Genomic DNA, 57,671 nt, shown 5'->3' with positions numbered 1-57,671 from the left:
CTACCACTACTATGTGCTGTATCCTTTGGTTTTACAGTACTTGCTATGTTTGGTATCAGAAGAAAAGATAATGTTAAATACTTCGGTCTTGGTGAAGAATCTGTAGAAAAACAATCATTTAAGGAATACTTCTCAGTACTTAAAGGCAACAAACCACTAGCAGTCCTTGCCTTCTGTGGGGCCATGATCAAATTTGCAGCAACAATGGTAGGAGATCAAAACTTCCTAGCAATATTCTTCGGTATCCTACTAGGCAACTACATGCTAGCAGGTGATGTATCAGCTTGGATAGTAGTGCCACAACTACTTTTCGTATTTGCCCTAACAAGACTAGCTCAAAAGAAGGATCTCAAAACTTCATACAGAGCAGCAGTATCAATCGCAACAATCGGTCTTGCAGCAGTACTTGTTTTACTATTCATAACACCAGATACAACAGTCCTATCAAGCCTAAAAGGCATGTCTCTAATCTTCATCGGCCTTTGGATGATAGCAACAATAGCCCTAAAATATCCAACATCAATAGTTCTAACCATGTCAGCAGACATCACAGACTATGTAACAGCTAAGACAGGTAAATTTGCCCCAGGTCTAATAGGAACAATCTTCTCCCTAACAGACTCAATAGCCTCATCCCTAGCTCCAGTAGTAATAGGCTGGGTAGTAGCAGGCATAGGCTACACAGACGGCTATCCACAACCAGGAGATGCCCTAACACCAGCAATCTACAAGGGCGGCCTAATAATCATGGGCATAATACTTGCAACACTTATCCTAACCATGGTTGCAATCAAATTCTATCCACTAGATAGAAAAGAAATGGAACTTATCGCTGAAGATATAGCCGTAAGAAAAGAAGTCAAAAAAGAAGGCCTAACAGAACAAGAACGTAACCAAATAAAAATCGAAGTAGAAGAAGGCGGAGTAAAAACCGAATTCAAAGAAGACGATTTAATAAAATAAGCATTTTAAAAGGAAAGTCATGTGGCTTTCCTTTTTCAGTATCTATTTATTCAAAAGTTCATTTTCAATATAATAAGCAATACCATCTTCGTCATTAGATTTGGTAATATAATCAGCAATCTCTTTAACAACATCAGGAGCATTTCCCATCACAACACCCACACCAGCTGCCTTAAGCATGGCAAGGTCATTTCTCTCATCTCCAATAGCAATAGTATCCTTAATATCTATTCCTAGATACTTAGCCATCTCTATCAAAGATTTACCCTTATCAATCCCCTTTGGCATAACCTCATAGAAAAATGTTGTAGACTTAGAAGTTGAAAACTTTCCTTCAAATCTCTCATCAAAAAGCTTAATCTTATCATCGATAAGGCTAGGATCAATTGAAAATAAAATCTTGTTTGGACTAAAATCAATATTATAAGATAAGTCCTCCACCACCTTATAAGTATTGTGATCAGCATGGGCTATATCTGCTATAGCATAAGTATCTTCTGAATTTGTCACAATACAAGTATCAGTATAAAGAAGATAAGTCATAGAATTTTCTTCAGCAAAAGCTAAAATCTCCTTAGCAGTATCTAAGTCTATTGAATGGTCAATCAATACTTCCTTAGTCTCATAGTCTATAACCTTAGCCCCATTAAAGGTACAAATTAAACCATTGTGCTTATCAAAATTAAGCATATCTGCATACATAGCTACTCCAATAGGGTCTCTACCAGAGGCTATAACAAGAGTATGGCCAGCATCCTGTGCCTTCTCCAAAACCTCTCTAGTCCTGTCTGTAATCTTATTATCCGAATTTAGTAATGTCCCATCAACATCAAGTGCAATTAATTTTCTCATAAGTCCTCCTAAATATATTATAGTATAATATAAGATAAATTCGAAACAAGAAATTTCCACATCTATGGGGAAAATGTTTGAGTGGAGGTTTGTAAAGCCTTTCCATATAATATAAGTACAAGGTGGTTATATGATTGAGACAAGATTAAAACAAATATTTGACTACCTAACTCTAGACTATGATTTTCACACGTCTAAAGAGATAGGAGAAGTAATGGAATTATCTTCTAAGACAATAAGAAAGGAGATAAACCAGCTTAACTCTGCAATTAAAGACAAGGGGGCGATAATAGAATCTAAACCAGGAAAAGGTTATATATTCAAGATAGTAGATAAGGATAAATTTAAGAATTTTTTAAAAAGTGATTGGTATAAATACGCATATTACCAACAAGAAAGCGGAGAAAAAGACATCAGGTATGAGAACATCCTAAAAATGCTCCTATTCTCCAACTCTTATATCAAGCAATTTGAACTAGCAGAAATTTTTCACATAAGCGAATCACAAATAAACAAAGACCTCCCCTATGTCAAAGAAATACTAGCAACTTACGACTTAAACTTAATTTCAAAACCTTACTATGGCATGAAAATAGAGGGAAGCGAAAAAAACATTAGACTAGCAATAAAAAACGAAATAGGAGAAGATCCAAGTTTATTTGATGATGATGAAAATAAGGAACTCTTCAACAAAATCCAGGCAATAATAGATAATATAGATTTTGGCGAAGACTACTATATGCCTTATGTAAACTTCAAAAACCTAGTAATCCACATCTATATATCAATCCTAAGGATAAGACAAAAAAAATTCATATCCCTACCAAAAGATATAGAAAGCAAAGTCACATCCTATGAAGAATTTAATTTAGCAAACAAGATTGTCAATAAGCTAAAAGATGAGCTAAATATAGACATACCTAAGCAAGAACTAGTCTATATCACCATGCATCTAATAGCAAAAAACACAATCAGAGACCAAGAGAAAATATCTACAGAAATCCTAGAATTATCTCAACAAATAATCGATGAAATCTACAGGGTATCAAGGTATGACTTTAGAGCAAATATAGACTTCTATTTCTCCCTAGCCATCCACTTAGGACCTTTGATAAATAGGATAAAATATGGTTTTGATATGAAAAATCCAATCCTAGAAGATATCAAAGATAACAAAGTCCCATATTTGATGGCAACAATAGCAGCAAATACCATCAACGAAAAATATAAAACTAAACTATCAGAAGATGAAATTGGCTATCTAGCCCTTCATATAATGGCAGCCATAAACAACAATAACTTAAATAAGAAAAAAATATTAATAGTATGTGGCTCAGGCAATTCATCAGCCCAAATAATGAAGGCCCAGCTAAATAGACAATTTAAAAACAATATAGAAGAAATTGTAATAACAGACCTTAGAAATCTAAAAAATATAGATCCAAGCAATTATGATTTAGTGATTTCTTCAGTCGAATTAGACCAATGCTGCGATATACCCGTAGTATATGTAGATATAATATTTTCTAAAATAGACCTAGAAAATATTAAAATAGCCTTCGATGATACAAGGCTTGCAAAAATATACGACATCTTCGCAAATTCAGTATTTGTAAAAGCTAATAAATTCAAAAATAAACTTGAAGTCCTAAGCTTTATCGCAGAAACAATCGAAGAAAAATCAGGAGTAGACAAAGAAATAGCTCTAAGCCAGCTAAAAGAAAGAGAAGGACTAGGTCAAACAAGCTTTGATAATATAGCAATCCCCCACATCCTAGATCAGGTAGAGGGTGATTCCTACTCCATAATAATAATCTTAGATAAGCCGATAAAATGGAATAAAGAAGAAGTCGACTTGGTATACTCTCTAGTAATAGGTGAAAACCTAGGAGATATGGGCCTATATTACGAAAAACTAGGGGATTTCTTATCAAATCAAAAACTAATAAAAATGGCAATGAATTCTAAAAATCAAATGGAATTTATGAATATATTCATCAAAGGAGGTAATGATGGAAACTAGCGAAAAAGTTTACGAACTAGCATTCAACATCATAGTTCATGCAGGAGAAAGCAGAAGCTTATCATCAGAAGCCATGGATGCAGCTGAAAACTATGATTTTCAAAAGGCAGAAGAGCTTCTACAAAAGGCAAACGAAGAATTTCTAAAATGCCACGAAGTTCAAACAGACATGCTAACAAGAGAAGCAAACGGCGAGGAAAATGAGATAAACGTAATTTTAATCCACTCCCAAGACCATTTAACCATGGCAACAATGGCCATGGACAATGCTAGAAGATGGATCAAAATAAACAAAAAATTACAAAAATCGGAGGAAAAGAAATGAAAAAAGTAATGTTGATTTGTAACGCAGGAATGAGTTCATCAGTAATGGCAAAGAAAACCACAAAATATTTACAAGAAAAAGGCGAAGATATTCAAATGGACGCTACCACCATTGCTTCTGCTGATAAGGTTTTCGCATCTGATGAATACGACTTAGTTTTAGTAAGCCCACAAGTAAGAATGAAATTTGACGAATTCAGTAAAAAAGCAGAAAAAAACAATAAAAAAATAGCTCAAGTAACATTTAACGCCTATGCGCCAATCCCTTCTGGTATTGAAGCTATGGCAAATATTGTCTTAGAAAACATCTAATGGCAAAAATTAGTAAGGATGTCGAGAAAAGTCTTAAGATACAGAGATATACACTTCTTAGATATCTTAATGCTATATTATTTTTTATATATTTGCATTGGCTAATTGGCTTGGTAGTATCTAGTAAATTTATTGGTGCCATTATTCCTTTTATCTTAATAATACTGATCCTTGTAACAGTAAAAAATCAATTCGCATCTTTTACTGATAAGGAAGTAAACATAAAGATATCAAAGGATATATATATTATTAATCTTGTAGGGCTAATAATAGTTTCCTTCGTAAGTATTTATAATTATAAAATATTCTTCCCCTATTTAGGAGGGAAGCTATATGTTTATATAATACTTGCGATAATAATTATAGTTTCAATCATATTGTATATTAGATCTAATAAAATTTACAAAAATGAAGACAAGGTTTATGAAAAATATATAAAAATTTTAAATTCAGATGATTCAAAAGTAAAGCAAATAAGTAAAATTAGAAAGTAAAGGAATTTATGTTTAATTTTTTAGAAAAATATTTAATGGGTCCTTTAACCAAGCTTTCACAGTATAAGCTTGTTAGGGCAATCCAATCTGCAGGTATGGCCTCCATATCATTCATTACAATTGGTTCATTGTTTTTAGTATTAAATGTACTTCCATTAGTAATGCCAGGACTAGCTGGATTTTACGCAAATACATTTGATAAAATAACACCTCTATACATGTTAGCTAACGTTGCAACTATGGGAATTATAGCTCTATACTTCCTAGTAGTAATTGGTTTTGAGTATACAAGATTTATAGCTGAAGACGAAAACATAGATTTAAGTCCAGTTACAGGAATGCTCCTATCAGTATTTGGTTTCTTTATGTTAGTACCTCAATTAGTAAAAGGTCCTGAAGGAATCACAAAAGTTACTGATGCAGAAGCAGGAATTATCAATGGTTGGGCTATAGGAGATGCTCCAGCAAGATTCGGAGCTACAGGTATATTTACAGCTATCTTAGTTTGTTTTGTAACTATAAATATCTACAAATTCTTTATCAAGAGAGACATAAGAATTAGAATGCCAGACTCAGTTCCAGAAGGTGTAGCTAACTCATTTTCTGCTTTGATTCCAGTTGTAGTAATATCAGTATTATTCATTGCTATCAACGGCATTTTATTAGCATTTAACACAGACGTTTTCAGTCTAGTAGCAATACCATTTGGATTTGTTGCTAACATGACAGGCTCTTGGATAGGTATGATCATAATCTTATTCTTCATCCAAGCTCTATGGCTAGTAGGTATTCACGGCGCAACAATTATCGGTTCAATATTAACACCAATTTATCTTTACAACATGCAACTTAACGGATCAGGTTCACACATTCCTCTAGCAGGAGAATTTATGAACGCCTTTGTATACAACGGTGGTTCAGGTGCTACACTTGGTCTAGTAATATTAATGGCATTTACAGCAAAATCTCAACAACTAAAAATGCTTGGTAAAGCAGCCTTAGTTCCTGGTATATTCCAAATTAACGAACCAATTATATTTGGTCTACCAATGGTTTATAACCCTAACTTTGCTGTTCCTTTCATCCTATCACCAATGGTTTCTGGTACAATAGCATATTTCGCTATAAAAACAGGCTTAGTAATGCCAGTAATTGCACAACAACCTTGGCCAACACCTATAGGAATCAATGGTTTCATAGCTACAGGTGGTGACTGGAAAGCAATTATTCTTTCAGTAGTTTGTGCTATAGTAAACGCATTAATCTATTATCCATTCTTTAAAAAACGTGATAACGAACTTTATAGAGAAGAAGCAGAATCAGAACAATAAATAAAGCAAAAGGAGAAATAATGACTTTTAGAAAAGACTTCCTCTGGGGCGGCGCTACAGCCGCCAACCAGTGCGAAGGCGCTTATAATCTTGATGGAAGAGGACTTGCAAACGTAGATCTCTGCCCTGTCGGTAAAGATAGAGAGGCTGTTATCACAGGCAAAATGAAAATGCTAGACTTCGATGATGACCACTTCTACCCTGCCAAGAACTCAATTGATATGTATCATAGATACAAAGAAGATATAGCTCTATTTGCAGAAATGGGCTTTAAGGTTTATAGATTTTCTATAGCTTGGACTAGGATTTTCCCTCTAGGTGATGAGGAAACACCAAATGAAGAAGGCTTAAAATTCTACGAAAACCTTATAGATGAATGTCTAAAATATGGTATCGAACCATTAATAACCCTAGTTCATTTTGACTTCCCTATGCATCTTGCAAATGAATATGGCGGATGGAGAAATAGAAAAACTATAGAATTCTACGCTAAGTTTGTAAGAACAATCATGGAAAGATTCAAAGGTAAGGTTAGATACTACCTAAACTTCAACGAAATGAACGTACTAATGGCAGCACCATTTATGGGCGCAGGACTCTACTTTGAAGAAGGTGAAAATCCAAGAGAAGCTCAATATCTAGCAGCTCACCATGAATTAGTCGCATCAGCAAGAGCTAAGCAAATCGCTAAAGAAGTTGATCCAAACATCATGATAGGCTGCATGCTTGCTGCAGGTAAATATTATCCAGCAACTTGTAAACCAGAAGATATTCTAGCTGCCCAGGAAGAAGATAGAAACAACTACTTCTTTGTAGACGTTCAATCAAGAGGTTACTATCCATCATACATGGTCAAAAAACTTGAAAGAGAAGGCATAATGCCAGAAGTAACTGAAGAAGACAAAAAACTCCTTCGTGAAAACACTATTGACTTCATTTCTTTTTCATACTATACAACAAGAACAATTAGTGCAGATAAAAATACAGAACTTGAAGAAGCAAATCTAATAGCAACAGTAGATAATCCTTACCTAGGCAAAACCGACTGGGGCTGGCAAATAGATCCACTAGGCTTTAGAACTACAATTAATGACATCTATGATAGATACCAAAAACCACTTTTCGTAGTGGAAAATGGTCTAGGCGCCTATGATAAGCCTGATGAAAATGGCTATGTAGAAGATGATTATAGAATAAATTATCTAAGAGATCACATCAAGGCAATGAGAGATGCAGTAGAGCTTGATGGTGCTGATATCCTAGGTTATACAACCTGGGGACCAATTGATTTAGTTTCAGCAGGTACTGGTGAAATGACCAAAAGATACGGCTTTATCTATGTAGACCGTGATGATTATGGAAATGGAACACTTAAGAGAAGCAAGAAAAAATCATTTGACTGGTACAAAAAAGTAATCGCTTCTAATGGCGAGGACTTAGACTGATTCGATTTTAAGGAGTTTTGATGAAACATAGTTTAGGAATATCTGTTTATCCTGATATCAGCCCTATAGAAGATATTAAAAAATATATTGAATTAGCATCTAAGTATGGTTTTAAAAAAATCTTCTCTTCAATGTTTTCTGTTAAAGGGAGCAAAGAGGAAGTTTTAAACTACTTTAAAGACCTAATTGAATTTGCACATCAGCATGATATGATAGTTGACCTTGATGTTAATCCTGATTTATTTGAAAGACTTGATGCTAGTATAGAAGATTTATCTGTTTTTTCTAGTATCGATATTGATATACTCAGGATGGACGCAAACTTTGGGGGCGAAAAAGATTACAAGTTAGTAAATAACAAATATGGTATCGATATAGAATTTAACTCCAATATAAGTGTTGTAGAAGGTTTATCTAAAGCTGGTGCAGATCCTGAAAAAATATTAGTTTGCTACAATTTTTATCCTCAGAGATACACCGCATTTTCTTGGGATATTTTCAGAGAAATGAGCCAAAAAATGCGTAGTTATGGCGATATAAATATAGGAGCTTTTGTAAGTTCAAATAATAATCCTACTCATGGAGTTTGGGACTCTAAAGACGGACTCCCAACTGTAGAGAGGCTAAGATATTTACCAATTGACCTACAGGCAAGAATACTTCTTGGAACAGGTCTAATAAATGACATAATAATTGGAAATGCCTATGCTAGCGAAGAAGAGCTAAAAAGTTTAGCCGAAGTTTACAAAAATCATTCATTTGATACTAATAATAAGGATTTAGTAAGAGCAATCGAAAGTGGAGCATTTAAGGTAAATGAATCTGAAGTTGTTCAGATGAAGCTAAATCTAGATGATAATATAACAGAAGAAGAAAAGAAAATCATTTATAATTTTGAGCCTCATATTTCATTTGAAAGAAATAACGAGTTCATCTGGAGATCTAGAATGTCTAGATTAAATGGAAAGGCTGTTATCAATCCAAGGACTTGCGATAAAGAATACTTTGATAGAGGGGATGTTTTAATAGTTAATGATAATTACAGACACTACTCAGGAGAAGTTGAGATAGCACTTGGAAAAGTGGAAAATGATGGACAAAGAAACCTAATTGGACATTTAAAAGAAGATGAGTTGATGCTTATTGACTTAATCGATGTCGGAGTATTAGTTAAGTTCATAAATTAATAATTAAAAATAGCTGTTGCAAATGGATAAACATTCCTATTATATAAGGATTACTATTCATATACTGCAACAGCATTTTTAAAAAGTGATTTAAAAAGGAGAATTACATGCAAAGAAAGTTGAAAATCACAACCATAGGTGGAGGTAGTTCTTATACCCCAGAATTAATCGAAGGTTTTATAAAAAGATATGACAGCCTACCAATTAATGAAATGTGGCTAGTTGATGTTGAAGAAGGAAGGGAAAAGCTTGAAATCGTAGCATCTCTTGCCCAAAGAATGTGGGATGCATCAGGCCATAAGGTTAAAGTCCATGCGACCCTTGATAGGAAAGAAGCTTTAAAAGGCGCTGATTTTGTTACAACCCAATTTAGGGTTGGTCAGCTAGAAGCAAGGATGAAAGATGAAAGAATACCTGCATATTACGGATTCTTAGGTCAAGAAACAAACGGAGCTGGAGGAATATTTAAAGCTTTAAGAACAGTTCCAGTTATACTAGATATAGTAGAAGATATGAAAAAATATTGCCCAGACGCCTATCTAATAAACTTCACAAATCCTTCTGGCATGATTACAGAAGCCATTATTAGGTATGGAAAATGGGATAAAACAATCGGTTTGTGTAATGTTCCAATCGTAGCCATTAAGGAAGAGCCTGCCCTAATTGGAAAAAAAGAAGACGAGCTCATCTATAGATTTGCAGGTCTTAATCACTTCCACTGGCACAAGGTCTATGACCTAGAAGGCAAGGATAGGACCCTAGAGATTGCTAGGAAGCTTATGGATAGCAAAAAAGGCCTACCAAAAAATATTTTTGATATACCTTTTTTCATGGAACAATTAGAGGATATGGATATGATTCCTTGTGGCTATCACAGATACTACTATAGGGAAGAAGAAATGCTCAACCACGCCCTTGAAGAATATAAAACCATAGGAACAAGAGCTGAGCAAGTAAAAGAAATTGAAGATCAGCTTTTCGAACTTTACAAAAACCCAGACCTAGATAAGAAGCCTGAACTTCTAAGCGAACGAGGCGGAGCATATTATTCTGATGCGGCTTGTGAAATCATAAATTCAATTTACAACAACAAAAACACCCAAATGGTAGTATCTACCAAAAATAACGGAGCTATCAAGTACCTACCAGATGATTGTGTAGTAGAAGTAACTTCATTAATAGGAGCTAAAGGAGCGACCCCTCTTGCTTTTGCGGATTTCTCTCCGGCTGAAATTGGAATCTTGCAGCTGATGAAAAACATGGAGCTAACAGTACTAGAGGCAGCAGTAACAGGATCTTATGGAAAACTTCTACAAGCCTTTATCATAAATCCACTCATCAAATCAGGAGAGACTTCAAAAACCATGCTTGATGAAATGCTAGTGGCTAACAAAAAACACCTAGCAAACTTCAAGGAAACTATCGAAAAGCTAGAGGCTTCTGGTGTAGAAATAAAGGATGAAAAAATCAGAAAAATTTGTGAAAACAAGTAAATTATTTGACTGAAGTAAGTCTTAAACATTTTTTTGCTAATAGATAATGTTTTTTAATATAAAGATATAAATACAGTAAATTTAAACCATAATTCCCCGAAAACATTTGCAAAAACAAAAAGTCTATGCTATAATGTATGTATCATATCTAAGGATAGTAATTCAAATGCGAAGCTAAACCTGTATGTGTACTTAGGGATAAGTATGCGTGCAGGTTTTTTGTTATAAGGAGGATGAGTGTTTGTTAATAAGGTCATAAATAATAATGTAGTTAGCATTATTGAAAACAATATTGAAAAAATTGTTATGGGAAGGGGGCTAGGCTTTAAAAAGAAGACTGGCGATCAGATTGACGGATCCAAAATTGAAAAGGTTTTTGTAATCCATGATGATTCTATGGCTCATAAATTTATGGAACTTGTCGAAGATATACCCCTAGACCACATGCTTGCTGCCGATAAAATTATTTCTTATGCTAAGGAGAACCTTGGCAAAAAACTTAGTGACTTATTATATATAAGCCTTACAGACCATATTTATGCTGCTATCCAAAGATCTAAGGAAGGGATTTTTGTTAAAAATGCCTTGTTATGGGATATAAAACGCTTTTATCCTGATGAGTTTAGGATAGGAATCTATGGGCTTGACTATATTAATAGCAAGTTTAATACCAAACTCCCAGAAGATGAGGCAGGTTTTATCGCCCTTCACATAGTTAATGCTGAGGAGGAAGGAGGTAGTTTTCAAGAACTTATAGAAATTTCTACCCTTATGCGAGAGATAGAAAATATTGTCAAATATGAGTTTAACATGGAATTTGATGAAGATAGCGTGTATTATTTCAGATTCTTAACTCATTTGAAATTTTTTGCAAAAAGAGTCATAGAAAAGAAGACCTATGATGATAATATCGAAGAGGACTTATTTGACCTTATAAGAAATAAGTACAGGAATTCTTACAAGTGTGTTAATAAGATTAAGGATTTTTTGCTTAAGTCCTACGATTATTATCTATCAGATGAAGAGAAGATGTATCTAACCATACACATCGAGCGAGTAATTTATAAAAATTAGTATTTACGGATGGTTACATTAGGTTGGCCAAACCTCAATTTTAAGGAGGAATTATGGGTAAATATAAAGATTTAGCGACTGAAATAGTCAAAAATGTTGGCGGTAAGGAAAATATAAATAGCCTTACCCACTGTATAACAAGATTAAGATTTAGACTTAAAGATGAGTCTAAAGCTAATGATGAAGCGATTAAAAATATGGATGGTGTTGTAACCCTTATGAAAAGCGGTGGCCAATACCAGGTTGTAATAGGAAACCATGTACCTAGAGTTTATGAAGATGTAGTTGAAGTAGCTGGTCTTAGTGATGATAATACTAACCAAGAAGATGAAAAACAAGGACTGTTTAATAAATTTATTGCCTTGATGAGTGATGTATTTCAACCAATACTCGGCGCCTTATCTGCATCAGGTATTATCAAGGGTTTAGTGGCTCTTTTAGGATTTATTGTAGTAGGATTTAAGGGCTCAGGCAACCATCTAATACTAAATGCTATAGGTGATGGACTATTTAATTTTCTACCTTTTATGATTGCTTATTCAGCAAGTAGAAAATTCAAACTAAATCCTGTGACTGGACTTGCTATGGCTGGTATTTTGTTATATCCTGCAATCCAAAAATCAGCACTTGAAGCAAACGGTGTTATAGGTAGCATACCTTATGTTGGAGATTACTATAGTCATTTTTTAGGAATGCCTTTTGTAGCAAATAACTATGCAGGCTCTGTAATTCCAATTTTAACTATAATCGCTTTTGGATCAGTAATAGAAAGAAAGGCCAAAGATTTAGTTCCTGATGTATTACAAGGATTTTTTGTACCTTTCTTTACCCTTATCATCACTATGCCAATAGCTTTATTAATTATTGGACCAGTTATATCAACTCTTACAAATTTACTAATGGAGTTCTTTAAATCAATTATAGGGATATCTCCTGTATTATTCGGTTTAATAATTGGATTTGTATGGCAAATACTTGTAATATTTGGTTTACATTGGTCTATAATACCACTTGGCATAATTGCAATCCAAGCTAATGGCATGGATAGAATAATGGTTGGTCAATTTGGTGCTTCTTTCGCACAAACAGCCGTAGTATTTGCTATGTATTTAAAAATGAAAGATAAGAAGAAAAAATCATTAGCTCTTCCAGCAATTATATCAGGAATATTCGGTGTTACAGAACCAGCTATATACGGTTTCTCTCTACCTGCAAAAAAGCCATTTATCTTTTCATGTATAGGTGGTGGAATATCAGGAGCTATCTTTATGCTTATGGGTGGTACAAGATACAATCAAGGAGGATTGGGAATATTTGGAATAATGAATTATGTTAATCCAGAAAATGGATCTTTCATTCCTGTTTTGTTAGATATAGTTATTGCGGCAGCAATAGGTTTTATTTTAACAATGTTTTTTTGGAAACCTGAGGAAGAAATAGAAGAAAGCGTAAATAAAGAAAATAACAATTCTCTGGTTGGCACAAACGAAAGAATCTTTGCTCCAATGACTGGCGAGGTCCTTAAATTATCAGAGATAAATGATCAAGCTTTTTCATCAGAAGCACTTGGTAAAGGACTAGCAATCAATCCGACAGATGGAAAAGTCTACTCACCAGTTGATGGTACAATAACCATGTTATTTAGAACTAACCATGCAGTAGGTATTACATCTAACAAGGGGGTAGAAATCCTAATTCATATAGGAATGGATACTGTAGAAATGGATGGAAACGGCTTTTTATCCCATGTAAAACAAGGAGATAAGATTAAGGCAGGAGATCTTCTTATAGAAGTAGACCTAGAAAAGGTAAAGAAATCTGGTTATGAAACAATAACTCCTATTTTAGTAACAAACTACGATGATTTATTAGATTTAGTAGGGACAGATCAAAAAGAAATAAAAGCAAAAGAAGATTTGCTAACAGCATTGTTTTAGGGGGAGCATATAAATGAGTTTTAGAAAAGATTTTCTTTGGGGCGGCGCAACAGCCGCCAACCAATGTGAAGGAGGCTACAATGAAGGTGGAAGAGGTATATCCAATAAGGATCTTATGCCTATTGGACCAGATAGAAATCCAATAGCTACAGGAGAGAAAAAATCTTTAGATTTTGAAAAAGATTTGTATTATCCTTCTCTTTACGGTATTGATATGTATCACAGATATAAAGAAGATATAGCTCTATTTGCAGAGATGGGTTTTAAAGTTTATAGATTTTCTATATCATGGACCAGGATTTTCCCAAACGGAGACGAAGACGCTCCAAATGAAGAAGGTCTAAAATTCTATGATAATCTTATTGACGAACTTCTTAAGTATGATATTCAACCTCTTGTCACTATATCTCACTTTGACTGCCCTATACATTTAAGCAAAAAATATGGTTCGTGGAAAAACAAAAAAATGATTGATTTTTTCTCTAAACTTGCAAGAGTTTTATTTGAAAGATATAAAGGAAAAGTTAAATATTGGCTAACTTTTAATGAAATCAACATGATACTTCATAGACCTTTTAATGCAGCGGGTATATTCTTTGAAGAAAATGATAATAGAGATCAAATAAAATATCAAGCTGCTCATAATGAGTTAGTAGCAAGTGCGCTAGTTACTAAAATTGCTCACGAGGTAGATCCAGCAAATAAAATTGGCTGCATGCTCCTAGGTGGCTCAACTTATCCTTACACTTGCAATCCGGAGGATGTATTTGAAGCATATTTAGATGATAGAAAGAATTATTTCTTTACAGATATCCATGTAAGAGGTGAATATCCTGCTTACGCTCTAAAAGAAATAGAAAGACTTGGAATAGAAATAGAAAAAACAGATGAGGAAATGAAATTACTAAAAGATCACACCATAGATTTCGTTTCATTTTCTTACTACTCAACAAGAGTCACATCAACAGATCCTGAAGTTTTAAAGAATAAAACGAGCGATAATGCAATTTTCTCAATTAAAAATCCTTATCTAAAATCAAGTGAATGGGGCTGGCAAGTAGACCCATTAGGTCTAAGGTATACCTTAAACCAAATCTATGACAGGTATCAGAAACCAATGTTTATAGTAGAAAATGGTTATGGAGCAATTGATAAACCAGATGAAGACGGCTATGTAGAAGATGATTATAGAATAGACTATCTAAGAAGTCATATAAAAGAAATGAGAGATGCAGTTACTCTAGATGGTGTAGACCTAATAGGTTACACAACCTGGGGCCCAATCGATTTAGTTTCAGCTGGTACTGGTGAAATGAGCAAAAGATACGGTTTTATCTACGTAGACCGCGATGATTATGGCAATGGTAGCCTAAAAAGATCTAAGAAAAAATCATTTGATTGGTACAAAAAAGTAATCGCTTCTAATGGAGAAGATTTAGATTAAATTAAATGGGAGTAAATAATGGAATCTTTAGACTTTAATAATTTTGATATTAAGGCGGTTAATACAGATGTATCAATAGTAAAAATTGATAATGAAGAGGTTATTAGAGTAGTTAAAAATAAAAAAATAAATAAATTCGATGAAAATACAATAGCTAAAATTACAAATATAGAAATGGAAAATGGTGAGATTAGGCTTAAGATGATGTCAAGACTACTAGAAGATGCACCTGATTTCGCAAGAGGTTTTATAGGAATAGCTTTTAGAGTGAATGAACAAAACTCAAAATTTGAATCATTTTATCTAAGACCTACTAACGGAAGACATCCTGATAAGGTTAGAAGATCGCATGGTTGTCAATATTTTTCATACCCTGGTTACACATTTGAATATTTTAGAGAGTTTAATATTCCAAATACAGAGGCCGAAGTTAATATAGGGCTCAATGAATGGATAGATTTAAAAGCAGTTATAGATGGTGAGAGAGCTTCATTTTATGTAAATGATTTTTCAAATCCCATTTTAGAAATAAATGATTTAATTCACGGTAGCAAATCCGTAGGAAGCTTAGGTTTATTTGTAGATACCGGTACAGAAGGATTTTTTAAGGATATCGAAATAAAAAAATATAATTAAAAAACAATTCTTAATAAACGAAGATTTAGATTAAGCAAATACCTCCACTGATTACCGGTGGAGGTTTTAATCATTCTTTAAAAATGTAAAATAATAGTAAGATTAAAGGAAGGAATATTTTTACATGACTAAAGACCTCTATCCAAACCACTCCTTAGAAGAAATCATAAATGACATGGATACAAATGACAGAAAGCGACTTGCTAAGCAAGATTATCCCACAGATGGGGTGATTGTTGAAGCTGACCTTGCATATATTGATGATGGTGATGATTTTCATCTCTTTGATATTTACTATAACGAAGAAAATATGGGGAAAATCCTGCCTACCATAATAAATATCCACGGCGGTGGCCTTGTTTATGGGAGAAAAGAGCTTGATAAAAATATGAATATAGATTTTGCTAGGGCTGGTTTTAATGTAGCAGGCCTTAATTATAGGTTACTTCCTCAAGTAAGTCTTAAAGAGCAAATCTCTGATATTATAAGTGGCATTTCTTTTATTTATAATAATCATGAGAAATTTGACCTAAATATGAATAAACTTTTTATAAGTGCTGATTCAGCAGGGGCCTATTTGGCCATGGCTGCCTTTGCAATCATAAATAGTGGCGAACTTCAAGATTTATTTGGGATTTTCTCCCAAACGATTGAAATTGATGGCATGGTCTTTATCTCCCCTATGACTAGGCTTGCAGATGATGGATCATTTTCAAGTATTAATGAATTTGTTATAGGCGGCTTAGAGCATAATGATCTAAAAACTTATGCTAAAAACATGATTAATATTTTTGATAAGGTAAATCCTTGCCCGATTTTTATACAAACTAGCAAGGAAGATTTTATCAGAGACCACTCTTATGACCTTAGGGACTATCTTGACGAACGAAGCGGATTTTATGAATTTGCTGACTTTGGAAAAGGAATAGACCAAGCTCTCGGCCACGTCTTTCCCGTTTGCTATCCAAAATGGCCAGAGTCTATTATAGCAATTGGCCAGATGATTTTATTTTTGAAAAATTTATAGGAGGAATTATGAGAAAATTATATATAGTTAGACACGGACAAACGCTTTTTAACCTCAAGGGTATGACCCAAGGCTGGTGCGATTCTCCACTCACAGACCTTGGCATCCGCCAGGCCCAGAAGGTTGGGGAATATTTTAAAGAAAATAACATAAAATTTGATGAGGCATACTCATCTACCCAGGAGCGAGCTTGCGATACACTTGAGCTTATAACAGACATCCCTTACAAAAGAGTCAAGGGCCTTAAAGAGTGGAATTTTGGCATGATGGAAGGTGAAGCTGAAATCCTCCAAAAAGTACCAAGACGCCCTGACCAAATGACCCACGAAGATTTTTTCGTACCTTGGGGTGGCGAAAGCGATAAGGAAGTTGCATCTAGAATGAGCAGGACAATCAAAGAAATCCTTGAAAAGTCAACTGCAAATACCATCCTCATGGTCAGCCACGCTGGCGCCATGTGGACCCACGTCCTTTCAACCTTGGATAATCCAGAAAAGGATAAGCCAGGCCACTTAGGAAATTGTGCCATCCTTGAATACGATGTAGATGATAATAACAAACTTAAATTTGTAAAAATCCACGAACCTGCTAAGGATGTAAAATAATCTAAAAGTCCCACCGCTTGGTGGGATTTTTTCATTGAGAAGGTAAGCTTTATATTATGCCCTTATCCTTCAAATAATAATAGACTCCATCTGAATCTACGCTCTTACAGGTATCAAAGGAAATATTTTTTAGGTTTTCTGAAGCATTTTCCATAGCTATACCCCTTACCTGCTCAAACATTTCTATGTCATTATCCCCATCACCAAAAGCTAGGGCCTCGTTTTTGTCAAAACCATAATATTCTAGGATTTTTTCTACAGACCTGCCCTTGCCCCCATCATGAGGGATTATGTCAACTGCCCTATCCCACCAAGCTGTGATTTTAAGCTTATCTGTGCCAGCTAAGGCTTTTTCGTATTCTTCTTTTTTTATAGGCATGACCATTTGATAAACATCATTATCTCTTACAAATTTCCCTATATCATCTACTATGTCTGGCATAGTAGAGCCGAAAGAAAAATATTTTCCTAGATCATCATTTAAATAATTTGCTACATATCTATCCCTGCTTGCAAGACCCAAAGGCTTATCCATAGCCTTGGCATTTTCTATCAATTTTAAAACATCAGCCCTATCAAGTGGGTTTGAAAAAATTTGGTCTTTGTCATTAAAACACAAGGAACCATTGAAGGTTAAGTGACAATCAAAATCTATACCGTCAAAGTGAGGAATCTGGATTGGCGACCTGCCTGAAGCTATTACAAGAATTATCCCCTTTTCCTTAAGAGCACTTAGGGCTTTTCTAGTTTTTGCTGAAATATCGTCCTTATCTAGGCTTATCAGGGTGCCATCTATATCGAAAAAAATTATTTTTATATCTTGCATATCTTCTCCTTTTCTTTTATTATATCATAAAACTTACTCCAAAAAAGCTGCTAGCTTATTGCTAGCAGCCTTGTTTTTCTTTAATCTTAAAAACTCTTTCAAAATTCTTGTAATAAATTTTTTCCAATTCTTCTTTTTCTATTAGTCCTTCTTGACCTAGCTTTTCTAAATAAGCATCAAGTGGGAATTCTTGATCTTTATTATAGGTATCAGTTCCAAAAAATAACCTATCTGAAAATTCTTTGATGAAGGAAATTCCGTAGTCTTTATCCCTCATGATAGCATTGGCTCCACTATTAGCTGATAGGTCTGCATAGAGATTTGGATATTTTCTCATCAATTCACCTATCCTACCTTCAACAACTGGCCCTTCTGGATAAGAATCTCTGTAAGATGGGTCGTTGTCATCATATTTAGAAATCTCACACCAAAAGGCCTGAGAATGACCTATGAATATTAGGTTTTTAAATCTATTTAGAGCTTCTTCTAGATAAGGAAGTCCCTTTAGGTCATAGACTCCGTAATACTTTCCAATTTGTGGACTCATATGGAATAAAACTGGCATCTCTAGGCTTTCAGCTGCTTCTAAGAGCTCAAAAATTTCAGGGCTGTTGAAAGGCTTATTATAAACAAGTTCTCCGACCCCAATTGAGCCTAGGTCCTTTTCTCTTTTTAACTGTTCATAAATATCTTTTTCAAAATCAACCATAGACATATAGTAAAACCTATCAGAATCTTGACAAATCTGTCTAAGTTCATCGTTTGACAACAAATCTGATTCTTTGGCTGATGAAGACATGAGGACAGACTTATCTACCCCTCTTTTTGCCATTGATTTTATCATTTGGTCCTTGTTTATCAGCTCTTGGCCATTTATCTTATGACCACTATCCTTAGAAGTGTGGATATGAATATCTATTTTTTTCATTCTGAATCTCTCAAAGCTTTTGTAATATTTTCAGAGTCTTCTTTGGTTAAATTCCAAATGAATTTAATTCCGATTATCTCTATAATGCTTGCAATTAGCGGTATAGATGTACCTAGATATCTAATTGCAGATATAGTTTCTGGACTTTGAACTTCAGCTGTAGCTACAAAACCAATGGCAGCTAGAGCAGCTGTCGCTCCAAAACTTGCAAGGGTTGAACCGATTTTTCTAGCAAAGGTATAGATAGAATAAAGGGTTCCGTCATTTCTTGAATTAAATTTATATTCGTGATAGTCGATTGCATCTGCTACAAAGGCCCAAACTACCATTATGAAGGTCACCTGACCGAGATTGGCTAGGGCGTTTAGGATAATGTAGGCTGTTACATTTTCAAGTGGTTTTAGGAATATAAATAAAGATAGGGCAAAGTTCCATGTGAGCATGGCTAGGAGGAGATTTCTCTTTCCAAATTTCGCCTGCATCTTTGGCACTATAAAGAACATAGCAATTGTTACTGGCAATTGGACATACATAGCTACTGATTGCATCTTTGGTGCTTGGTAGAATTCCTTAAAGATAAAACCACCAAATTGAGAGTTTCCTGTTATATAGATTAATGATCCTATTGATGCAAACATGATGCCGAGCATTGCTCTGTTTTTAAATGCTTGTCCTATTACTTCTTTAAATGAATAACCACTCTTGCCATCATTTGCCTTGTGGGCTAGGTGGGCATATCTTTCTTGAGTTAGACCACAAAGGATGTAGTAGCAGATTATACAGCCTAGGGCTGCTATTATCGATACAATTGTGTAACCGCTTGGATTTGGGTTCTTGTTAGCATCCCAAATAAACATTGGAATTATAGATAAGAATCCATAACCGATTGCTGTACCACCGATGGCTCTAGCTGCGGATAGCTTTGACCTTTCTGTTGGGTCTAAGGTAACTACTGTAGCCATAGCTCCAAATGGCATGGATGTACCTGTGTAGCTCATTCCATAAAGGATATAGGTAAAGGCTACCCAGATGTGGGTGGCTGTTGTTGAAAATCCTAATTTTGTAACATCAAAAAATCCTAAAAGAATGGATATAGCTAGTGGCCACATGGCAATTTTTATAAATGGCTTAAATTTATCTCCACTCTTACCGATAGAAAACCTATCTGGAAGTGATCCTATAAGTGGGTCGTTGATGGCATCAAAAAGTCTGGCAAATAAGAATAGACCAGACATGAATTTTGGGTCTACCTTAAGTACATATGTACAAAATACCAGGAAGAAAGCATCCATGGTGAGGTTTACAAAGGAACCTGCCATATCTCCTGCTATATATCCTATTTGATCCTTTTTACTAAAAGGTCTAAATTCTCTAGTTTTCATAAACTCTCCTCTTCTTACTCATTTAAATTTTCTGCCCAGTCTATGGCTCTTTGGGCATCTTTTTCTGTCAAAAGACCTTCCTTGGCCTGAGCCTTGGCAACTTCTTTAAACTTCTCTAAATAATTTTCGAAGCTTCCATAAATTGCTTCCATTTTTTCCTTTGAGAAAAATTCCATCTTTCCATTTGTAGATCCAGGGAAGTCACATGCTTGGTAATAAGCTTTTGGCACCAATAGATAAACAGATCTTAAGCCTCCCAGATGGTGACCGTAAGCATCTGTATTTTCAAAGTCAATCGCTTCTATTATTTCAGGTGGGTTTCCTCCTGTTGCCCATTCGTGGAGCCTATCAAGCATGGCATTGATGTAATAGTCAAATTTTAAATCATTTAGCCTAAAATCATATTCATTATCTAGAATTCTTGGTGGACATTTGGTCTTTTCTATCTCTTCATTGGTTGGAACCAATGGACTTGCTGCGTCTGTGTGTGCTGCTGCAGTCATGTCATAATACCTTCTCTTATTTGTAGGCGAATTTTCATTCTTTGTCTTTACTAGACCATCACCCATTGTCCCAAATAAGTGGTAGTCACACTCGGTATTAAAAGTTATAACTGGTACATCTATTTCTTCTTCACGGCTAGGTCTTATGGCAAAATTTAGTTTCTCATCAGGGTCTTGCCTTAAGGCTCTTGTCAAGCCTCCAGAAGCTAAGGATAGGTAACCATCATATACTTTCTCATAGCCTTGGTCCTTGTAATAATTATGCATAAAGTTGATATAGGTATTTAGATACATACCTGATTGACTTTGGCCACTTAAGTAAAGATATTTAACATCTAGACCACCACAGAAACTTTGTGGATTATTCTTAGCTTCCCTTCCTACTTGATAGAGAATATCCCAAATAAGCCCATCTTCACACCCATCTATGGACCCTGTCCTTGTATCTAGGGCTGCTGGCTGAGGTGCAGGATTTTTGGCAGGCATTGATAGGGATCTGTACCTATCAAGGTCAAAATTCTTTAGGGACAAAATATTTGTAGGTTTGGATGTAACTCCTATATACATATGGTTATTTTCCATGATATGTAGGTAAGATCTTCTCCACAAGTCCTCTATATCATAGTTATTTGAAGCATTCATTATATCTATGTAGCATCTACCAGTAAATTTTTCTTTAGAAATAGGTCTTCTTACTAAAATTCTTGTAGTGTAGGGAATGTTTTCCTGAAATTTGAAAACTTTTTCCTTATCCTTGTCAAAATCATACACATTGGCAAGATCTGATACAAAATACTCTTCTTCTACAAAACCATAATCTTCTACATTTATCACTTCTCGCGCAAATTTCATAGATGAAAATGGATGCGAATTTTCTGTTACTTCTATCGGTCCTAAAACCTTCATCGCTTCCTCCCTTTTTTATTCTTGCTAGTTAAAAAATAAACTTATACTTATATGATATAGGTTTTCCCAGATGAATTCTTCTAAAAAAATGACTATTTTTTATAAATTAATGACTTTATTTTGATTTTCTGTAGTCTTTTGGAGAAAAACCTGTGTTTTTCTTGAAGGAGTTAGAAAAATATTGAGAATTTTTAAATCCAACCCTAAAGGCTATTTCTGTCATGGATAGGTCTGATAAGAGAAGGAGGTCTTTTGCTTCCTTTATTCTCTTGGCTACTATATAATTATTTATTGTATCTCCCGTCTCCTTTTTATAAGTCCTCATCATGTGTTCCTTAGATATGTTAAAATGAGAGGCCAAGCTATCATTATTTATATCTTCCATGAAATTATTATCTATGTAGGCATTTATCTTTCTAGATAAGGTATCAAGGCCCTTGTTGTGGAGTCTATTTTCCCTTGAAGCATACCTATTAAGCATTTCTTCGTGTATTTTCCACAAGTCCTCTTCATTATCAGTGTATTCAATCATAATCGCATATTTTTCGGCCATATAATGGCCAATTAGAGGATCCATCCCGCCACTTAAGGCGCTTACAAAATAAAGGGTGTTGTAGGATAGGGTTATATTTTTAAGACTTCTTAGCGGATCCTTGGCTACCCTTCCTCTTATTCCAAGCTTTTCTCCTGTAAAAATAAGCTTTACTTGAGGGAAAAATTCTTTTATGTAGTCAAGGTCAGATTCTTTGACAGCCTTAAGAAAGTCATCTCTTTGCTTATTTATTTTCTCTATTTCATACCTTTTCATAGTACCTCCTTCTTACTATGATTATTCCCAAAATTTTTCCAAAAAATATATTTTTTAAAAAAAGGCATAAAAAAATGGGGAATTTCTTCCCCAATTTTTTAGTGTTTGGCTTCGTTTTCTACTGTTTGTCCCTTTTCTGGGTTGTCTATATATTTATCTCTTAGTTTTAGGGCTGATGGGCAGACTGCTATGCCGCCTTCTCCTGTTTCTCTAAGTCTTTCTGGTAGGGAGTCTCCTACTCTCTTCATAGCTTCTACAGCCTCATCGAAGGTTACAAACATTGCCACTCCTGCCATTGCCATATCAGCACTTGCTAGGGCATTCATTATGCCGTTTGCATTTCTTAGGTTGCATGGGAATTCTACCATACCGCCTATTGGGTCACAGATTAGGCCCATGATATTTAGTAGGCTTGCTGTTGCGGCATTTTCTTGGGTTTGGATGTCATAGCCTCTGAGGTAGCATACTGCAGCTGCTGCCATAGCACTTGCTGATCCTGTTTCTGCTTGGCAACCGCCTTCTGCACCTGCAAAGGTCGCATTATCGAAGATTACCTGGCCAATTTGAGTTGCTACTAGGAGGGCTTCTTTTAGCTTCCTGTCGTCATAGCCGTATTTTTTGTACATGGTCATCATGGTAGCTGGGATTATTCCAGAGCTGCCTGCTGTTGGTGCTGCTACTATCCTTCCCATGGCTGCGTTGACTTCTGATGTTGATAGGGCCATGGCCATCGCTATGGATGGGGTATCTCCTAGGACACTTTCCCCGCCTAGGAAGTATTCGTTCATCTTCTTGGCATTGCCGCCTGTCATGCCTGTTACGCTTCTTACGTCTTCTTCTAGGGCACGCTGTGCAGATGCTTTCATAACATCTAAGGTCTTTTGAAGTCTAGCAAATATCTCTTCTTCAGTCTTGCCTGTATTTTCTATTTCATCTTTTATAGCTAATTGCCAAAGATTGAGATTTTCATTCTCGCATCTTTCTTTTAGTAATTTCATTGTTGTAAGCATATTTCTATCCTATTCTATATATTTTAAGAAGGTGAAGTCTTTACCAGCTCTGATTTCCTCAAGGACTCCTTCTTTGAGTGGTTCATCAAGCTCGCAAACTAACATTACATTGTCACCATCTTTGATTGTCTTCATCATGTGAATATTATAACCATACTCAAATAGCACTCCTGATACAAAGGCTATTACTCCCTTTTGCTCGCCATAAGACATAAAGAGGGTTGGCTTTGTGGCGTTGTATTCGATAGGATTGCCATTTACCTTGGTTATTACTATTGATCCACCACCTATAGAAGAACCTTGGACTTCTAGTGGGCTTCTGTCTGGATATTTGAAGACTATTTTTACTGTATTAGGATGTACATCGCCTAGGTCTGTTTCTAAGAAGTTGTATTTAATTCCAGCTTGATCTGCATAGTCAAATGAATTTATTATCCTATCATCATCTGGCTCATAACCTAAAACTCCACCTACTAAAGCTCTATTTGTACCATGTCCCTTATAGGTTTTGGCAAAAGAACCGTGTAGATAAAAGTCTACTTCATTGAAATTTCTATCGACCATTCTCCTGGCTATATTGCCTATCCTACAAGCTCCTGCTGTATGAGAGCTTGATGGTCCGACCATGACTGGTCCCATTATCTCAAAAATTGAAGCATTTACTGCCATAATTTCTCCTTTTCCTTAAATTATAAAGGGGAGTTAACCCAATAGATATTTTGTTAACATCCCCTTATCTTGCAAAATTTTACTAATCTTATTATTTAACTGGGTCTGCTTGCCAGTTTTTGTCTCCTAGGATATTTCTGTGATAGAATTTATCCACTGCTACTGCTAGAGCTGTATCACCAGAGATATTTGCTGCTGTACCAAATGAGTCTTGGGTTAGGTATAGAGAAATAGCTAATGTTGCCATTGCTGACTCTGGGCTAATTCCTACTATTGGTAGGAATGGAAGTGCTGACATGATTGCTCCACCTGGTGCTCCTGGTGCTGCTACCATTGCTACACCAAGGATAGCTATAAGTTGGATCATTAGGCCATATGAGTGGTCCATGTTATACATTGTAAGTATTGTAAATACACAACCTGTAATTGTAATCATAGAACCTGGCATATGAACTGTAGCTCCTAATGGAATTACGAAGTCTCTGATTGGTTGAGATACGCCGTTTGCCTCAGCACATTCTAGGTTAACTGGAATTGTTGCTGCTGAAGATTGGGTACCTACAGCTGTAAAGTAGCCCCTAAGTTGGTTTTTAAGCATAGCAAATGGATTTTTGCCTGCATATGAACCTGATGCCACAAATAATATTGTGATGTAGATTAAGTGTAGGGCTATAATGCAGATAAATATCTTCCAGAAAATTGAAAGAACTGCGAATACAGAACCTGTAAAGGCCATCTTAGCGAAGTTACCCATGATAAAGAATGGAAGTACTGGAACTATAGCTACTGCTAATACTTGGGTGATGATTTGGTTAAACTCATCAACTGCTCCATATAGGTACTTGCCAGAGCCTTTTTTCCTTAACCATGAAATACAGATACCAAGCATAAAGGCGAATATAATACCACTTGTAACTGTAAAGAATGGTGCAATCTCAACGGTAAAATATGGTTCAAGCTTGATTTCATCTGCTGCTTGGATAGCTGCTACTTGACTTTCGTTGATAAAGTTAGGGAAGATTGCCCTTGACATGAAGTATGATGCAGAACCACCGATAAGAGTAGATGCATAAGCTAGGGCTACTGTAATACCTAAAAGCTTACCAGCTCCTTCTCCTAGGTCTGCTATACCCTTAGTAACGAATGCTAAAATCATAAGTGGAATTATGAAGTTTAGGAAGTTACCAAAGATAGATGAAAATGTCACAAAAATTCTTACTATTGATTCTGGTAGATAAGATCCTATTAAGATACCTAAGATTATACCACAAATCATTCTTGGAATTAAACCAATTTTTTTCATTTTTCTCTCCTTGTTTATGTAATATGTAAACCTTTGCAATCGATAGAATCAAAAAAGTAGATTTTTTCTAAAATATACCTGGTTCGCCTTATCCCAAAATCATTACTAATTATTTATCAAAAATCTATATCAATTTGTATTTCCTATCTGACTAGATTATATATGATAAAAACGTTTATGTCAACACTTTGAGGGAGGATTCGCCAAAAAATATCAATGATTTTCTTTGTTTGAAAATTATCAACTTGATATTATAAAGGATGTTAGCCCTTACATTTTTATAATTTTTTTTAAAAAAATTCATAAAATTTCTTATTTTTTATCAAAAATTATCCCTTATTGGAAATCATTTGTAAGATTTCCTACAAAAATTTCTAATAAGGGATGATTGTTTTATTTAGGTTTAAATCTTACAAGTCCTGTACAACAATATTCGCTTACTACTTCTCCCTGAGGATTTGTCGCTGTCATTAAATAAGTGACTGCACCATTTACCCCTTCTTTTCTAACTTTTTTATCTACAATTTCGACTTTTATATCATATAAAGTGTCAGGATAGACTGGTCTTAGCCATTTGCCGTATTCTATACCAATGCCAGCCACTATGCCTGGCTTATCTATATCTGTCTTTACCCATTGGCCCCAAAAGGCCATGTTTGAATAAGAACCTGGCGAGATTATCCTTCCAAAAGAGCTTGCTGCTGCCTTTTCTTTATCAGTGTGGATTGGCCTTGGGTCGTATTTTTCTCCAGCCCAAATCAGTTCTTCTTCGCTAAATTTGATGGGTTCTATTTCCTTGTCAAATACCATTCCTATTTCATAATCTTCAAAATACATTCTTAAGCTCCTTAGATCTTTTTTCTTTTATAAAGGTCTTAGCTCTGACATCCCTTGCTTGGAGGTGGTATTTATTATCTCCATCTAGGGCAAGAGCCTTAAGGTCATTTATCTTTCCTCCTATGTCCCTGTCAATTATAAGGCCTAGGTCGGTTTGATCAAAGCTTGTAAGCATGGCAAAATCGCCATCGCTATCGCCCCCGACCATGATTGGCCCGTAATTATTTGGATTTTTTATAAATTTATTTATAGTTTGGACCTTGCCTTCTTTAAGGGTTGGAGGGTAGGCTGGGTCAAGATTTGGAATAACTTTACCATCACCATCTTTTTCTAACCTTAGGCCAAGGACCTTGTCCTTGTCAAATCCATAAGCATTGGCCCCTGATGTGGCAAAAGCCCTTACTATATCTATGAAGGAGGCTGATACTATATAAACGTCAATTCCATTTGATTCTAAAGTCTTATAGAGCTTTGCCATTTCATCTATGTCACCCAAGCCCACAAAGATTGATATCTCAACTCTTCCTGCGGAGCTTTCTATATCTGGAGATGTAAAGATTTCCCTTCTAGGGGTCTCTTTTTTGACATAGGCAAAGGCATCTTGACAGAGATTATAAAGCTCTTCTGTGGTGTAATTTGTAAGCAAAAATGACATCCAACAATAGTCTTCCCTTGCATCAGACCTTGCCCTGATAGCTTTGTACCTATAAAACATCTTACTTACAAATTCCTTGTAGACATTGGTATCTAACAAATCCTCTAGGTCAATATCCCCTCCAAGGCTCTTAGCTGTCCCGTAAAGTTTGTCATAGGCTTCTTTTATATCACTAGCAAGGAGGTCTATATTTACAGGCTCTCCATCTAGATTATTAAATTTTTCATCAAGATTGTCAGAAGGGACATTTTTCTTTATTACTTCTATAAGCTCTTCAGGATCCATCTTAAAGGCTAGGTGGGTAATTATATAATATAAAAGTGCCTCTTCTACATCACCTATAATTGAGGTATTATCCCAATCAAAGACTGCAAAGGGCTTCTTATCTGCCCTGTAGTCTTCATTCTCACTGCCATGTCTTGCGAGCAAATTCTCTATGGCTTTTTGAAGTCTATCGTTGAAATTAGTATTTTTAATTGACTTGTTCATTCTTCCTCTCAGATCATCTTTTTTGGGTCTACGATTTTTATAAATTCTTCGTCAGACACATAAGCTAGCTCTTTGTTAGCTGCTCTTAAACTTATACCCTTTTTGTGGGCAAATTTAGCAAGGTCTGCCGCTTTTTCGTAGCCAATGAACGGAGATAGGCTTGTAACAAGCATGAGGGACTTATCTAGATTTTCTTTGATTTTTTCTTCATTTGCTACTAGGCCCTGAACTAGGTGGATATTAAAGGAATGGATGCCCCCAGCTAAAATATCAATTGATTCTAAGGTCTTTGAGATTATTAGTGGCATATAGGCGTTTAATTCAAGCTGGCCAAGGGAGTTGGCCATGGTGATTGCCTGGTCATTTGCCATCACTTCTAGGCAAATCATGCTTAACATTTCTACCTGGGTTGGATTTACCTTGCCTGGCATGATTGATGAGCCTGGTTCGTTGGCTGGGATTATTAGCTCGCCAATGCCTGTTCTTGGGCCAGATGATAAAAATCTGATGTCCTCGGCAATTTTTAAGAGGTTGCTGGCTAAGATTTTTATAGCTCCATGGGTCCTTGCCAGTCCACCTTTGGATGATAATTGCAAGAATTTATTAGGGTCAGCCTCTAAGTCTAGGCCAGTAAATTCTGATAAAAGTCTGGCCATTTCCTTATCGTAGCCTTCTTTGGTATTTAGTCCTGTGCCCACAGCAGTGCCTCCTATGGCAAGTTTCTCTAAAGCTTTGGCACTTTCTTTGATGTAGTCCTCATCTCTAAGTATAAGATCTGCGTAGGTCTTTATTTCGTCTGAAAGGGCAAGGGGTGTTGCATCCTGAAGATGGGTCCTACCTGTTTTAATTATCCCCTCAAATTCCTTTGCCTTTTTCCTAAAGGCTTGTCCTAAATTTTCTATTTCTGGCAAGAGCCTATCCCTGATAGCAAGTAGGCTTGCTATGTGCATGGCTGTCGGGAAGGAGTCATTTGTAGATTGGCTCATATTTACATGGTCATTGGGGTGGATTAAATCTTCCCCCAAGAGCTCATTGGCAAGGCGGGCTATAACTTCATTGACATTCATATTTGTCTGAGTCCCTGATCCTGTCTGATAGACTGTAAGCGGGAAGTGGTCCTCATAACCACCAGCTAGAAGCCTATCACAAGCCCTAACTATGGCTTCCTTTCGCTTATTATCAAGCTTGCCCTGGCTTTCATTTACTATTGCCGCCGCCTTTTTTACTAGGATTAGGGCATGGATTTGGTCTTTTGGCATCAACTTTAAGCCTTGGGGGAAATTTTCAAAAGACCTCTGAGTCTGAGCTCCCCAAAGCCTATCGCAAGCAACCTCTACCTCACCCATGGAATCGTGTTCTATGCGCTTTTTCATCAATTTTTCTCCATATGTTCTTCATCCAGGATTCCTGGTCTGGTCATCCTCTTGTAATCAAGTATCTTATCGATTTCAGCTTCATCCATAAGGCCCTTTTCAAGGATTAACTCCCTTACGGACTTATCTGATTTCATTGATTCCTTAGCGATGGCACTTGCAGCATCATAGCCAATATGTGGGGCAAATGGAGTAATTATTGCCACAGAATTTTCAACCTTGCGTCTTAATTTTTCCTTATTGGCTGTAATTCCTTCAACGCAATTTAGGGTAAGAGTTGAAATTGCACCTTTAAGAGCAGTTATTGACTCGATTAGGCTATAGAAAATTACTGGCTCAAAGGCATTTAGCTCTAGCTGTCCAGCCTCAACTGCCATTGTCACTGTCATATCATTGCCTATTACCAAGAAGGCAACCTGGTTTACAACCTCTGGAATTACCGGATTTACCTTGCCTGGCATGATAGATGATCCTGCCTGCTTGGCTGGTAATTTAAAATCTGAAATCCCTGTGGTTGGTCCTGATGAAAGAAGCCTTAGGTCATTAGCAACCTTTGAAAGGCTTGCTGCAAAAGTTTTTAAAACTGAGGATGTAAATAAAAAACCATCCAAGTTTTGAGTTGCATCTATGAGGTCATTGGCTTGATTTAGGTCAAGACCTGTGATATCGCTTAAGGTTGTTACTATATTTTCTACAAAATAATAATCAGCATTAAGGCCTGTACCAATAGCTGTTCCTCCAAGATTGACATAGGATAGCTCCTTCTTTGCAGCCTTAAATCTCTTTAGCCCTCTTTTTACAACACGTCTGTATGCGTTAAATTCCTGGCCAAGGGTAATAGGAACCGCATCTTGCAACTGGGTGCGGCCCATTTTTATATATTCATCAAATTCTTTGGACTTCTTGTCAAAGGCTTCGACAAGCTTTTCCACCTCTTCATATAAATCATCCATATAGCGGATTATGGCAACCTTGCCCGCTGTTGGGATAACGTCATTTGTAGATTGGCCTAGGTTTACATGATCATTTGGATGAATATGCTCATAATGGCCCAGGCTTCCCCCTAGGCTTAGGTTTGCAATATTTGCTATAACTTCATTGGCATTCATATTAAAAGAAGTGCCAGCCCCTCCCTGAATTGGGTCAACAATAAATTGGTCAAGGTACTTGCCTGCCAAGATTTCATCGCAAGCGTCAACTATAGCCTGCATTTTCTTATCAGAAAGGATTCCAACCTTGTTATTAAGGATGGCACAAGCCTTTTTAACTTCGACTATAGCCTTGATAAAATAAGGGTCCATGGCCTTATCTGTGATCTTAAAATTCTCATACGCTCTGTAAGAATTTGCCCCGTAATATGCATCCTTTGGTATATTTAGCTCTCCTAAAGAATCTCTCTCTAACCTGAATTCACTCATATTTGCCTCCTATATAGATATTTTCTTCTAAATTAAAAATCTTTCCCTATCCTAATTATAAACCAAGAAAACGATTTTACCAAATAAATATACAGAACCTATAAATGATTTAAAAAAGAGCCCCTAAGGACTCTTTAAAATATTATTTTCTTTTCTTGCTTGCAAATAGAGCAGTTGAGCTTGCTCCAAAGCCTAGGATAGCTAGAAGAGATGAGCCTACGCCTGTCTTTACATTTTGGGATGAGGCTTTTACATCTTGTTTTCTTTCTTGATTAGGATCTTCTTTTTTATCCTTTTTTGTGGCTTCGCTTGTTTGGTCTACTTTTTGAGATTTTTTATGCTCTTTATTTAATTCTTTCTTTTCTTCAAATTTTTTAGTAGCTTCGCTTGTTTCATCTACTTTATCTAGATTTGAAGACTTGGCTGCTGAATTTTCGTTTTTGACATAGACTATATCACCATTTTCAAAATATGTTCCATCAGCAAATTTAACTAGGGCTATAGGTTTGATGAATTTCGCATCTGCTGGTAGTTTGGTGATTTCTATCTCATAGCCATCTTCTACTTCCCTTATTATGTAATCATCTTGAGGGAGTTCTTGTTTTTTGTATTTTGGTGTTGCAGCTGATACTCCATCTAGCTTCATTGCCTTGTAATCATCTTCTGTAACATAGTTTAACTTTATAAATTTATTCTTACTTTCTCCAGATTTTTTTAGGCCCTTAAAGCTTGATTTTATCTTGATTTTATTATCCCTAAGTCCTACATAGGCTTTATTGTTGTGAGGATTCTTATTTGATCTTTCACCTTCTACTTGAAAATTCACTAAAGCCTTATGGGTATAGTCTCTAAATAAACCTTGTTTCTTACCATTGACTTTTTTAAATGGGATTTTTTCGATTTCTTCCAATTTTGCTTGGTCAATTTCTTCATCATTTAAAAGCTCTTTTGCTCTTGTTATAGAATTTTTGATATCTTCCTTAGCTTGGCCTTCGTAAGCTATAGCTGGATTATCAACAGATTCTTCATCCATTGAATCTAGATATTTTTTAAGTTCTTCCTTAGCCTTAGCAACTTTTTCCTCAAAAGCCTTTGTCTCATCATCTTTTGTGGTTTCATCACTAAGTGGTATAGGATTTTCAACATCCTTTTCTTCACTCATAGTTTCTTGCTTAGGCATCTCTTCCATTACCTGGCTTGCATCTACTCTTCCAGGAACTATATTTATCGCCAATAATAAGGCTAGGGCTAAGCTCGCTTTATGTTTTACTTTCATAAATCCTCCAAATTTATATAATAATTATCTTAAGCTATTTAAAGCTTCTTGTTAGTTACTTAATTAACCTTAATAATTATAATAAAAATTTAAAGACTTGTCAATAACGATTATCATTATTCTTCGATTAAAAAGCTCCTCATCTCTGAGAAGCTCTAAACATCTTATTTGCTATAAACCAATTTGCCATTTAAGAATGTTTTTTCTAGATTCATATCATAATCAAGAACTATAAAGTCAGCAGCGTAACCTTCCTTAAGCTTGCCACAAACATCATCTATGCCGACAGACTTGGCTGGCACAAGGCTTGCCATTTGAACAGCTTCAAAGACATCTGCAATATCCCAGTCAACAACATTTTTGATGGCATCCTTTAATTTTAGGATAGAACCCGCAAGAGATCCGCTATCCTTTAGCCTTGCTGTTCCCTTTTCAACTTTTACAGGAAAATCACCTAGCATATAGTCCCCATCAGCCATGCCGCCTGCGGACATGCAATCTGTAATTAGAGCAATGTGGTCCCTGCCCTTGGCATTCATTAAAATATTAGCAGCATGAGGATTTACATGATGACCATCGCAGATTAGCTCTGAAATAGCATCGGTATTCATGGCAGCACCCACCATGCCAGGCTCCCTGTGGTGGAGGCCGCTCATGCCATTATAGGTGTGGACAAATATATTTGCCCCGGCCTCAACTGCTTCTACCGCCTGATCATAAGAAGCATCAGAATGGCCAAGGGCAACCCTTACGCCCATGGCGTTAGCTTCCTTGATAAAGTCAATTGCCCCATTCCTTTCAGGAGCGATAGCAATCTTATTTACCAGGCCATCAGATAGGTCCTTCCATTCTTTTAAATATTCAATCTTTGGATCAGACATGTAGGCTGGGTTTTGGGCTCCCTTGTACTTTTCTGTAAAGAAAGGTCCTTCAAGGAAAATTCCCCTAATCTTAGCCCCTTCAACATCTTTATATTCCTCACCAACCACCTTACAAGCCGCATCAGTCCTCTCCTTAGAGTCTGTAAGAGTAGTAGGCAAAAAGCTAGTCACTCCACACTCCAAAAGTCCCTTAGAAATCACATTTAGGGCCCCCTTTTCAGCATTCATGATATCCTTGCCATGGTAGCCATGGATGTGTGTATCCACAAGACCAGGAGCCACAATCTCCCCAAGGTCCTCATAAGAATCAGGCACTTTCTTAGAAAATCCCACAATCTTCCCATCATCAACTTCCATAAAATAATCTTCCAAAATCCTATCTTCTAGGATAAAATATTCTGCCTTATAAAACATAATTCCTCCGTTTGTTTCTCCAAATAAAAAGTCATCTTACTTATAATAATACCCAAAATATACACTTAAATGTATATAATTTGAAAAACAGGTGGATAAAGTATCCACCCGTCTGATATATAATATTTACTTAGATTTTTGCCTTAATAACCATAAGGTCACTATCTTCTATGGCTTCTAGAGCGTGCATTTCGTTTGGATCCATTGTGATAATGTCTCCTGGCCTTATTATTTCGCTTCCATTTTCTCCCTTAAAATCTACCTTTCCCTTATATATTACAACTACTACATTTTTATCTGATTTGTGGCTTGGTACTTCTTCGCCTTTTTTGATTTGTAGGTGGGTGATTTGTAAATTGTCCTCATCTACTAAATGTTCAAACTTGCCATCTAAGATATTTGCACTTATTTTTTTCATAATTCCTCCCTTTATTTTTTAATAAATCCTATTTATATAATTCTACCCTATATTATATTACAATAGTTTTAATATAAGAATAATTTTAGTACATTTGATAAACATACCATGGATGGTATAATATAGATAACCATGAAGTCAAGTATAAAGCATGGAATCACAAAAAGAGACGAGCTACCGACTCGTCTCTTTTTCTATACTAATTATCATCCTTTTTTCTGCTATCTAGCCATTTGCACAAGTAATAACCAACTACTTGTACTATGATAGCAAGAATGAAGTCAAGTACTTCTCGCATGAAATCACCTCCTCTCATGCTATGAAAGACGGATGATAACACTTATATTATAACACAACTTTATTATTCGATAAACTCATATACATATAATTTTATTAATCATTTCAATTCTTTATATTTTTCTATAGTTCTTATATTTAATTTATAAAATCTCTCGAATAATTTCTTTTAATTTCGGCAATACTTCCTCTTTAAAAAAGGGATTTTTTACCATCCACCTGTTGTTTAGTGGGCTTGGGTGGACTAAGGGGAAGTATTTTGGTAAATAGGCCTTATAGTTTCTTACTGTTTCTGTGAGATTTTTCTTAAATTTATCTCCAAGATAGTATTTTTGAGCATAGGCTCCTATAAGGATTGTCAGCCTTACATTTTCTAATTGTCTTAATATAAGAGGATGGTATTCCTCTGATATAAATTTCCTCGGTGGCTTATCTCCTGATTTTGCCTTACCCGGATAATAAAAATCCATTGGTATTATTGAATAGTCTTTGCTATGAAGATCATCCATGCTTATGCCTAACCAATCTACTAGGTTTTCGCCGCTTTTATCATTAAATAGTATGCCACTTTCCTCAACTTTTTTGCCGGGTGCTTGACCAATTATTAAGATTTTTGAATTCTTATTAAGTTGAAAAATGGGACCTATTCCTCTTTTTGTATAGACTTTATTTCTAGGATCTTTTTTTAGTTTTTCGATTATTTCTTCCATAATATTTCCCTTAAATTATAAGCTGCTAAAATTTGTCTATCTTCTCATTTATTGATTTTAATAATCTCCTTACTCTTACTAGACCTACTACAAGTATTAGACCCCAAACAAGGGATAAAATTCCGTATAATATTTCTGTCTTATTCATTTTTATCTCCTAGTTTTGCTTCTAATTTCTTATCAACTTTTACTAGAGCAAAATAGATAATATTTACTGGAACTGATAATAAAAATAAGGCTTGGGATAGGTCTCTTAGGATGTCTTCTAGACTATTTAGCATTTCTTTCTCCTTTTTATCTTTTTATAAAAATACCCAAAATTTGTATAAAATAAAAGCTCCGGTTTGACCAGAGCTTATATCCTTATTCTTCGATTTTCTCAAATACGCTGTGAGCTGTTTCTTTTAATACTTGGTTTAAGGTTTGGATGTTTTCTTTTCCTTTTGTTTCTAGCCATTCTTTGGCTTCTTTTTCATCTTTGCCGAAGATTGCTACTGAGTCTTTCCATGTAGCTCTACCGCATAGGACTCCGTTGAAGTTTGAGCCTGCTTCTTTGGCTAGTCTTAGGGTTTCTTGGAAAAGTTCTGCTGTGATTCCGCCTGATAGGAAGATGAATGGTAGGTTTGTTGATTCAGCTTGGTCTTTGAAGTGTTTGATGGCTTCTTCTCTGCTGTATACGGCTTCTTCCTTGCCTAGGCCTTCTACAAAGTTCATGTTTGTTGGAGTTTCTACTTTTAGTACGTCTACCTTGTATCTTGGGTCTGAAAATTCTTTCATGGCGCTATTTACCTTGTGTGGTCTTACCTTTGCATATTCAGCACCTTTTTCTGAGTCCATATTTCTATCATAGGTTATTATCTCTAAGAAATGTGGTAGGCCTAGACCTTCACATTCGTAGCCAACTCTTTCTACCCAAGCTTTTTTGATGTCGTTTGTCTTTTCTTCGTCATCGCAATCGTAGTATAGAAGTGTTTTTATTGCATTTGCTCCCATTTCCTTTGCTCTTAATACACTCATGAAGTCTATTAACCTTGGAAGTCTGCCTTCATCATATTCATCATAGCCTGTTTGCTCGTAGGATAGGATTAGTCCTGCGTTTTCATCCTTAGCTTTGATTCCCTTTTCACCATAGATTGGGTCTAGAAGGATTGATGATGCAAATGGTGTAAGTTCTTTTGACACTAATTCCTTATATGCTCCTATACCTTCTACGTTGTTTAGGCTAGGATTTGCTGCTTCCATCATTTTTTCCATTGAACCTCTTTGGTCAATGGCTAGGGCTGCGATGGCGCCATCTTCATTTAATAATTTTTTTAGGTTTGCTAATTTTTCTTGTGAAATTTTCATTTCTTATATTTCCTCCACTTTGATTTGCTCGTAGTATTTGTCAAACTTTTCTATTTCTATATGGGCTATCTCTTCTGTTAAGACATTTAAAAGGCCGCAGGTCATTGATGTTTTGATGACTTCTTCTGGGCTTTTGTCCTTATCTATGGCATAGATTGCCCCTGCAAGTGATGAGTCTCCGCTTCCTACCGGATTTATGGCAGTAACTTCTGGAACACTTGCCTTAAATATCTTATCGCCTACCTTTACAACCGCCCCATCTTTTCCTAAGGATACTATTACATATTCTATGTCCGCAAGAGGAGCTTTTTTTAGGGCTTCTTTGATATTATCCTTGGTGATTTCCTCACCTAGTAAATCTGCCACTTCTGTTTCGTTTGGCTTGATTAAGTCTGGCTTGATTTTTGCATTTACTACATCTTTTAGGCTTTGCCCTGATGTGTCTACTGCCACAAAGATGCCTTTGTTTTTGGCATAGGCAATTATCTCTTCATAAAAGCTTGAATCAAGACCCTTTGGAAGGGACCCTGACATCGAAATCACCTTACAGCCTGTACTTATTTTATCAAGTTTTTTGATAAATTCCGCTCTTTCGGCTGGACTTATTGTAGGGCCTGCTTCAAGGATTTCTGTTTGCTTGCCCTCATGTAGGATGGCTAGGCAATTTCTTGTTGGCTCTTTGATTTTTACAAATCGAGCCTCGTGGCCTCTTTCCTTAAGGCCTTCTTCGATAAATTCTCCAAGCTTACCACCCACAAAACCTGAATGAACGACTTCATCGCCTAATTCCCCTAGGACATAGCCTACGTGGATTCCCTTGCCTCCAGCATGTTTTATGACCCTATCAGTCCTTGTAACTCCATCTATATTAAACTTTTCTAGCTGGTAGGACATGTCTACAGATGGATTTGCTGTGATTGTTAAAATCATCTATTCTCCTTTATGGAATTACTTTATTATTTCTGTATATTTTTCTATTTCTAAAGCTTGATCTGAAGCAATTTTCTGATCTGTGATAAATTTTGCATCTTCTAGATTATAGAAATGATACAAGTCTTCATAACCAAGCTTGGAAGAGTCAGCCACAAGGAACCTATCGAAGGAATTATCAAGAATCATCTTTTGCAAAATCCCCTCTTCTGGGCTATAGGTATAAGCCTTGCCCTTGTTTACACCATTTACACCTATAAAGGCCTGGTTAAATCTCATCTTTGTGACAAGCTCAAGGCTTAAGGCACCCACAAAAGCACCTGTGACCTTCCTAAATTCTCCTCCAATTAGCTTAATATTAATATTATCAAGAAAGACTAATTTTCTAAAAAGATAGAGGGAGTTGGTGAAAATATTAAGCTTCTTATCTCCCAAAAATTCGCTCACATACTCTATAGTTGTGCCAGCACCGAGGAAAATATTCTGCTCTTCCACCAAAAGTTTGCTGATTTTCTTGGCAATCTCTATCTTAAGATCTTTATTCTTAAGAAGTTTTTCCTCATTAGAAAACTCCCTAGGACGAGCCTTTTCAATCTTGCTAGCTCCCCCATGAATCCTCACAAGTAACTTCTTATCCTCAAGCTCCTTAAGATCACGCCTAATAGTCATATCAGTAACATCCAAAAGGTCAGTCATCTGAGAGACCTGAATAATGTCATTTTCTTTTAACTTATCTAGAATTATCTTTTGTCTTTCTTCTTTTAACATTCGCTTTTCCATTCTAGAAGCTTATGTCAAGAGATTACTTAAGCTCCTTTGTTTCTGCTAGGTCCTTATACCAATAGGCTGATTTCTTTGGATATCTTTCTTGAGTATCAAAGTCTACATAAAATAGACCATATCTCTTTTCGTAGCCATTTGACCATGAAAATACATCCATAAGTGACCATAAGAAGTATCCCTTAACAATTGCACCATCATCTATGGCATCGCAAATTGCTTCAAAGTGCTTTTTAATATAGTCAATCCTAGCATCGTCATATACTGTATTATCTACAAATTCGTCCTTGTAGCCTAGACCATTTTCTGTAATATAAATCTTTTTGTAATTTGGGTAATCTCTTTTTACCCTCATTATTTGATCATAAAGACCCTTTGGATATATCATCCAGTCCCAATCTGTTCTTGGTACATCTACATCAAACCTTCTTTGACCGACTCCCTTGATTTGATAAACAGAGCCGCCTTTATCACCCTTGCCATTGTGAGTAATTTGAGTTTCTCCATCAAAGTGAGCCATCCAATCGCTCATGTAGTAGTTGATGCCCAAAAAGTCGTTTAGGTCTTTGGCTTTTGTTAATATTTTAATATCTTCATCCCTAATGTCAAGGCTTCCACCATTTACTTCCAGTATATGGTTAACCCCTTCCATTGTTTCTTTAGAATAATCGCCTAAGTAGGTCGCATCTAGGATGAATTTGTTGTGGATAATATCTTCTAGCTCACAAGCCCTAACATCTCTCTCATCCGTTGGGTCGTATGGATACTTAGTTGGTAGGGCATGAACTATACCTATTTCTCCATCATAGCCAGCTTCTTTATAGGCAAGGATAGCTTTTGCATGAGCTAGCATCATATTATGATGAGATTGGAAAACTTTAGCAAGGTCGTATTTGATTCCTGGTGGAAATTTTCCTACTAGGTATTGGCCATCGCCTATCGGTCCTATCTCGTTGAAAGTTGTCCAATAGTTTACTTCCTTAAACTCTTCAAAGCAAAATTTAGCATAGTCTACGAAGTGTTCGATATTTTCTCTATTTAGGAAGTCTCCATTTGAATGAAGAGCTTCTGGAGTATCGAAATGATGGAGGGTTACAAAAGCTTCTACCCCTCTTTTTTTACATTCTGCAAAGACCCTGTGATAGAAGTCAACCCCTTTTTGGTTGACTTCCCCAAAGCCTTGTGGAAATATTCTAGACCAAGCTATAGAAATTCTTATTCCATTTACCCCAAATTCTTCAGCAAGTTTGAGGTCTACTGGGTATTTGTGGTAAAAATCACTAGCTGGTTCTGCTGTATACCAGTAGTTTTCTTCTAGGTATTTATCCCAAGCTACTGGTCCCTTACCGTCAGTTTTGGTAGCTCCTTCACATTGGTAGGCTGCTGTCGCTCCCCCAAATATGAAGTCGTCTGCTAATTTTCTCATTCTTTCATAGCCTTTCTTACGAATTCTAATGAAGCTTCTCCATCCCTTGATAGGCCAATGTATTGAGCTCCTTGGGTCTTGACTAGTTTAATTCCTAATGGATCAGTTTCGTGTTTCATATCATCATAGTTTGAAGCAACTTGTGGTGCTAAAATTACTAGGTCAAAGTCTGGTAATATATCCCTGTGAGCGCCATAAGAATCTGCCATTGCTGTTACCTTTGCTCCATATTCTTTGGCTGCATCGTTTAGGGCATTTGCTAGTAGACCACTTGTACCGCCGCCTGCACAAAGTACTAGTACATTTATTGGCTTATCATCAGCCGAACTTGCTTCTGGAGCTAGCTTTTCTGTCTTTGTATTTTCTTCTAATATTTTGTCAGCCTTTTCTGTATTGAAATTAGCCTTTACCTTTTCTTGTAGGTCACTAGATCCATCTGTCTTTCCTGATCTTTCTTCTTCTAGGATTTGTTCATCATATACCCTAAAGAATGGATAATAGATTACTGTGTCTATTATTAGTAGAACAAAGATTAGAATTATAGCTTTAACTTGGAAGTTAAGTCCTAAAAGCATACCTAGTGGTGCTGGTGTTGTCCAAGGAAGGTTAGCTGTGAAGCTGTTCATTCCAAGTGTATCAACAAAGAACTTAAATATCCACACGTTTACAATTGGTGCTAGGATAAATGGTACAAAGAAAACTGGGTTTAGTACTATTGGCGCACCAAAGAGGATTGGCTCGTTTACACCAAAGAAGGTTGGCACTACAGAAGCCCTTCCTACTACCTTATTTCTCTTTGATTTTGCTAAAAGCATAAACATAAATGGCACTACTAGTGTTGCACCAGTACCACCAAGGGTTACGATAAACATTTGTGTACCAGATGTTATAACCTTATCTGCGTGTTGGCCAGCTTGCATTAGGCCTAGGTTTATTTCTGCATTTGAATATAAAACTGCTGCTATAGCTGGTTCTACAATAGATGGGCCGTGGATTCCTACAAACCAGAAGAAGGCATAGGCACCAAATATTAGAGTTACGCCAAGATATCCATCCGCTGCTTGGAAAAGTGGAGCAAGACCTAAACTTATTGACTCAGCAACACTGTTTCCTGTAAAATTTCTTACAAGGATATCTACTACATATAGGATCACAACCGCTAGAGAAAATGGTATTAAGTCTGTAAATACCCTAGAAATATTTGGAGGTACTTCCTTAGGCATTTTGATTGTAACATCATTTCTCATACATACCTTGTAAATATTAACTGTTGTGAAAGCTGCTATGAAGGCTGTAATAAGGCCCTTAGTTCCCATAAATGAACTTAAGAAACCACCTTCTGCTGCAGGATCTGCTGATAAGATTAAAAATCCAATCATAGCTGCAAGCATAGTTGACATAAAGTTGATTTGCTTAGTTTTATCCATGGTCCTATTTACCATATCTGTAAAGGATTTTGCTGTTGTACCTGCTACTAGGAAACCTAGAATACCCATTGAGTAGTTGTATGGTTTCATAAGCATATCTACAGTCTTATCGCTCCAAATAAACCCAAAGGCGTTAGGCACGAAGGCTATAAGGATAAAGATAGATGAAAATAGTACAACTGGCATACCAGCGATAAAGCCATCTCTGATAGATCTTAAGTAAATATTTCTTGATAATTTTTCAAAAAAAGGTTTTAACTTTTCTATTCGTTCGACTAACTTATCCATCCCTTACCTCTTTCTGTAAATCTCACATATATCATAAACAATATCTTTAAGAAGCATAGTTGTCATCAAGTGGTCTTGAGCATGAATCATGATAAAACCGATTTCAAGTTCCTTGCCTTGGGCATCAAGAGCTAGCATTTCTGTTTGCTTAGCGTGGGCAATATTTAAATTCTCTTGAGCATCTTTTACAAGGTCGTCAATTTTATCAAACTCACCCTTTTTAGCGCATTTAATCGCCTCTAGTAGTGAACTTCTTGCATCTCCTGCATAAGCAACAATTTCAAATCCTATCATACCAATTTCTTGTCTTGTTAAATTCTTTTCGCTTGCCATTTTTTCCTCCTAGACATAGAATAACTTATATATACTTAATTAGATTTTACTACATTCTTGGGTTTGTATTGGACTATTACTACTCCTGTAAATATTAATATTGCAGCTATAACAATACCCAAAGAAAGTTTTTCGTTTAGTATTATTACTGATGCCAACATTCCGAAAAACGCTTCTGTTGATAGTATGACCGCTGCTTCTGTGCTACTTACTCTTTTTTGAGCCCAAGTCTGTATTCCATAGGCAACCATAGTACTTATTGCGCCCAGATATAGTATAGGTTTGATATTATCAATAGTTATTCCCATTCTTATATCATTGTTTATTACTACAAGAATCCATGATAATATCGCCGCCGTTCCCATTTGTCCAATCATAATTATTCCAGGATTTACATCTTTAACATGGAAATCTGTATAGAATATTTGCAAAGCAAAAAACACAGCACAAACCAAAGTTAGAATATCACCCTTATTAATTCCACCAATTCCTGATGAATCGAAAGATAATAATGCTATACCGAATAAAGTAACAAGAGCACCTAGTAATTCTTGTTTTTCCACTTTTTTCCTAAGTATTATAAAACTTAAAAAAGGTACTATTACAATATTTACAGCTGTCAAAAATGCATTTTTACTCGCTGTAGTGTATTTTAGCCCTATTGTTTGAAACATAAACGCCAAAAATAAAAATATCCCAATTATTATTCCTTTTTTCAAAACATTAAAGTTAATTAATTTTAGGTCATTTTTATAAACTAGCAAGCAAATTAAAAACGCTATTGTAAATCTCATTGCAAGTATTTGGTTTGTATTAAAACTCTCTAGAGCAAGGGCACTGGCTGCAAAGCCGGAACCCCATATTATTGCTACTAGAATAAGTCCTATTCTTCCTTTTATAGCTTCCATATTAAACCTATTCTAATATTAAATTTGCCTTTGTTGATATTAATTTTTTATACCAATAAAAGCTATCTTTTTTGTATCTTTTGAGACTTCCAGTCCCATCAGATTGTAAATCTATATAGATAAAACCATACCTTTTATCTATCGAGCCTTCTGTTGTGCTTACAACATCCATTGCTGCCCAAGTCAGATATCCTATTATATCAACACCATCTAACATAGCTTCATAAACTTCTTTGATATGTTGTTCTAAGTAAGAAATTCTATAATCATCATGGATTTCAATTTTTCCGTTTTTTTCTTCCAACTTATCTTTTGCTCCCAATCCATTTTCTACAATAAATATTGGTAGTTCATATTTGTTATAAATTTGATTTAAAACAATCCTAAATCCGACAGGGTCTATTTGCCATCCCCACTCACTTGTTTTTAATGTTGGGTTTAAAACCTCTTTTATTGTGAATGTATCTTCATCAACATCCCTGATATCTTCATATCCTTTGCCTTCAAGGCTAGTTACACAAACTGATCTGTAGTAACTTAATGATATATAATCTACAGTATTTTCTTTTAAAAGTTTCCTGTCTTCATCAGTAATATTTAATTTTATATTGTTTTCGTCGAAAACTCTTTTAATATAGTAAGGATATTCACCTCTTGCGTGAACATGTGTGAAGAAATCTAGTTCATCTTTCTTCTGCATTTCAAGAACTGCATCTTCTGGAGTAGGACGTAGTGGATAAACTCCTTTTGCTGAAATCATGCATCCAACTTTAAACTCAGGGTTTATTTCCCTAGCCCTTTTTGTAACTAACGCACTAGCTACTAATTGATGATGTGATGCCTGATATAAATCGCTTGGTGTCAATTCCTTCTCTGGTGTCTTTATACCTCCTGAAATAAAAGGTGTTTCAAACATAGAGTTTATTTCATTAAAAGTAATCCAATATTTAACCTTATCTTTATATCTTTCAAATACTGTTACAGCATATTTTTCAAAGATTTTAATTAAGTCTCTATTCATCCACCCATTGTATCTCTCTACTAAAGAAAGAGGGGTTTCATAATGAGCTAAAGTGACTATCGGCTCAATGCCATATTTGTGCAACTCATCAAATACATTATCATAGAATTGAAGACCTTTCTCATTTGGAGTTTCATCATCTCCATTAGGGAATATTCTAGCCCATGAAATTGATGTTCTAAAGGCTTTGAATCCCATTTCGGCAAAAAGTTTTATATCTTCTTTATAATTCTCATAGAAGTTTGCTGCTTTGAGCTTCAAATTATCATCCGTAGGTCCATCAGTTATTATTCCTCTAGCTCCATGTGGAGTTACATCTTGAACTGTTAGACCCTTACCATCTTTATCAAACCCACCTTCGAAGTGGTAGGCAGCTGATGCGCTGCCCCACATGAAGTTATCAGGAAATTGCTTTGTCATTTAAACTCCTATCTCTTATTTATTAAGTTCTTTTATAATAAGTTCAGCTGCAGATTCACTATCTCTAGTGTATTTAATATACTCAGCGCCTTTGGTTGCAATAACTTTAATTCCATAGTTGCTTGCTTCTTTTTCCATATTTTCAAGGAAACTAGATACCTGTGGAGCAAGAACTACTATATCTGTATCATTCATAAACTCATTGTGTTGTCCATAGTGACCGCCTCTAGCTGAAAATTCAACGCCGTATTTTTCTTTAAGTTTGTCTTTATTGTCATTTAAAGCATTTGCTAGCATGCCACTTGTACCACCGCCTGCACAAAGAACTAATACATTTATCTTGTCATCTTTAACTTTTGATCTATCTAAAACTACTTCATCTTTTTCAGAAACTTCTAGTTCTTCATCCATTTTTGCTTCTTCTTCAACAGATTCTATATCGTATGCTTTGAAGAACGGATAATATAGCAAACTATTTGTCACCATAACTACTAATACTAGTAGGAATGAAAGCGGATGGAAGTTGGTTCCTAATATAGTTCCTATAAATCCTGGAGTTGTCCAAGGAACTTCCATAATGAATCCATTCATACCCAAACCACTTATAAAGAATTTTAACAAGAAAGTATTTACTACTGGTGTTAAAATAAATGGTATTAAGAACATTGGGTTTAATATGAGAGGTACACCAAATGTTATTGGCTCATTAACGTTAAATAATACTGGTACTATTGCAGCTTTTCCGACCGCTTTATTTTTTTCTGATTTAGATAAGAATGCGAACATTAAAGTAACCATTAATGTAGCACCTGTTCCTCCAAAAGCAACTGCCATGTCGTAAGATGAGTTAGTCATTGCGTGTGAAGCTTGTAGACCTTGTCTATATAGTTCTTGGTTTTCTGCTAAGAATTGGAACATTGCTGGTTTCACAGCTGGGAATACAATATCTGGACCGTTCATTCCTAAGAATTGGAAAAATGCTGTTGCCGCATATATTATTCCCATTCCCACATATGATTCAGCCGCTCTAAATATCGGATTTAAAATTGCAAGAAGAACTTCTCCTATATTTTGTCCACCTGTAAAATATCTAAAGGCAATATCAAATGCCCAAACTACGAATATTGCCAATCCATAAGAAATTAAACTAGCGAATGATTCTGATAGGTTTGGTGGAACTTCTTTAGGAAGTTTTATTGTTAAGTTTCTGTTAACACAAAACTTATATATGTTTGGTATTATTAGACCTAAAATAATACCTACTATCATTCCAGATGCTCCTAAAAAAGATGTTGATAAAGCGCCTTCTGCTGGATCAGTTAATAAAATTAAAAATGCAGACAAAGTTGTCACCATTGTAGCTACATAACTAATTTTTTTACCAGGTGCTTGTTCCTGGTTTAAGATGTCTGTAAACGCTTTAGCAACTGTTGCAGATACAATAAGACCATAAATACCCATAGTCAAATCGTATGGTTTTAACAATAACATTTCTATATTTTCAGGCCAATGAAATCCCCATATATTTGGCACATATGTTATAACCATAAATATACTTGAGAATATTAGAACATACATTGGTAAAATAAGACCATTTCTCATTCCGCTAACATACTTATTCGCAGCAAAGGCATCAAAATAAGGCTGCCACTTTTTTATTTGTTTAACTATACTATTCATTAGTATCTCCTAGAATTTATTTTTTATATATTTCACATAAATCATATACTATATCTTTTAATAAGATACTTGTCATTAAGTGGTCTTGAGCATGAATCATGATGAAACCGATTTCAAGTTCCTTGCCTTGGGCATCAAGAGCTAGCATTTCTGTTTGCTTAGCGTGGGCTATATTTAAGTTTTCTTGAGCATCCCTTACAAGGCCGTCAATTTTATCAAATTCACCTTTTTTAGCACATTTGATTGCTTCTAATAGTGAGCTTCTAGCATCTCCTGAGTAGGCTACAATTTCAAAGCCTATCATGCCAATATCTTGTCTTGTCAAATTCTTTTCGCTTGTCATTTTAATCTCCTTATTAATCGTGATATTCCCCTCTGTCCCATTTTTCTAAGAATTCTGTAAAGAATCCATCGTTAGCTACTTGTTTTTCTCTATCTGCCTTGTAATTTTCTTCGATAGCCATAATCTTTTCGATTATTTTTTCTCTTTCTGGACTTGCTTCATATTCTGTGTTTAAGAATCCATCTACTATTTCTAAAGCTAAGTCTTTGCCGACTATCATTCCGCCAAAGCCTATTACATTGGCATTTAGTTCTCTTTTTGCGGCTCTTGCTGTTTCTACATCTCTTACTAGGGCACATCTTGTACCGAAAGCCTTGTTTACTGCTGTTGTGATGCCTACGCCTGTACCACAAAGGACTACTCCTAGGTCGCATTTGCCGCTTCCTACTAGCTCTCCAACTTTTTTGCCGTAGATTGGGTAGTGGGTTCTGGTGTTATCGTAGCATCCTACATCGTAAACCTCATGTCCAAGGCTCTTTAGATGATCTGATACTTGCATCTTAAGGCTTGTTACTATATGATCGCATCCTAAAGCTATTTTCATTTTAGACCTCCTTAAAGCATTTTGTTTAGCATATCTATTCTTATTTGGTGACGGCCACCGTCATAACCGTGTGATAAGAATGATCTTAAACATGATTTAGCAAGTTCTTCTCCTACTATGGCTGAACCCATAACTAAGATTCTTGCTCCGTTGTGTCTTTTTGTCATAAGGGCTGATCTTTCTTCGCTTACTTCTGCTGCTATCATTCCCTTGTGTTTTGAGCAAGCCATGTAAGAACCTGCACCGTACTTGTCAATTACTACTCCTACTGATTGGTCATCTGATCCTGATGTAAGCATGCCATCTACTTCTAGTAGCTTCTTACATACTGCCTCTGAGCTATCTACTAGGTCAAAACCTTCTTGGGTGAGATCTTCGTAGTCATAGCCAAGTCTTTTAACTTCTGCAACTAGGGCATCCTTTAGCCCTTTTCCATCCATGTCGGATGCTAGAAATACCTTCATACTGCCTCCTTTTTATATTTCCGCATGATAATCTAAAATTATTTCATGTCAGTTCCTAATTTAATGAGTTTGAAGTTTTTGTTTGATAGTGTTTTCTTTTTTTCGTTTTTGTTCGATTTCAGTATACAAGAAATTGATTTCTTTGTCAAGCGTTTTCTTGAGAATTTTTAATATTTTTTATAATTGCCTATATATAATCATTTCTACAAAAGTATTAAGGGGCCTTAAACCCTGATTTTAACCAAGTTTTTCAGAACATAAGCTTTATAAAAATATTTTCCCTCCTAATACTCTATTTTTAACTTTGTAAATTGTTTTTTTGATTTTCGTTTATGTTTGTTTTGTTATAAAACATAGTTTAATTAAGCTTTCTTATATTAATATATGTTTTCAAAAAAGACTTTTCGTATAAAATTAAATTATACAAAAAGTCTTCAATGTTTTATTTGTTTTCTTCCCAATATTTTTTAGCTAATATTAAAGCTCCCATAGTTGGGTCTGCGTATGGTGCTACTAATTTGATATTTTCATCTAGGTATTTTTCTATAGCATCTGTTAATGCCTTTCCAAGGTTAAAAACTCCACCAGAATAAGACGCTAATATTTCCCCGTCAAAACTTAATTTTTTGCCTAGGGTATTGATTGTAAGGGCTGCTTCATAGGCAACTTTATCTAATAGTTCTAGGGCGCACTCATCCTCATTTTCTATTAGCTTTGAAAATATCTTACCAATTCTTGCTAGCTCATCTCTTGTCATGCCATCTGTTAGGGGGATTATTTCAAAGTCATCATCTATATTTAGCTCTTTTTTAATTTCATCATAGAGTAATGTTTTGGGGATTCTACCGTCACTTTGTTTGGTAAAATAATTGACTAATCTCTTTCCAATATAATAACCACTTGATTCATCTCCTATGAGTGGGCCCCAACCGCCACATCTCTTGCTTTCTCCCTTGTCATCTAGGCCGAAACCTATTGATCCTGTACCTAAGATTAGGTTGATGCCTGGTTTGGCATTTAGGGATCCTGCCCAGGCATTTAGACAGTCGTTACCTACCTTAAAATTATCAGATCCTAGAAGTTCTCTTAAGCTTTCGTCTATGAAGGCCTCATCATCAGGATATTGGCCATAGCCTGGTACAGATACAAAGGTATAGGCTATGTCTTCTTTGCTTATATTTGCTTCTTTGGTCAAGTTAGCTATAGCATTTTCGATTCTTTTTTTGAACTCTTCTCTTGATACTTGGCTTAGGTGGATTGTTTTTTCCTTGTGGTAGAATTCTTCTCCTTCTTTTGATAGGATAAAGGCTGTTTTTGTTCCTCCCCCATCTACTCCTAAAAATATCTCTCTAGTCATAACTCCTCCTTTTGTTGATTTTTATAATTCTATAATTTCTTAAGCTTAAATTGATAAGCCTCATATTCTGACTTAGCAACTGGCAAGGCAAGGCCCACTTCCATTAGGGCAACTGCCGAATATATCATTTTACTTTCCTCATCAATATAGAAAGCCTCCTTATCAAGACCCTTAAGCTTAACAAAACCCACTGGCATATTGGCTTCAATATAGGTCCTTACAAGATTAACCAGTACATCACACCTATCCTCTGAAACAAACATCCAAGCAGCATTTTCATCTTCAAAAGGATTTGATAACCTGTAATAATCTCCAAAGCGAATTAAATTTTCGTATTTTTTGTAAGTCTTTACTTGTTCTTTTACAATTTGTTTTTCAGAATCATCTAGCTTTGATAGGTCCATTTCATATCCGAAAGTTCCTGCCATTGCAACAATACCTCTAGTTTTAAGGCTGGTAGTTCTTCCTGTTTGGTGGTTTGGAACTGCAGAAACATGAGATCCTGTAAAGGCTATTGGATAAAAGAAAGATGACCCATACTGAATTTTTGTTCTGTTTATGGCATCGGTATTATCGCTAGTCCAGATTTGAGGAGAATAATACATTATTCCAGCATCAAACCTACCTCCGCCACCGCTACATCCTTCTATGAGTATGTTTGGATACCTCTCAATCAATCTTTCATAAAATTCATACAAACCTAATACATAATCATAGGTCAAAGTCCCACTATAAACATCATCTAAAGACCTATTCATATCCCATTTGATATATTCTATATTAGCCTGATCTATCACCTTGCATATTTTCTCAAAAATATAATCTCTAATTTCCTTCCTCGAAAAGTCTAAAACAAGTTGATTTCTAGAACGTATAGGGTCTCTTCCATTAATTTTGATAGCCCAATCAGGGTGTTTTTCATAAAGCTTGCTTACCTCACTAATCATTTCAGGTTCAATCCAAATGCCAAACTTAACCCCCAGATCATTTACCCTTTTTACAAGCTCATTTAGAGCACAGCCCAATTTTTCTTCATTGACAAACCAATCTCCAAGCGAGCTATTATCATCATCTCTATTTCCAAACCAGCCATCATCCATAACAACCATATCTATACCAAGGTCGGCTGCTTCTTTGGCAAGATTTACAAGAGTATCTGCATTAAAATCAAAATACGCTGCTTCCCAAGAATTTACTAGCACCGGTTTCGTTTCTTTAACAAGCTTAGATTTACACAAGTTATTTAATAACAATTTATGGTAGTTGTTAGATAGCTTAGATAATCCTTCAGATGAAAATGACATAATAACTTCTGGAACCACAAATTCTTCGCCTGGGTCCAAGGGATAATCAAACAATTCGTCATTAAGGCCCATCAGAAGCCTTGTTTGATTGATCTGATCTTTTTCAGCTTGACATAAGAAATTGCCACTATAAACAAAAAGCATACCGTAACAATTGCCAAAATCTTCTTTTGCATCCTTATCAGCCAAAATTACCCCAGGATTGTACTGGTGGCTAGAAGCACCTCTTCTGCTGGAAAATGAATAAGTACCATGGTCAAGACTTACCCTCTCAAAATTTCTTTCCATAGCATGCTTGCCATAAAAATTAATCACATCAAAATCCCCCGATAGGAAATCCAAGCAGGCAGTCATGACTTTCTTGATTTTTACAGGATTATTGCCTCTATTTCTTATGATAACACTTCTTGTTATAGCATCTTTATCATGAATGATCCCATATAGAAGACTAACTTCTATATCGCTTACTGGATCTTTTAGTATTATTTCAAGGCTTTCTGCCTCATCATCTGTCGCCCATATATGAGGAAGCTTAGACAATTCATATTTGCCCTTACTAATCTTATAATCATCAAATAATAGCCTACAAGACTGGGAGGAATCACTATTTTCAATATTCAAGGCATAATTTCTAAAATCCCCAGTTCCTAAAGTAGGAAACTCCTGTGGCAAAGCATCCAAAGAATAAGACCTATCGGTGTTAACCTCATTAGGATTTCCCAAAAACGGAATATAAACCTTTCCAATAGAATAATCCATATCTCCATGATTCAAAGGCCCATAATATAGGTGAAACAAATACCCAAACTCATCAACCATCATCTGGTAGCTAGTGTTTTTTGTATGAAGACTAAATATCCTCTTCTCTTCATTGTAAGAAATACTCATAAATTCCCCTCCTTCATAATAATCACCCAAAAATATTTATGCGCACTAAAAAAACAATTGTGCCTTATTGTTTAGATTTTTTCGCTTATGTAGGTTTTAGTATACCTAGTGAAAACGATTTTGTCAATATGGATTAATAAATATATCTTATTTATATCTCTTAATAACTACAAAGTATCCCTCGCATTTAAATATATGCTAAGTTCAGAATAAAATTTCTTAAAATAGACACAAAAAAAGACTTCCCTAAAAAGAGAAATCTAAGTGGCTGGGATAATAGGACTCGAACCTATGCTCTCCAGAGTCAGAATCTGGTGCCTTACCAACTTGGCTATCGTAAATAGCCGTTGATTTCGGCTATTTACGCCGAAAACATAGTGCGGTAGCACGAAAGAGTCTGCGTAGCAGACGAGTTTTCGTTCCATTCTGTAATTTTTGGCTGGAATGACAGGACTCGAACCTGTGCTCTCCAGAGTCAGAATCTGGTGCCTTACCAACTTGGCTACATTCCAAAAATATTTACTATTATAAATTACCTCTTTCAAAAATTTTGTCAACGCCAAATACCAGTAAATATGTGTCTATTTTTGCTTGCCAGTGATACAAAGATTTATCTCGTATCCAGCTCTTATTGATGTATTGATGGACTTGGTGTGAGAAAATTGTGTGGCAGTAATTGGGCTTATATCTTCATATTCTTGTTTTATTATTAAGGATAGGCTCCTTAAGATGGATGCACCTAGACCTTGGTATTTAGGAGCTTTAGAAAATTTCTCAAGGCCTATATCCCAAAGGTATTTGCCAGCAACTGAGGCTCCTGCTAGGGCTATGAGATCTTTGCCATCATAAAAACTAAGACCTAGTCTATCATCTTCATCAAAAGCAAAGGCCATTTTTGTCTTTCCTTTAAAGTTTTTTATATCTTCTTTTTCTATCCTTGTGAATTCGAAGTCTTTAACCTCTACATATCTATCAGAAAAAGTCATCAGAGGGAAAAAATTGTCTATTTCTATTCCAAATTCTTTCAAAATTTTATCCAAAACCCTAATATTGTCTGCTTCGGCAAACCAAGCTCCTGGATGTTTTTTAAATTTTCTCTTAAGTTTATTTATTAAATCAGGATTTTCTGATCTCATTAAGACCTTTCCTCCTGTACAAATCGCAGTAAAGGGAGCCTTGTTATAGAAAAGAAAACTTTCATCTGCCTTGTTTGCCATGAAAACATTATTTTTATCCTTAAATCCCTCAGGACTTATTGAAAAATCATTCAGTATTTGCTTCTTAAAATTAATATCCATTTGCTAAACTCCAGTATTTTCTTTAGCTAAAATTATACTTTAAAATACGATTTTTTTCTAAATCTGCTATCTAAAAAGCACTTAGCTTATATATCCTAAGTGCTTTCTTGCTTTTAATTTACTTTTAAGTTATAGAACCATCTGCCATTTGAGCCTTGAATTAGATCGTAGGCGTTGTTTGCAAAGTCGCTTTCTAGGGCTTTTTGTGCGGCCTTTTCTGCTTCTTCTCTAGTTTCATAGCCATCTTGGGCTTTTTCTAGATTTTCCTTTTTCTCCTCTGGGTCTATCTCTTTCTTTTCTATTTTAGGCTTTGTTTCCTTTTCTTCCTTATTTTTAGGACTTTCTTCAATTTTTTCGTCTGAATTTTCTTCTTCAGCTTCTTCTTTTTTCATTTCTGGTAGTTTACCATTTTTGTAGACTATTTTTCCGTCTACTTCTTCAAAGTCACTTATATGGAAGACTAAGTCTTCTGTTCCGTATACATAGAAGTTTAGTTCTATATTATTTACAGAAGCTTCTGGGTATGCTTTTTCTAAGAATTGTTTTATATTATATCTTAGGATTTCTGATTTTTCATCATCATAGTCTTTACCTATTTCTACATCTGGATTTTCCATCTTATATTTTAGGGTTGCTACTATGTCTTTGGCTGTGAAATCGCCTAATTCTCCAGCTTTTTCCATTTTTACTAGGTCTTTTATGCTTAGGTAATGATAATGATCTCCGTGAAGCCAGTAGAATACATCTCCACCCTTGTATTGGCCACCTGGTCCAAATGCCGCCTTGCCATCGGTTATTTGTCCGTAGCTTTCCATTAGTTTAAACCTATCGTCAAATACTCTTTCTATACCTGCTACTTTTTTACCTTTGATGCTGTCATAGCTAAATAGGTCTCCATCATTTACTTCTACATGGGAATAGTCTTTTGAATCATTGATATATTCAGCATCTGGATAATGACTCTTAGGATTTTCTGTTACTACTCCTACTTCTTGATCCCCTTTGTAGAGGTGCCAATGATCACCATGGTCGATTATTTTTGTGATGCCTTCTGGCCAGGTAAAATCTTTTTTATCATCTTTTTGATTTTCGTGGCTGCCTTCATATTGACCAAAGTTTGCCTTTGGGTAGATATCTTGTGGATTCTCATAGGTTACACCTTCTCTTCCCTTTGAATCATAGATGTGGTAATGGTCACCGTGTTTTAGGATTTTTACTATATCGTAGCGGTCAACTTTTTCCTTGCCTAGGATATTGGTTATTTTTAGACTTTCTATCCTTGATTTTTCATCATTTCTTGGATTTTCTGGTCTATCTTGACTTTCCTCTTCTTTAGGATTTTCTTTTTTATCTTCGCTTGGCTTTTTATCTTTTTCTTTATTATCCTTTTTATCTCCATGGCTTCCTTCATAGGTGCCTATTGGAATATCTGGATAAAGGCTTGATGGATCAGAGTAGCTTATATATTCATCTCCATCAGCTGTATAGATATGATAGTGGTCGCCGTGCTTTAAGATTTTTACTACGTTGTGAGTTTTTTTCTCATCTTCTACCTTTATTAACTTATCATCTTTTTGTAGTTTTTCAGGTCTTTTTTCTTCCTTTTTATCTTTATATTTAGCTTGCTTTTCCTTCTCTTCTTTGAGAATTTTAGCAATCATTTCCTTTCTATCGCCGTGGCTTCCTTCATAAATTCCGTAGGAGGCGTTTGGATATAGGCTTCTTGGGTCTTCGTAAGTTACAAATTCGTTGCCCTTTGATGTGTAGATATGATAATGGTCGCCGTGCTTTAGAATTTTGATGACTCTTTCATCATCTTTTTCTAATTTTTCTTTTACTTTTTTATTTTCGGCTACTTTTTCTGACTTTGTTTTATTTGCATTATGTGATCCATGACTGCCTACATAGGTTCCTATTTTTATATTAGGAAAAAGAGCTGATGGGTTTTCGTAGGTTAGGTATTCTGTCCCATCTGCTAAGTAGACGTGGTAGTGATCACCGTGTTTTTTTATTGCTACTACATTTTTATTTTTCAGCTGATTTTTACCTACCACGCTTACCATTTCAAATTTACCTGTATCTTGAATCTGACTTGGGTCGGTGTAGGTTATCTTTTCCCTACCATCTTTGGTGAAAACATGCCAATGGTCGCCATGTTTTACGACCTTTACTATGTCTTCTTTTTTGATTTCAGCATCTACTAAAACTTCTGTTGTTTTGTCCTTTTTGATGGTAGATTTTTTGGCGATGTAGCTTGTTTTCTGACCTGTTTTTATTGCTTTGTTAACAGATGTTTTTGCTTCTTTATTATTAAATAGGGAGCAGGCACTAAGGCTTGTCGCAAATAGGCAAGCAAGTAGGACTGCCCTTCCTAGATTTTTCTTATTTTTCATTGTTTCTCCTTTATTTTTTCTTTATAAAAAGGCTTATAATTAGCCATACTACAGATATCAATACTATTACAGACCCTGGTTTTAAGTCTAGATAATAGGATATTATTAGTCCTAAAAATACAAAAATAATGGAAAATCCTATTGATAGTAACAGGGTCGCCTTGTAGGTCTTAGTGTATTGCATTGCACTAATACTTGGTATGACTAGGATTGATGATACTATCAAGGACCCTATTGTCTTAGCTGATATTGATACTGCTATGGCTGTTAAAAAGGTTATAAATATATTTACTAGCTTGACATTAATTCCCATAATTTTGGCTGCCTGTGGGTCAAAAATCGTAAGATAAAGGCTTTTGTATAAGCTTATATAGGCCAAAATTACAAAAATAGCCACTCCTATCACTAAATAAAATTCCTGATCTGAAATAGTCACGATGGATCCAAATAGGTAGGATGAGATGGCATTTGTATTTTTGACCATGGATGAAAATATTCCCGCAAGACCTATTGATGCTGCAAGGATAATCACCGTTGATATTTCCTGGTAGGCCTTTAATTTATTTCTAATAAGTTCTATGGATAGGCCTGCCACAAGACAGGCAATAATTGCCGCAAGTATTGGACTAAAGCCAAAGGCAAGGCCAATGGTAAGGCCTGCTAGGGATGAGTGGGATAAGGTATCTCCAATCATCGATAGCCTCTTAAGTAGGACCAATTGACCCATGCAAGGCAAAATCAAGGCCAAGAGTCCGCCGACTATGAAGGCCCTTTGCATAAATTCATATTCTAATATATCTGGCATATTCCCTCACAAACTAAGCTCATCTTTGCTTATTCTCTCGATTTTCCCATTCTTAATCCTAAGAGCATAATCTACATAGGCCCCTGCCATATCTAGCTGGTGGGTGATGATCAAAATGGTCTTGCCACTTTCCTTAAGACTTATGAGGTCCTTAAAGAACTCATTGGCAAATTCTTCATCAATTCCTGTTGTAGGCTCATCTAAGAGGATTAGGCTTGCATCCTTTATCAGGGCAAGGCTTATAGCAAATCTTTGAATTTGGCCACCTGATAGGTCACTTAGGGCCTTCTTCCTATGATCCCAAAGGCCTAACTTTTCCATCAATTCATTGGGATCAACTTTCTTTTTTAGGTAGGAAATGTGGATTTTGATGGCTTCTTCGATAGTTGTTGGAAAATTCCTGTAAGAAGCTACAGCATTTTGAGAAATATAAGCTAAGTCCCTGTAGTGGTCATCCTTTCTTATATCATCGGAAAATATTTCTATATGGCCTTCCTTAGCCTTTAACTCTCCCATAATTAGCTTTAAGAGAGTCGATTTTCCTACACCATTTGCTCCGACAAGGGCTAAAAAATCTCCCACTTTGACTTCAAAATTGATATCATCTAGGATTAGGTCCCTATCATAAGCAAAGCTAAGATTTTCGGCCTTTAAAATTGTCCTATTCATTGAAAGATTCTACCAAGGCCTTAAGATTTTCTTCCATAAGGCCCACATAGCCCTTTGATACCATATCATCGTCAAGATTTTCCATGGTGTAGAGGGTAGACGTCTTTGTGCCTGTATTCTTTGCTAAAGTTTCTGCAACCTTTGGTGTAGCCTTGCCCTCAAAAAAGATTGTCTTGATATTTTTTTCCTTCACAAAATCAGCAATGGTCTTAAGGTCTTTGGCTGATGGCTCTTCTTCTGGAGAAATCCCAGTGACAGCCACTTGTTTAAGGCCATAATCATCAGCTAGATAGTTGAAAGCTGCATGAGAGACTACAAAATATTTATCTTTAGATTTAACCTTAGAAAGCTCATCTTCAAATTTCTTATCAAGTTCATCAAACTTGGCAAGGGCCTTATCCAGATTCTCCTTATAATAGGCTTCATTATCAGGATCCATTGCTGACAACTTCCTATAAATATTATCTACCATTACCTTGGCATTTTTAATAGAAAGCCAGGTGTGAGGATTAATAGAAGTCATATCGGAGCCTTCCTTAGATGAATCAAGCAAGTTAAGACCTGCAGAAAGGTCCAAAAACTTGTCATCATCCTTAATATTTGCCTTCAAATCATCAATAAAAGATTCCATTCCGGCACCATTGAAGGCTATAAGGTCAGCTCCATCAAGGTCTTTCATAGCTTGGCTAGTGAGCTCAAAAGAATGAGGCTCCTCATTAGTCTGAATAATAGTTTTTACCTCAAACTTATCTCCAGCTATCATCTTTACAAATTCAGCAACAGGGAAAAAGCTAGCATAAATAGTCTTTTTTCCTTCAGCACTTTTCTCTTCAGTAGCTGTATTTTCAATATTTTTCTCTTCCTTGCCGCAAGAAGTCATACAAACTAGGGCAAGAAGAAATATAACAAATAAATTTTTAAAATTCTTTTTCATATATCCTCCTATATGCAAGTGGTTTGCGATAGTAATTATCATACACCTACTGCAAATCATTTGCAATAGTAATGAGGATTTTTTCATCCAGTTTAGAACATAAAAATAATCCACAACAAAAAAGAAGTCATTTAAAACGACCTCTTCATTTTTGAAAAATAAGTTTTTTTTGGGGGATGTTTTATTCTAATCAGCTTCTAACTCTAACACCCCATCTCGTGCAGATTCTTGGCCCACATACTCAATCCTCGTTGTAAGCTTATCCTTAGCCTTGCTAACTTTAAAAGACTCGTCAGTTTCTTTTATTAGATAAGCTCCCGGTTCAAGTTTTTTAATCTTAATTATATCCTTAATTTTATCCTTGTTTTTTTCAAACATTTCATCACCAATTTCATCATATTCCCTGCCACCAAGATATAATTTGGACTTTTCAGAATATTTTGCAACTTTACCCATTTTTTTATTTATCTGATCTATCGTCATCTTGTCACAATCCTTGGCAAGACGCATGGTATCCCAAGGTCCCATATTTTTATCATCAATTTTCCAATAGGCAAGCTGTCTATTGCTAGCAGTATTAGTTAGATTATTTCTACCTAATACTAAATCAAGCTCATATCCTCTAGAATGTCCAAAAGATTTCAGGCTCAAGAAAATTACAGCTCCTAAAAGAAGTAGACAGAAAAATATAATTTGTAATTTGTTAATAGTTTTATTCATAAATCCTCCTACTAATCTAGTCTAACACAAGAAGTATAAAATTTTGATAAATAAAAATATTAAAAGTCTACTCATCCAATATAAGATGTTCATAATGATTTAAAAAATGTACTTATCCTTAAAACTATAATAAACGAAAAAATTTAAGTTTAAATAAAAATAGACACAAAAAAATCGACCTTGAAATTTCTTTACACTCCAAAGTCGATTATTTAACTCCTCCAGTACAGGATTCTGATTTAGGTTCAATCACTCTTTATCATCCTTCCTATAATTCTTGATTTAACGAAATTTACTTGTACCATGTCTTCTAATATTCTACTAACAAACAACAATTGATTTACATTTTTATCTAATCCTATCTATATAAAATAGAAAAATGTCAGATGGCTCTACTTTTACACTTATCTTCCACCACTTTTTCTATGAAATCTTACTCAACATACTCTTCTTTACTCATATATCACTACTGTAAGGGCACATATTTAAAACTTCTCTATTAGTAAGTCTCAGATCAAAATATTATAAATCATCCTATTCAATTTTTTTAAACTACCTGTACCGGAGGAGCCAGGATAGTTTATCTATCTTGTTATTAATAATATACCCCGGCTTTTTATTTCTAAACATAAATTTTAAAAAAATCATTGAGAAAAATTGACTTTTTTGGAATATAAAGCTAAAAAAGCAATGTTATATTACGAATTTTATCAATATAGGTAGATTTAATTATATAAAGGACATGTAAATTTAAGTTTTATAACCCATGTGACTAGCTTCTACTATCATAGTTTGAGGATTATTTTAATTTGATATTTATATATTTTTTGTACAAAAAATACTCATTTCTGAGTGTCCTCCAGAAGCCGGACGGGGTCTCTAAAAGGCGACGGACTAGATTTCTCGTTTCGCTCGACCATTTTGCCTCTGCACCAGTCCTACCTACCATCCCCCATTCATAGTTTAAGGATTATTAGAAGCACTAAAAAAGACCTACAATTGTAGATCTTTGTTAGTTTGGCGACTTCCTACTCTACCACCCAGTTGCCCAGGCAGTACCATCGGCGTTATGAGGCTTAACTTCTGTGTTCGGTATGGGAACAGGTGTATCTCTCATGCAATCATCACCATATTTTTTGAAC

At 35.5% G+C, this 57,671-nt stretch carries 54 protein-coding genes, 1 tRNA gene and 1 rRNA gene (1 of these 56 running past the window's edge); 15 read left to right on the top strand and 41 right to left on the bottom strand.

Features of this window, described 5'->3' with window-relative positions; genetic code table 11:
- A protein-coding gene (locus NH288_RS03605) for an MFS transporter (protein ID WP_265213150.1) crosses the window boundary here: on the top strand, window positions 1-963 show its 3' portion. Its footprint begins 588 nt before the window's first position; the window shows 963 of its 1,551 coding nt (coding positions 589-1,551); the start codon falls outside the window, past its left edge; its stop codon occupies window positions 961-963.
- 42 nt (window positions 964-1,005) lie between these two features.
- Here NH288_RS03605 and NH288_RS03600 read toward each other — a convergent pair whose 3' ends face one another.
- On the bottom strand, window positions 1,006-1,815 hold the full coding sequence (locus NH288_RS03600) for a Cof-type HAD-IIB family hydrolase (protein WP_265213148.1): 810 nt from the start codon (window positions 1,813-1,815) through the stop codon (window positions 1,006-1,008).
- A gap of 130 nt (window positions 1,816-1,945) precedes the next feature.
- Here NH288_RS03600 and NH288_RS03595 point away from each other — a divergent pair, with 130 nt between their 5' ends.
- The 14 genes from NH288_RS03595 (at window position 1,946) to NH288_RS03530 (ending at window position 17,147) form a co-directional block, all read left to right on the top strand.
- Window positions 1,946-3,838 carry a BglG family transcription antiterminator gene (locus NH288_RS03595; RefSeq protein ID WP_265213146.1) on the top strand — a complete coding sequence of 631 codons (1,893 nt, stop codon included), beginning with the start codon at window positions 1,946-1,948 and terminating at the stop codon, window positions 3,836-3,838.
- Window positions 3,828-4,163, top strand: a complete 336-nt coding sequence (locus tag NH288_RS03590; protein WP_265213144.1) for a PTS lactose/cellobiose transporter subunit IIA — start codon at window positions 3,828-3,830, stop codon at window positions 4,161-4,163. Before NH288_RS03595 ends, NH288_RS03590 begins: the two co-directional genes overlap by 11 nt.
- Window positions 4,160-4,474 (top strand): PTS cellobiose transporter subunit IIB, encoded by a 315-nt coding sequence (locus NH288_RS03585; RefSeq protein WP_265213142.1) that lies wholly within the window; start codon window positions 4,160-4,162, stop codon window positions 4,472-4,474. The genes NH288_RS03590 and NH288_RS03585 overlap by 4 nt, the downstream gene beginning before the upstream one ends.
- Window positions 4,474-4,968 (top strand): hypothetical protein, encoded by a 495-nt coding sequence (locus tag NH288_RS03580; protein ID WP_265213141.1) that lies wholly within the window; start codon window positions 4,474-4,476, stop codon window positions 4,966-4,968. Before NH288_RS03585 ends, NH288_RS03580 begins: the two co-directional genes overlap by 1 nt.
- 8 nt (window positions 4,969-4,976) lie before the next feature.
- Window positions 4,977-6,299, top strand: a complete 1,323-nt coding sequence (gene celB / locus NH288_RS03575) for a PTS cellobiose transporter subunit IIC (RefSeq protein WP_265213139.1) — start codon at window positions 4,977-4,979, stop codon at window positions 6,297-6,299.
- Window positions 6,300-6,319: 20 nt separating this feature from the next.
- The gene (locus NH288_RS03570; RefSeq protein ID WP_265213137.1) at window positions 6,320-7,744 is read left to right on the top strand and encodes a 6-phospho-beta-glucosidase; all 1,425 of its coding nucleotides are present in this window, start codon (window positions 6,320-6,322) and stop codon (window positions 7,742-7,744) included.
- A 20-nt stretch (window positions 7,745-7,764) separates the two neighbouring features.
- A complete protein-coding gene (locus NH288_RS03565; protein WP_265213135.1) occupies window positions 7,765-8,931 on the top strand; it encodes a MupG family TIM beta-alpha barrel fold protein in 1,167 nt (388 codons plus the stop codon).
- Window positions 8,932-9,038: 107 nt separating this feature from the next.
- Window positions 9,039-10,424, top strand: coding sequence for a 6-phospho-beta-glucosidase (locus NH288_RS03560; RefSeq protein WP_265213133.1), 1,386 nt, complete (start codon window positions 9,039-9,041; stop codon window positions 10,422-10,424).
- A 237-nt stretch (window positions 10,425-10,661) separates the two neighbouring features.
- Window positions 10,662-11,498 carry a BglG family transcription antiterminator LicT gene (licT, locus tag NH288_RS03555; RefSeq protein WP_265213131.1) on the top strand — a complete coding sequence of 279 codons (837 nt, stop codon included), beginning with the start codon at window positions 10,662-10,664 and terminating at the stop codon, window positions 11,496-11,498.
- A 53-nt stretch (window positions 11,499-11,551) separates the two neighbouring features.
- The gene (locus tag NH288_RS03550; protein ID WP_265213129.1) at window positions 11,552-13,435 is read left to right on the top strand and encodes a beta-glucoside-specific PTS transporter subunit IIABC; all 1,884 of its coding nucleotides are present in this window, start codon (window positions 11,552-11,554) and stop codon (window positions 13,433-13,435) included.
- A gap of 13 nt (window positions 13,436-13,448) precedes the next feature.
- On the top strand, window positions 13,449-14,879 hold the full coding sequence (locus tag NH288_RS03545; protein ID WP_265213127.1) for a 6-phospho-beta-glucosidase: 1,431 nt from the start codon (window positions 13,449-13,451) through the stop codon (window positions 14,877-14,879).
- A gap of 18 nt (window positions 14,880-14,897) precedes the next feature.
- Entirely contained in the window at window positions 14,898-15,515 is a 618-nt protein-coding gene (locus tag NH288_RS03540; protein WP_265213125.1) for a hypothetical protein, read from the top strand.
- 124 nt (window positions 15,516-15,639) lie between these two features.
- Window positions 15,640-16,542 carry an alpha/beta hydrolase gene (locus NH288_RS03535; protein ID WP_265213124.1) on the top strand — a complete coding sequence of 301 codons (903 nt, stop codon included), beginning with the start codon at window positions 15,640-15,642 and terminating at the stop codon, window positions 16,540-16,542.
- A gap of 8 nt (window positions 16,543-16,550) precedes the next feature.
- Window positions 16,551-17,147, top strand: a complete 597-nt coding sequence (locus NH288_RS03530) for a histidine phosphatase family protein (RefSeq protein WP_265213122.1) — start codon at window positions 16,551-16,553, stop codon at window positions 17,145-17,147.
- Window positions 17,148-17,196: 49 nt separating this feature from the next.
- Here the strand turns inward: NH288_RS03530 and NH288_RS03525 are convergent, their stop codons facing one another.
- From NH288_RS03525 to rrf, 40 genes are all read right to left on the bottom strand, one after another.
- Window positions 17,197-17,973, bottom strand: a complete 777-nt coding sequence (locus NH288_RS03525) for a Cof-type HAD-IIB family hydrolase (RefSeq protein ID WP_265213121.1) — start codon at window positions 17,971-17,973, stop codon at window positions 17,197-17,199.
- 61 nt (window positions 17,974-18,034) lie between these two features.
- Window positions 18,035-18,901, bottom strand: coding sequence for an amidohydrolase family protein (locus NH288_RS03520; protein ID WP_265213119.1), 867 nt, complete (start codon window positions 18,899-18,901; stop codon window positions 18,035-18,037).
- The gene (locus NH288_RS03515) at window positions 18,898-20,283 is read right to left on the bottom strand and encodes an MFS transporter (RefSeq protein ID WP_265213117.1); all 1,386 of its coding nucleotides are present in this window, start codon (window positions 20,281-20,283) and stop codon (window positions 18,898-18,900) included. The genes NH288_RS03520 and NH288_RS03515 overlap by 4 nt, the downstream gene beginning before the upstream one ends.
- A 14-nt stretch (window positions 20,284-20,297) precedes the next feature.
- On the bottom strand, window positions 20,298-21,692 hold the full coding sequence (locus tag NH288_RS03510; protein ID WP_265213115.1) for an alpha/beta hydrolase domain-containing protein: 1,395 nt from the start codon (window positions 21,690-21,692) through the stop codon (window positions 20,298-20,300).
- Between the two features lie 115 nt (window positions 21,693-21,807).
- Window positions 21,808-22,500 (bottom strand): AraC family transcriptional regulator, encoded by a 693-nt coding sequence (locus tag NH288_RS03505; RefSeq protein WP_265213112.1) that lies wholly within the window; start codon window positions 22,498-22,500, stop codon window positions 21,808-21,810.
- 98 nt (window positions 22,501-22,598) lie between these two features.
- The gene (sdaAA, locus tag NH288_RS03500) at window positions 22,599-23,510 is read right to left on the bottom strand and encodes an L-serine ammonia-lyase, iron-sulfur-dependent, subunit alpha (RefSeq protein ID WP_265213110.1); all 912 of its coding nucleotides are present in this window, start codon (window positions 23,508-23,510) and stop codon (window positions 22,599-22,601) included.
- A gap of 9 nt (window positions 23,511-23,519) precedes the next feature.
- Window positions 23,520-24,179 (bottom strand): L-serine ammonia-lyase, iron-sulfur-dependent subunit beta, encoded by a 660-nt coding sequence (gene sdaAB / locus NH288_RS03495; RefSeq protein WP_106461174.1) that lies wholly within the window; start codon window positions 24,177-24,179, stop codon window positions 23,520-23,522.
- Between the two features lie 91 nt (window positions 24,180-24,270).
- The gene (locus NH288_RS03490; RefSeq protein WP_265213108.1) at window positions 24,271-25,482 is read right to left on the bottom strand and encodes a dicarboxylate/amino acid:cation symporter; all 1,212 of its coding nucleotides are present in this window, start codon (window positions 25,480-25,482) and stop codon (window positions 24,271-24,273) included.
- Between the two features lie 393 nt (window positions 25,483-25,875).
- Complete coding sequence (locus NH288_RS03485) at window positions 25,876-26,319, bottom strand: MaoC family dehydratase (protein ID WP_265213106.1); 444 nt, start codon at window positions 26,317-26,319, stop codon at window positions 25,876-25,878.
- Entirely contained in the window at window positions 26,309-27,463 is a 1,155-nt protein-coding gene (locus tag NH288_RS03480; RefSeq protein ID WP_265213105.1) for a haloacid dehalogenase-like hydrolase, read from the bottom strand. Before NH288_RS03480 ends, NH288_RS03485 begins: the two co-directional genes overlap by 11 nt.
- A gap of 8 nt (window positions 27,464-27,471) precedes the next feature.
- Window positions 27,472-28,836, bottom strand: a complete 1,365-nt coding sequence (locus tag NH288_RS03475) for a class II fumarate hydratase (RefSeq protein ID WP_265213103.1) — start codon at window positions 28,834-28,836, stop codon at window positions 27,472-27,474.
- The gene (locus NH288_RS03470) at window positions 28,836-30,254 is read right to left on the bottom strand and encodes an aspartate ammonia-lyase (protein WP_265213102.1); all 1,419 of its coding nucleotides are present in this window, start codon (window positions 30,252-30,254) and stop codon (window positions 28,836-28,838) included. The genes NH288_RS03475 and NH288_RS03470 overlap by 1 nt, the downstream gene beginning before the upstream one ends.
- Window positions 30,255-30,396: 142 nt before the next feature.
- The gene (locus NH288_RS03465) at window positions 30,397-31,530 is read right to left on the bottom strand and encodes a sortase (protein ID WP_265213101.1); all 1,134 of its coding nucleotides are present in this window, start codon (window positions 31,528-31,530) and stop codon (window positions 30,397-30,399) included.
- 164 nt (window positions 31,531-31,694) lie between these two features.
- Complete coding sequence (gene nagA, locus NH288_RS03460) at window positions 31,695-32,825, bottom strand: N-acetylglucosamine-6-phosphate deacetylase (RefSeq protein WP_265213099.1); 1,131 nt, start codon at window positions 32,823-32,825, stop codon at window positions 31,695-31,697.
- A 130-nt stretch (window positions 32,826-32,955) separates the two neighbouring features.
- Window positions 32,956-33,243, bottom strand: coding sequence for a cupin domain-containing protein (locus NH288_RS03455; protein ID WP_265213098.1), 288 nt, complete (start codon window positions 33,241-33,243; stop codon window positions 32,956-32,958).
- A gap of 440 nt (window positions 33,244-33,683) precedes the next feature.
- The gene (locus tag NH288_RS03450; protein WP_265213097.1) at window positions 33,684-34,250 is read right to left on the bottom strand and encodes a uracil-DNA glycosylase family protein; all 567 of its coding nucleotides are present in this window, start codon (window positions 34,248-34,250) and stop codon (window positions 33,684-33,686) included.
- A gap of 25 nt (window positions 34,251-34,275) precedes the next feature.
- Window positions 34,276-34,398 carry a hypothetical protein gene (locus NH288_RS03445; protein ID WP_265213095.1) on the bottom strand — a complete coding sequence of 41 codons (123 nt, stop codon included), beginning with the start codon at window positions 34,396-34,398 and terminating at the stop codon, window positions 34,276-34,278.
- Window positions 34,391-34,531, bottom strand: coding sequence for a hypothetical protein (locus NH288_RS03440; RefSeq protein ID WP_265213093.1), 141 nt, complete (start codon window positions 34,529-34,531; stop codon window positions 34,391-34,393). Before NH288_RS03440 ends, NH288_RS03445 begins: the two co-directional genes overlap by 8 nt.
- 82 nt (window positions 34,532-34,613) lie before the next feature.
- A complete protein-coding gene (locus NH288_RS03435) occupies window positions 34,614-35,597 on the bottom strand; it encodes a tagatose 1,6-diphosphate aldolase (RefSeq protein WP_265213091.1) in 984 nt (327 codons plus the stop codon).
- 3 nt (window positions 35,598-35,600) lie between these two features.
- The gene (locus tag NH288_RS03430) at window positions 35,601-36,527 is read right to left on the bottom strand and encodes a 1-phosphofructokinase family hexose kinase (protein ID WP_265213089.1); all 927 of its coding nucleotides are present in this window, start codon (window positions 36,525-36,527) and stop codon (window positions 35,601-35,603) included.
- Between the two features lie 18 nt (window positions 36,528-36,545).
- Entirely contained in the window at window positions 36,546-37,295 is a 750-nt protein-coding gene (locus tag NH288_RS03425) for a DeoR/GlpR family DNA-binding transcription regulator (RefSeq protein ID WP_265213087.1), read from the bottom strand.
- Between the two features lie 34 nt (window positions 37,296-37,329).
- Window positions 37,330-38,733 (bottom strand): 6-phospho-beta-galactosidase, encoded by a 1,404-nt coding sequence (lacG, locus tag NH288_RS03420; RefSeq protein ID WP_265213085.1) that lies wholly within the window; start codon window positions 38,731-38,733, stop codon window positions 37,330-37,332.
- Window positions 38,730-40,448: a lactose-specific PTS transporter subunit EIIC gene (locus tag NH288_RS03415; RefSeq protein ID WP_265213083.1), complete on the bottom strand. Its 1,719-nt coding sequence runs from the start codon at window positions 40,446-40,448 to the stop codon at window positions 38,730-38,732. The genes lacG and NH288_RS03415 overlap by 4 nt, the downstream gene beginning before the upstream one ends.
- Window positions 40,449-40,451: 3 nt before the next feature.
- Window positions 40,452-40,781 (bottom strand): PTS lactose/cellobiose transporter subunit IIA, encoded by a 330-nt coding sequence (locus NH288_RS03410; protein ID WP_265213082.1) that lies wholly within the window; start codon window positions 40,779-40,781, stop codon window positions 40,452-40,454.
- A 35-nt stretch (window positions 40,782-40,816) separates the two neighbouring features.
- Window positions 40,817-41,689: a DMT family transporter gene (locus NH288_RS03405; RefSeq protein WP_265213080.1), complete on the bottom strand. Its 873-nt coding sequence runs from the start codon at window positions 41,687-41,689 to the stop codon at window positions 40,817-40,819.
- Window positions 41,690-41,696: 7 nt separating this feature from the next.
- Window positions 41,697-43,130: a glycoside hydrolase family 1 protein gene (locus NH288_RS03400; RefSeq protein WP_265213078.1), complete on the bottom strand. Its 1,434-nt coding sequence runs from the start codon at window positions 43,128-43,130 to the stop codon at window positions 41,697-41,699.
- Window positions 43,131-43,145: 15 nt separating this feature from the next.
- Complete coding sequence (locus tag NH288_RS03395; RefSeq protein WP_265213076.1) at window positions 43,146-44,810, bottom strand: PTS transporter subunit EIIC; 1,665 nt, start codon at window positions 44,808-44,810, stop codon at window positions 43,146-43,148.
- 16 nt (window positions 44,811-44,826) lie between these two features.
- On the bottom strand, window positions 44,827-45,135 hold the full coding sequence (locus tag NH288_RS03390; RefSeq protein ID WP_265213171.1) for a PTS lactose/cellobiose transporter subunit IIA: 309 nt from the start codon (window positions 45,133-45,135) through the stop codon (window positions 44,827-44,829).
- A 31-nt stretch (window positions 45,136-45,166) separates the two neighbouring features.
- Window positions 45,167-45,697, bottom strand: coding sequence for a galactose-6-phosphate isomerase subunit LacB (lacB, locus tag NH288_RS03385; RefSeq protein WP_265213074.1), 531 nt, complete (start codon window positions 45,695-45,697; stop codon window positions 45,167-45,169).
- 11 nt (window positions 45,698-45,708) lie between these two features.
- The gene (locus tag NH288_RS03380; protein ID WP_265213072.1) at window positions 45,709-46,161 is read right to left on the bottom strand and encodes an RpiB/LacA/LacB family sugar-phosphate isomerase; all 453 of its coding nucleotides are present in this window, start codon (window positions 46,159-46,161) and stop codon (window positions 45,709-45,711) included.
- Between the two features lie 442 nt (window positions 46,162-46,603).
- A complete protein-coding gene (locus tag NH288_RS03375) occupies window positions 46,604-47,518 on the bottom strand; it encodes an N-acetylglucosamine kinase (protein ID WP_265213070.1) in 915 nt (304 codons plus the stop codon).
- 29 nt (window positions 47,519-47,547) lie between these two features.
- Entirely contained in the window at window positions 47,548-49,710 is a 2,163-nt protein-coding gene (locus tag NH288_RS03370; RefSeq protein ID WP_265213068.1) for an alpha-galactosidase, read from the bottom strand.
- Window positions 49,711-50,146: 436 nt separating this feature from the next.
- Window positions 50,147-50,222, bottom strand: a tRNA-Gln gene (locus tag NH288_RS03365).
- A gap of 69 nt (window positions 50,223-50,291) precedes the next feature.
- Window positions 50,292-51,008, bottom strand: coding sequence for a hypothetical protein (locus tag NH288_RS03360; protein ID WP_265213066.1), 717 nt, complete (start codon window positions 51,006-51,008; stop codon window positions 50,292-50,294).
- A 113-nt stretch (window positions 51,009-51,121) separates the two neighbouring features.
- Entirely contained in the window at window positions 51,122-53,401 is a 2,280-nt protein-coding gene (locus tag NH288_RS03355; RefSeq protein ID WP_265213064.1) for a DUF5633 domain-containing protein, read from the bottom strand.
- A 10-nt stretch (window positions 53,402-53,411) separates the two neighbouring features.
- Window positions 53,412-54,206: a metal ABC transporter permease gene (locus NH288_RS03350; RefSeq protein WP_265213062.1), complete on the bottom strand. Its 795-nt coding sequence runs from the start codon at window positions 54,204-54,206 to the stop codon at window positions 53,412-53,414.
- Between the two features lie 6 nt (window positions 54,207-54,212).
- The gene (locus NH288_RS03345) at window positions 54,213-54,875 is read right to left on the bottom strand and encodes a metal ABC transporter ATP-binding protein (protein WP_265213061.1); all 663 of its coding nucleotides are present in this window, start codon (window positions 54,873-54,875) and stop codon (window positions 54,213-54,215) included.
- Window positions 54,868-55,809, bottom strand: coding sequence for a metal ABC transporter substrate-binding protein (locus NH288_RS03340; protein WP_106461198.1), 942 nt, complete (start codon window positions 55,807-55,809; stop codon window positions 54,868-54,870). Before NH288_RS03340 ends, NH288_RS03345 begins: the two co-directional genes overlap by 8 nt.
- 186 nt (window positions 55,810-55,995) lie before the next feature.
- On the bottom strand, window positions 55,996-56,529 hold the full coding sequence (locus NH288_RS03335; protein WP_106461199.1) for a hypothetical protein: 534 nt from the start codon (window positions 56,527-56,529) through the stop codon (window positions 55,996-55,998).
- Window positions 56,530-57,544: 1,015 nt separating this feature from the next.
- A 5S ribosomal RNA gene (gene rrf / locus NH288_RS03330) occupies window positions 57,545-57,661 on the bottom strand.
- Window positions 57,662-57,671: the final 10 nt, after the last annotated feature.

The sequence above is a fragment of the Anaerococcus sp. NML200537 genome (assembly GCF_026131715.1).
Taxonomy (GTDB): Bacteria; Bacillota; Clostridia; order Tissierellales; family Peptoniphilaceae; genus Anaerococcus; species Anaerococcus kampingae.
Note: the sequence above shows the minus strand (reverse complement) of the source record. Positions and strands in the feature narration are given on the sequence as shown.

Bases quoted from the DNA above. Each gene is read 5' to 3' on its own strand.
- NH288_RS03600 (WP_265213148.1), bottom strand. From the start codon at position 1,815: ATGAGAAAATTAATTGCACTTGATGTTGATGGGACATTACTAAATTCG.
- NH288_RS03595 (WP_265213146.1), top strand. From the start codon at position 1,946: ATGATTGAGACAAGATTAAAACAAATATTTGACTACCTAACTCTAGAC.
- NH288_RS03590 (WP_265213144.1), top strand. From the start codon at position 3,828: ATGGAAACTAGCGAAAAAGTTTACGAACTAGCATTCAACATCATAGTT.
- NH288_RS03585 (WP_265213142.1), top strand. From the start codon at position 4,160: ATGAAAAAAGTAATGTTGATTTGTAACGCAGGAATGAGTTCATCAGTA.
- NH288_RS03580 (WP_265213141.1), top strand. From the start codon at position 4,474: ATGGCAAAAATTAGTAAGGATGTCGAGAAAAGTCTTAAGATACAGAGA.
- celB (WP_265213139.1), top strand. From the start codon at position 4,977: ATGTTTAATTTTTTAGAAAAATATTTAATGGGTCCTTTAACCAAGCTT.
- NH288_RS03570 (WP_265213137.1), top strand. From the start codon at position 6,320: ATGACTTTTAGAAAAGACTTCCTCTGGGGCGGCGCTACAGCCGCCAAC.
- NH288_RS03565 (WP_265213135.1), top strand. From the start codon at position 7,765: ATGAAACATAGTTTAGGAATATCTGTTTATCCTGATATCAGCCCTATA.
- NH288_RS03560 (WP_265213133.1), top strand. From the start codon at position 9,039: ATGCAAAGAAAGTTGAAAATCACAACCATAGGTGGAGGTAGTTCTTAT.
- NH288_RS03550 (WP_265213129.1), top strand. From the start codon at position 11,552: ATGGGTAAATATAAAGATTTAGCGACTGAAATAGTCAAAAATGTTGGC.
- NH288_RS03545 (WP_265213127.1), top strand. From the start codon at position 13,449: ATGAGTTTTAGAAAAGATTTTCTTTGGGGCGGCGCAACAGCCGCCAAC.
- NH288_RS03540 (WP_265213125.1), top strand. From the start codon at position 14,898: ATGGAATCTTTAGACTTTAATAATTTTGATATTAAGGCGGTTAATACA.
- NH288_RS03535 (WP_265213124.1), top strand. From the start codon at position 15,640: ATGACTAAAGACCTCTATCCAAACCACTCCTTAGAAGAAATCATAAAT.
- NH288_RS03530 (WP_265213122.1), top strand. From the start codon at position 16,551: ATGAGAAAATTATATATAGTTAGACACGGACAAACGCTTTTTAACCTC.
- NH288_RS03525 (WP_265213121.1), bottom strand. From the start codon at position 17,973: ATGCAAGATATAAAAATAATTTTTTTCGATATAGATGGCACCCTGATA.
- NH288_RS03520 (WP_265213119.1), bottom strand. From the start codon at position 18,901: ATGAAAAAAATAGATATTCATATCCACACTTCTAAGGATAGTGGTCAT.
- NH288_RS03515 (WP_265213117.1), bottom strand. From the start codon at position 20,283: ATGAAAACTAGAGAATTTAGACCTTTTAGTAAAAAGGATCAAATAGGA.
- NH288_RS03510 (WP_265213115.1), bottom strand. From the start codon at position 21,692: ATGAAGGTTTTAGGACCGATAGAAGTAACAGAAAATTCGCATCCATTT.
- NH288_RS03505 (WP_265213112.1), bottom strand. From the start codon at position 22,500: ATGAAAAGGTATGAAATAGAGAAAATAAATAAGCAAAGAGATGACTTT.
- sdaAA (WP_265213110.1), bottom strand. From the start codon at position 23,510: ATGCTTACAACAATGAAATTACTAAAAGAAAGATGCGAGAATGAAAAT.
- sdaAB (WP_106461174.1), bottom strand. From the start codon at position 24,179: ATGGCAGTAAATGCTTCAATTTTTGAGATAATGGGACCAGTCATGGTC.
- NH288_RS03490 (WP_265213108.1), bottom strand. From the start codon at position 25,482: ATGAAAAAAATTGGTTTAATTCCAAGAATGATTTGTGGTATAATCTTA.
- NH288_RS03485 (WP_265213106.1), bottom strand. From the start codon at position 26,319: ATGTATTTTGAAGATTATGAAATAGGAATGGTATTTGACAAGGAAATA.
- NH288_RS03480 (WP_265213105.1), bottom strand. From the start codon at position 27,463: ATGAACAAGTCAATTAAAAATACTAATTTCAACGATAGACTTCAAAAA.
- NH288_RS03475 (WP_265213103.1), bottom strand. From the start codon at position 28,836: ATGAAAAAGCGCATAGAACACGATTCCATGGGTGAGGTAGAGGTTGCT.
- NH288_RS03470 (WP_265213102.1), bottom strand. From the start codon at position 30,254: ATGAGTGAATTCAGGTTAGAGAGAGATTCTTTAGGAGAGCTAAATATA.
- NH288_RS03465 (WP_265213101.1), bottom strand. From the start codon at position 31,530: ATGAAAGTAAAACATAAAGCGAGCTTAGCCCTAGCCTTATTATTGGCG.
- nagA (WP_265213099.1), bottom strand. From the start codon at position 32,825: ATGTTTTATAAGGCAGAATATTTTATCCTAGAAGATAGGATTTTGGAA.
- NH288_RS03455 (WP_265213098.1), bottom strand. From the start codon at position 33,243: ATGAAAAAAATAAGTGCAAATATCTTAGATGGCAAGTTTGAACATTTA.
- NH288_RS03450 (WP_265213097.1), bottom strand. From the start codon at position 34,250: ATGGAAGAAATAATCGAAAAACTAAAAAAAGATCCTAGAAATAAAGTC.
- NH288_RS03445 (WP_265213095.1), bottom strand. From the start codon at position 34,398: ATGAATAAGACAGAAATATTATACGGAATTTTATCCCTTGTTTGGGGT.
- NH288_RS03440 (WP_265213093.1), bottom strand. From the start codon at position 34,531: ATGCTAAATAGTCTAGAAGACATCCTAAGAGACCTATCCCAAGCCTTA.
- NH288_RS03435 (WP_265213091.1), bottom strand. From the start codon at position 35,597: ATGAAAATTTCACAAGAAAAATTAGCAAACCTAAAAAAATTATTAAAT.
- NH288_RS03430 (WP_265213089.1), bottom strand. From the start codon at position 36,527: ATGATTTTAACAATCACAGCAAATCCATCTGTAGACATGTCCTACCAG.
- NH288_RS03425 (WP_265213087.1), bottom strand. From the start codon at position 37,295: ATGTTAAAAGAAGAAAGACAAAAGATAATTCTAGATAAGTTAAAAGAA.
- lacG (WP_265213085.1), bottom strand. From the start codon at position 38,733: ATGAGAAAATTAGCAGACGACTTCATATTTGGGGGAGCGACAGCAGCC.
- NH288_RS03415 (WP_265213083.1), bottom strand. From the start codon at position 40,448: ATGGATAAGTTAGTCGAACGAATAGAAAAGTTAAAACCTTTTTTTGAA.
- NH288_RS03410 (WP_265213082.1), bottom strand. From the start codon at position 40,781: ATGGCAAGCGAAAAGAATTTAACAAGACAAGAAATTGGTATGATAGGA.
- NH288_RS03405 (WP_265213080.1), bottom strand. From the start codon at position 41,689: ATGGAAGCTATAAAAGGAAGAATAGGACTTATTCTAGTAGCAATAATA.
- NH288_RS03400 (WP_265213078.1), bottom strand. From the start codon at position 43,130: ATGACAAAGCAATTTCCTGATAACTTCATGTGGGGCAGCGCATCAGCT.
- NH288_RS03395 (WP_265213076.1), bottom strand. From the start codon at position 44,810: ATGAATAGTATAGTTAAACAAATAAAAAAGTGGCAGCCTTATTTTGAT.
- lacB (WP_265213074.1), bottom strand. From the start codon at position 45,697: ATGAAAATAGCTTTAGGATGCGATCATATAGTAACAAGCCTTAAGATG.
- NH288_RS03380 (WP_265213072.1), bottom strand. From the start codon at position 46,161: ATGAAGGTATTTCTAGCATCCGACATGGATGGAAAAGGGCTAAAGGAT.
- NH288_RS03375 (WP_265213070.1), bottom strand. From the start codon at position 47,518: ATGACTAGAGAGATATTTTTAGGAGTAGATGGGGGAGGAACAAAAACA.
- NH288_RS03370 (WP_265213068.1), bottom strand. From the start codon at position 49,710: ATGAGTATTTCTTACAATGAAGAGAAGAGGATATTTAGTCTTCATACA.
- NH288_RS03360 (WP_265213066.1), bottom strand. From the start codon at position 51,008: ATGGATATTAATTTTAAGAAGCAAATACTGAATGATTTTTCAATAAGT.
- NH288_RS03355 (WP_265213064.1), bottom strand. From the start codon at position 53,401: ATGAAAAATAAGAAAAATCTAGGAAGGGCAGTCCTACTTGCTTGCCTA.
- NH288_RS03350 (WP_265213062.1), bottom strand. From the start codon at position 54,206: ATGCCAGATATATTAGAATATGAATTTATGCAAAGGGCCTTCATAGTC.
- NH288_RS03345 (WP_265213061.1), bottom strand. From the start codon at position 54,875: ATGAATAGGACAATTTTAAAGGCCGAAAATCTTAGCTTTGCTTATGAT.
- NH288_RS03340 (WP_106461198.1), bottom strand. From the start codon at position 55,809: ATGAAAAAGAATTTTAAAAATTTATTTGTTATATTTCTTCTTGCCCTA.
- NH288_RS03335 (WP_106461199.1), bottom strand. From the start codon at position 56,529: ATGAATAAAACTATTAACAAATTACAAATTATATTTTTCTGTCTACTT.